Source organism: Streptomyces sp. NPDC030799 (assembly GCF_055572255.1).
The window spans coordinates 55,154-111,787 of record NZ_JBVIDS010000018.1; the positions used below are offsets into that span (position 1 = coordinate 55,154).

Genomic DNA, 56,634 nt, shown 5'->3' on the forward strand with positions numbered 1-56,634 from the left:
CTCGCGATCGGCGCGTTCCTGGGCCTGGGCGCGGGCCGTGCGTTCGGCCAGCGACTTGCTCAGGCCCGCCCAGCTGTCGTCGAAGTAGCGCTCGGTGTGCTCGGCGGTGGCGTTCACGTCCACCGTGCCCTGCAGGGTGCGGGTCACCTCGGCCTCGGCGGTCACGATGTCGCTGAGCCGGGCGGTCATCTCGATCTCTCCGGTGTCGAGGTGGTAGACGACCGTGCCGCCGTCCATCTCCAGCCGGTAGGTGCCGTCCTGCCAGGTCCACCGTGTGTCGGCGCCGAGCGCGTCCTCGAAGGCCCGGCGCGCCGGGGCGCCGAGCAGGCTCCCGAACTCCTCCCGGAGCGTGGCCTCGCCGGCCACCTCGGCGCTGGCCCGGCCCGTACGGCGCAGCTCCTCCTGCCATATGCGGGTGAGCCGGCTGGAGGCCCGGACGCGGACCCGTCGGGGATTGCACATGCTGGGGTACCCCCTCGTGTGTTCCCGCCCTCACTCGAACTGGTCGAGCAAGGCGTTCACTTCGGCAATGATACGAGACAGCTCTGCCTCGGTCTGGGTGTTCACGGGTGGATGCTCCCTCAACTCCCGTGACAGATCGGCGAGTTTGTGGAGCCCTTCGACGACGCTCCACTCGCTGGGCCGCCGGCCAGCGGTCAGCGGTGCGCCGATGTCCCGGGCGTCGAGCAGGATCTCGTGGTCGGGTCGGCGCCGCCTGGCCGGCTCCCCACCGTGTTTCTCCACCACGGCCTGGACGGCCTCCTCGACCGTGGTGCGGTCGGCCGGGTCGGTCCAGATGTGGGCCAGCGGCCACAGGTCGACGGGTTCGGCGGTGCGCGACTCGCGCAGCAGCGCGGCCCCGGCGACGAGTTTCAGGCTGCGCACCAGCCGGCGGTCCGAGAGCCGCACCCCCTGGATCAGCAACTGCCGCACCAGTTCGCGGTGTTCGCCGAGGACCGGGTCCAGGTCGACGTCTCTCAGCCGTAGCGTGAGCCGGCCCAGCCGTTCGACGGTCACCGTGCCCGAGGTGCGGTGGGCGTCGGGCCGGGCGGCGGTGTTCGCGCCCCGCGCCTGTTCGGCCGCCTGGACGGCTGCGGTGAACCGGCGGGTCTCGTGCTCCCAGCCCACCTGGAGCAGCCGTTCGAGGTCGGTGCCGCCCACCGGCTCCACCTCCAGCCGGATCAGGAACCGGTCCGAGAACGCGGTCAGCCCGGGATCGTCGGGTATCTCGTTGGTGGCCCCCAGCAGGCTGATCAGCGGGGCGTTCTCGGCTCGTGCGCCGTTGTGGTAGCGGCGTTCGTTGAGCAGGGTGAGCAGGGTGTTGAGGATGGCGCTGCTGCCCTGGAACACCTCGTCCAGGAAGACGAGTTCGGCGGTCGGCAGCATGCCCTCGGTGCGCACCTGGTAGGCGCCCTGCCGGAACTGCTCGAAGTCCAGCGCGCCGAAGATCTCCGACGGTTCGGTGAACCGGGTGAGCAGATAGCTGAAGTGGCGGGCCTCGATGTGCCGGGCCATGGCCGAGATCAACTCGCTCTTGGCAGTGCCGGTGGGCCCGAGCAGCAGTGCGTGTTCCCGGCAGACCACGGCGAGTTGCAGCAGCCGCACGGCACGGTCGCGGCCGACGAACTCGCCGTCGAGCCGCCGCCGTACGTACTCCAGGTCCCTGATGGTGTCGACGGTGTCCTGGCCCCAGCTCACCGTGCCTCCTTCCGTGTGTCCCTCGTGACCGCCACGGTGTCAGCGCCTGCCCGAGCGGCGCTGCTCGCGTCGTTTGCGCTGCAACTGGCCGACGATCTGGCCCAGTTGCTCGGGCGTGGGTGGCACCGGCGGATCCTGGAAGTGGGCGGCGACGAAGGCGTCCCGGAAGACCGAGTGGATGTCGTCGCCGTTGCGTCCGCGCAGCGCCGACGCGATCAGCTCGTCCACCCCGCCGCCGACGTCGATGCCGAACTTCGCCGCGTGCAGGTTGATCATCTTCAGCCGGGCCTCGTCGTTGGGCAGGTCGATGGCGATGCTCTCGAAGCGGCTGGGCCGCAGCAGGGCCTCGTCGATCAGGTTGAGCCGGTTGGTGGTGCCGATCACCAGGGTCGGCACCTCCGGCCGGAAGCCGTCCATCTCGGTGAGGATCTGGGCGACCACGGCGTTGCCGGCGCGGGTGCCGCCGTCGGAGTGCTCCGAGCGGCGCGAGGCGATCGAGTCGAACTCGTCGAAGACCACGACCGAGGGGGCGTTGCGGCGTGCCTCGGCGAAGATCTCCCGGACGTTGCGCTCGCTCTCGCCGACGTAGGTGCCCATGACCTCGGGGCCGGACACCACGAGGATGGTGGCGTTCATCCGGTTGGCGATCGCCTTGGCGAACAGGGTCTTACCGGTGCCCGGCGGCCCGTGGAAGATGAAGCCGCGCGGGATCAGCTTGGTGCGCAGGTGGTCGTGCTCGGGGGGCAGCCGGTGGTGGCCCATCACGATGTCGATGGCCCGCTGGATGTGGGCCTTGACCTCGTCGTAGCCGGCGATGTCGTCGAAGCCGACGTCCGGCACCTCGAAGTTGCTGGACATCTGGGCCTTGAACGCCCGGATCGTGGCGTACAGGTCGCGGGCGACCGGCGCCGGGTGGTCCTTGTGGACGCTCATCGCGTAGCGCATGGCCTGGCGCAGCAGGACGGGGTTCATGCCGGCGACGTGCTTGTAGAACTCGACGGGGTCGTACCGGTCGAAGCGCTCGGCCTCGCCGACCGTGACCAGGGCCCGGCCCAGCGGCTGTTCCTCCTGGTCGTCGCGGAACCAGACGGTGCGCGGCACGCCGGTGATCGTGACACGGGTGCTGAACCGCTCGGCCAGCACCTCGGGCACCGACAGCGAGGGCGCGGCGAAGGCGAGCATCACCCGCTCGGGCGCCCCGTGCAGCAGCTCGGTCACCTCCCGTGCCTCCGGTGAGAGCTGTCCGTCGGAGCCGCCGGCGAGCAGGTCGAGGTGCTGGACGACGAGCACGGTGTCGTCGTTGAGTGCGCGCACCAGCTCGCGCAGGCGGGCCAGCAGGCGCTGGCGCGGGTTCTGCTGCACCGGGGGGATGAGCTGCTCGCCGGGCGGCGGCTGCTCCTGCGGGTCGCCGTCCTCTCCCTCGGGGGGCTCCTCCAGCACCTCGGCCCGCAGTCCGGCCCGGGAGGCCATCTCCCGCCACAGGTGCGGCACCACCGGTTTCTCGGCCACGACCAGCACGGACAGCCGGGCCCGCAGCAGCGAGGCGACCTGGGCGATGTCCCGGCCGTAGGCGAGGACCGTGGACTGGTCCTCGTGGAGTTCCGCGGGCTGCGGGTGCCGGTACACCGGCTCCTCGGGAGCGGCCTGTTCGCGGGGCGGTCCGGTGGTGCCGCCCGGGTCGGGCCGCTTGGTCAGGTCGGGTGGCGCTGCGGTCGGCGAGTACGCCGGTGCGTAGAGCGGGGTGCCGTGCGGCAGGTCCGACTGGAGCAGCAGCTCCGGTGAGACGGTCTCCCAGCTCAGCACGTCCCAGCCCGGCGGGAGCGGCAGGAGCAGCAGGTACGGTCCGGAGGCCAGGGCCTGTTCGACGGTGATGTGCGGCGGCTGCCGGCGCAGCGCCGCCAGGGACGCCTCGTCCGGGGCGACGACGGAGATGCGGCGCACGGTCGCGCTCATGCGGTACTCCCCCCACTCGCTTCGAGCCGCTCCACCTGCCGGTACAGGCGCACGCCCGGCAGATACGCGGTACCGATACCGGAACGGGCCCCCAGCAGCCGCCGGTACGGGCGCACCAACCCGGCAGGGCCGGCCCACCAGGAGACGACCGGACAAGCGACCACGCACCCACCGCACACAGTCGCGGTCATGCCGTACTCCCCCCACTCGCCTCGAGCCGCTCCACCTGCCGGTACAGACGCACACCCGGCAGATACGCGGTACCGATGCCGGAGCGGGCCCGCAGCAGTTTGCGGTGCGAGCGCTCCAGACGGGCGAGTGCGGCCCACCAGTGGGCGACGGGGCGGGCGGCGGCCAGGTCGGGGGGCACGGTCAGGCCGACGCGGGCCCGGCGTATCAGCGACAGGTGTGCCTCCGTGTGCCGTAGCAGGGCAGCCTCGTACACGTCGATCACCAGCTCCCGTTCGCTCATCCGGAGCTGGTCGAGCAGCCGGCCCCGCCACAGGGCCTGGGCCGGGGAGGCGGGGGCCTCGCAGTAGACGGTGGTGATCAGGCGGCGGCCCTGAGGGTGTGCCAGCAGTACGTCCTCCAGCAGGAGTTCAGCCTGGGTCTCGCCGACCGGGTCGGGCCGGTCGAGCAGGGCGGTGAGCGGTGAGGCGGCCCGCAGGCGGCCGGCCAGCACCGGGTCGGTGATGTGCGGCAGAGCGGGCGCGACCACCGCGTGGTAGGCGAGCACGTCCCACAGCGAGCGGGCGGGCGGCACCGCGCGGACCGCCTCGGCCGCGAGCCGGGCCTGGGCCCGTGCACCGACCGCGGCGGCCAGCAGCAGGGCCCCGGCGCCGACCGGCCGCGGCTCGCGGGCCGCGAGGGCGTCCAGCCGCAGCCGGGCGGCCGACTGCGCCGCCAGCCGGACGACGGCCGGGCCGGCGTCGGGCGGTGGCGCGGCCAGCTCCTGTGGAACCGTCAGCTCGCCCTCGGGCGGCGCCGGACGTGTGGCCGTGCCGCCGTCAGCGGCCGTCGACCACAACAGCACGCGCAAGGCGGTATCGACCGCGGTCATCTTTCACCCACTGTTCGCATTCGCGCACCGAGTCTCCGGAGCGTGCGTAGAAACGCAGCAGCCGCTCCTCGCTGGTGAGGTTGATCAGTCCGGCGACCTGCCAGGGCTGACGGAACGTGCCGAGGTGCAGATCGACGTCGATGCTCGACAGGCCCGACTCGTTCCCGGAGAAGAGATGCGTGTGGTACCAGCCCATGAGCTGCCGGTCCTGCCCGGAGGCGGTGATGCGCTGGTTCACCTCGCGGAAGGAGTCGCCGGTGAAGGTGAAGTGCAGTGCTCCGGCGCCCGCGTGCTCGGCCGGTGTGACCTCGGTGATCTCCACCAGATAGCGGTCGGCCGGCGCCTCGCCGTCGTCGTCCGCCCCTTCCGTGCGTTCCGGGCCGAGGACACGCAGGACCTTGCCGAGCAGGAATCCGCCCTCCTCCAGCCGGCGGGAGAGTTTCATCTCCTGCAGATGGCCGTGGATGTCACCGGACAGCAGGACCGTCACCTGGCCGAGCCCGGCCGCGTCGATGCCCAGGTCCGCCGGGTCCACGCCGGGCACCGGCGGCTCGGCCACCTTGCGCACGGTGAAACTGCGCCTGCTCTCCCGGAGGTTGAGGTCCATGGTGCCCTCGACCTCGGGGGTCGAGCGACCGAGCGCCAGACCGCTCAGGGAGGGATGGTCGATGCAGAAGCCCCACACCTGTTCGTCGGCGTCGAGCTGCTGCACCACGTGCTGCAGGACCGGGCCGAGCAGCTCCCGCACCGGGTACTCGCGGTCGATGACGGTCTCTCCGCCCTGGGAGACGATCACCCCGAGGCGGCCGATCTGGCTGCGCAGGTTGTGGATCGTGCGCGGGCCGTCCACCAGCCGGGGATCCGGCTTGCGCACATACCGCAGATGCATGATCAGCGGCTCGTCGGGTTCGCTGTCGGGCAGGTCCCGGCGCAGCCCTTCGACCATCAGCGAGGACAGGGTCATCTTGCCGACCAGGTCGAAGGACGTGCCCTTGTAGAGCAGCACCATGGCCGTGCCGGCGCGGTTCTCCTCACTCATGCGCGCTCTCCTCCACGCGCCGGGCCGCAAGGAACCGGGAGCGGTCGGCCTTCTCGGTCAGACCCGCCCGGGCCAGCCAGGTGGTGCCGCCGATCTCCTTGATGCGCTCCTGGCCGTCCCAGGAGAACGCCCAGGCGGCGGCGCCCGCGTCGAGGTATCCGCCGCGTTCGATGATGTCCTGCACGAGGCTGTCGAAGTCCCTGGCCATCCGGTAGTCGTGGGGCAGGATCTCGTAGTTGCGGTAGCGGGCCATGTCGATGAGCATCTGGCACAGCGAGTACATGCTCAGGTCGGGTGTGTAGTCCGTCATCAGCGGGCCGAGGCACACCGCGCCCTTGCGCTCCTCGTCGCGGGCGATGTTCGGGTGGAACACGTCCGACCGCCAGCGCACCATCGGGGCCTGGATGGGGAACTCGGAGGGCATCCAGACGTCCAGCTCGTGCTGGTCGATGCGGCGGGGTTCGAGCGGCCAGGTCTCCAGGTCGTCGGGCGGGGCGAAGCCGGGGACGTGCAGCTCCACCCGGTACTCCATCGGCAGCCGCTCGTCGTCCATGGAGACCAGCGTGAACTCGTCGTGGTCGGCGGCGAAGTCGACGATGTCGTCGCGGGCCCGGGTCAGCGCCTCGAAGCGCAGCAGGCTGTCGACGCCGGCCGTCGACTCGGCGGACATCTGCAACTGGCCGCCGTCGCGCACCCCCTGGTTGTACAGCGGCTGCTCGGGGTCGAGGCGGCGGGCCTCGCCGCTCTCGTCGCGGAAGTCGACGACGGCGCGCAGCAGATGCCCGTTGGCGTCCTGGGCGACCTCCGGCCGGTACTGCGCCCAGACGGCGGGGACGAGGTCGCTCGGCAGGGTCGTGTTGGGCACGTACGGGATCTCGAACTGCTGCCCGTCGGGGCCCATGACCTCCAGGCGGGTGTACAGGGTCGGGCGGAAGTCGTACTCGCCGTAGAGCACTTCCACGTCGGGTGCGAGGCGCGCGGCCCGCTCGCGCAGCCGGTCCAGCCGGTCCGGGAGCATCGCGGCGACCCGGTAGGCGGCCTGCCCGTGGCCGGCGTACAGCTGGACGGCGTCGGCATCGATCAGCTCGCGCACCAGTCTGAGCAGTTCGGGGTAGGCGTCCGTGCCCACGAACTCCACCGTCCGGTACAGCGTGTCGGCGTTCCCGGCGGTGCCGCCCTGCTCCCGGTCCTCCTCCTCCAGGAAGGCACGGATCTTCTGCAGAGCCTGGTTGCCCGGCCAGCGGCCCAGCACCGTCTCCACCAGCTGCTGGACACCTTCACGCGGTACGGCGCCCAGTTCCAGCGCACGCACCACCTGCCGCCAGTAGGCGCCGACCTCCTGGCCCGCGTCCCAGCGCGGCCGGGCCTGCTGCGGGAAGTCCATGTCGTCCAGGACTTCCTCGGCCTCGTTCTGGGTGCGGTAGAGCTCGCCCAGCAGGTTGACCAGTTCGCGTTTGATCTCGGGGGGCAGCTTGCCCGCTTCGTAGGTCATCGGGGTGTTCCTTTCCCGTCGGCCTCGGCCAGTTCCAGGTAGCGGATTCCGCGGGTGCCGCCGGTCGTGAGGACCGGCAGGATCTCGCGCGGCGCAACGCCGAGATCGGCGAGCCGGGCACGCGGGGGCGCGTCGGCGAGCCGGGTGGACTCGCGCGGGGGCGGGGAGCCGGGCAGCGGCGCCCAGGTCATCACGGTCTCCTCGGGGGCCAGATGGTCGGTCAGGTCGGCCGGGGTGGACAGCACCGTGTCCGGGACGGGAGCCACCAGGTCGGCGGGGATACGGCGGTGCAGGGGGCAGTCGGGGTCGCGGGGCACGGTCACCGGGGTCGCCGTACCGCCGGCGGCGTCCACCCGGACCACGCCCGGGCGGGTGGTGGCACCGCACAGCAGCCGTACCGCGGTCACCGCCAGCCAGGAACCGATCAGCGCGGACACGGGCGCCGAGGCGCCGGCCTCGGGTACGACGGCGTCGGCGCAGGCCCACGGGTCGTCCTGGGCGGCGCGGTCCCGGGGGGTGAGGCCGCAGCCGAAGCAGGGCCCGGTCGGCTCGTACAGCCGTATCTCGCCGCCCCAGGCGCTGGTGCCGCCGTCCAGGAGCACGGCGCCCACCAGGTGGCAGCGGCCGGCGAGCTGGAGCCGGGCCGCCAGGCTGTCCAGGCAGCTGACGACCAGCGAGGCGTCCCGCAGTTCCGCCAGTCCCACGCCGCTGACCAGGGGTGCGGTGCGGGCCTCGGCCCGGGTCAGGGGGGACAGTTCGGTGAGCCTGCGGGCCGCGGTGGGCGCCTTGGGCCTGCCGATGTCGTCGGCGCGGAACAGGGGGGCGCGGCTGAGGTTGGACTCCGAGACCGCGTCGGGGTCGCACAGCACCAGGCGGCCGACGCCGGCCAGGGCGAGCGCCTGGGCGCACTGGCTGCCCAGGGCGCCCACCCCGCACACCACGACGGTGGACTCGGCCAGGCGCTGCTGGTCCCAGCCGCTGATGAGGGCGTGCCGGTCGAAGCGTCCCATGTCAGTTCCGCCTCAGGGTGCGGAAGTTCATGGGGCACTGCTGGACGGTCAGTTCGCTGCGCCACTGCTCGAAGCAGCCGAGGCCGCGCGCCGGGTCCTGGTGGACGGCCTTGCGGCAGCCGGGGTCCTCGGGCGAGCAGGGGCATACGACGACCGTCTCGAACAGCCGGAAGGTGTGGGTGCACACGAAGCAGGCGTTGCGCTGCCGCGGCTGTCCGAGCACCGGGTCGCCGGGCATCAGCCGTACGGTGTGCAGGGTGTCCGGCCGGGGGTCGGTGGTGTCCACGCCGTGGAAGAAGGCGGCCTGCGCCCCGGAGTCGGACGGGGCGGCGGGCGGGACCTCGCCGCTGCAGGGCAGGTTGCGCAGGTGGTGGGTGACGTCGGCCAGTCTGCCGTCCTCGGCGTGGCGCAGATAGACGGTGTCGTCCAGCCGGAAGGTGTGACCGCACACCCGGCAGGGGGCGCGGCGCGCCGAACCGGGCCGCCGCCAGGTGCCGAGCCAGCGCGAGTCCACGGTGGTGGAGGCCGGACCGTCGGCGCCGGCGACCTGCGGGTTGTCGCCGCGCTGCAGCCCACGCTCGAAGGCGCTGGCGACGTCGGCCGGGGCGGAGGTGACGGGAGGTGTGTTCGGCGTCGTCATGCCGCGCGGCTCCTTCGGGAGCAGTGGTGCACCTCGTCCGGGTCGTGGCCGTTCAGCAGGAGGGCCGCGCGGGCCGACTCGCAGGCGCGGTCGACGGCGGTGGAGTGGGCCAGGGATGCGTAGAAGCCCTCGGCGAAGGCGAGGGCGGCGTCGTCGGGGAGTTCGCCGCTGGTGCCCACGACGGTGTCGGCGCAGTCGAGCAGGCCGTCCGCGTACGCCGCCGACCAGCAGGAGTTGAGGACGATGCAGTCGAGCGGCGCGTGCAGGGCGAGAGCGGCGGCGAGCGCGCGCATCGGGACCGGGGCGGAGGTGCCCGTCTCGTCCTCGAAGAGCAGCCGGCCGTCGTGCGTGCCGTGCCCGGCGAAGTGCACGATGTGCGGCCGGACCGCCTGGAGCTGGGGCAGGATGTCGGACACCCGGGCCGCCGGGTGGGCCTCCACCGTCAGCCGGCCGGCGGAGCGGGCCGCCGCCTCCCGGATGACGCGCTGCTCGGCGCCGATGCGCAGCCTGGCCTCGTCGAGCGGGGCGGACATCAGGCACAGGATCCGCAGCGCCGTCGTCGCGCCCCGGCCGGCCAGCGCGGCGAGGCCCTGGTGTCCGGGGTACAGGACCGCCGCCGCGGTGACGAGGTCGCCGAGCACGACGCCTTTGAAGCGGCCCCGGTCGACGGTCCGGCAGACCGTGCGCCACCAGGAGGCGGCGGGCAGCTGGGCGAACGGCGGCAGCAGCGCGGGGCTGATTCCGAGGTCTTCGAGAAAGGCGTGACTGCTCGGCGCGTCGGGAAATAATTCGCCCAGTGTTTCGAATGCGCCGGCATCGCGCAGTTGTGTCCATGTCGGACTGGCCATCTGTTCGTCCCCCGAGCCAACTACCGTCACGTATTGGGCCGTTGGTGAGAAGGGTACGCGCAGTGACGCGATGCGGGTGTAGTTTCGGATTCCGCAGCACACTTATCGGGGGCGGGTTTGATCGAGCGTCTGGAAATGATCACCTGTGGTGGCCGCGATGCCGGAAAATCGATCTTCGAGATCGATTTCGATCACCAGGGAGAAATGTCCCGGGACGGGTTCCGGGAGCGCCACGGACTGCTGGTGCACGGCGGCGGTGAGCGTGTCGTGCAGCGCATCGCCCACAGCGACGCGGCGCGCCGGGAGCTGGAACGGACCGTCAGGACGGCCGACGTGCTGGTGCGCCGGCTCGGCGTCACCAGTTACCCGCCCGAACTCAGCCGCGTCATCGGCTACCGCCCGGACGGCCGGGCGCCCTATCTGGTCGCCACCCGGCGCGGGCGCCCGCTGTCCGAGATGGGCGACCGGTTACCGCTGGAGGCCGGCCAGTTGTGGGCCGTCGTGGACGGCATCCTCGCGGTGCTCCGGCACCTGAACGACCTGCGTCTGGTGCACCGGGACATCCGGCCCGAGACCCTGTGGTGGGACGGGACCACGGTGCAGCTGGCCGACTTCGGTCTCACCCTGGACGAGGGCGAGCCCCGCGGCGCGGCGGCCGGCACCGACCCCTGGCGGTCCCCGGAACAGGCCAAGGGGCAGGGCCGGGCCGACTGCCGGGACGACGTCTACTCCGCCGGCGCCGTCTTCTTCCACCTCGCCACCGGCGAGGAGGCCACCACGGCCGCGGACATGCGCGACCGGGTGCGCTGGCTCGACGCCGGGCAGCGCACCCTGCTGGAGGGGGTGTTCACCGACGAGGCGCGCCAGCGGGTCAGCGCGTACACACTACGGCTGCGGCGCGACACCCAGGCGGGCCGCAGCACCGGCCCGGGCCCGGGCACGTCCGGCCCGCCCCGGCTCGCCGAGGTCGAACAGCAGGCCCGCCAGCACTTCCATGAGCTGCGCGCCCGGCAGCACGCGTTCAACCAGCGGCAGCACGGACAGCCGTACCCCCAGCCGCCGGCCGCTCCCCCGCGCACGGGCCCGGTCGCGCTCTTCCTGGCCAGGCGGGCCGTCGTCCTGTCCGTCGCCGCGGCCGTCCTGGTCCTCGGCGTGCTGATCGCCGTCCTGGCGCTGACCTGACGGGAGGAGTGACATGGCAGCAAAAGTGAGGTGCCCCATCTGCCTCAGCATGGTCGACTGGGCGAAGGCCGAGACCGTCACCCTCACCGCGGACGGCCGGCCCGAACCGCTCGCCCCGCTCGAGGGCGAGGACGACGTGCTCGGCAACCACCGCCGTCTCGACGCCTACCGGCTGTGCACGGGCGGCGGTGAGCCGCACGTCCTGCCCGGCCGCTACGGCGACTTCGGCGAGCCCCTGGTCATCGGCGTGGTCGGTGAGTCCGCGGCCGGCAAGAGCCATCTGCTGGCGGCCATGCTCGGCATGCTCTCCGACGTCGACCGGATGGCCCGCCTCGGTCTGGTCGTCGGCGGGCTCGACCTGAAACTGCACCAGCGCTATCTGAAGGACGTCGTACGGCCCTTCCTCGACCAGGGCCAGGGCCTGGCCGGTACCCCGGCCCAGCCGCCGGAGTTCACCGACGCCCTGTGGATCCACAACAGCAACACCGGACGCAACGTCGCCGTCGCCTTCTTCGACGTCTCCGGCGAGTGGCTCGCCGACCACGACGCCGAGGTGCCGTTCCTCGGCGCGGTCAGCGCGCTGGTCTTCGTGGTCGACCCGACCCGTATCCGCGGGCTGACCGCCGCCACCGGCAGCGTCACCGGCGACCCGTCCTTCGGTGTCGTCCTCGACAAGATCGGGCGGCTGCACGGGGTGGACGGCTCCCAGTTCGTACCGCTGCCGGCCGCCGTCGTGGTCGGCAAGTGCGATCTGCTGCGGCACCACGAGCCGCTCGTCGACCGCTGGTTCCAGAACACCTCCCCCGACGAGGAGCTGCAGCTCGCCACCGTGGAGCAGGAGAGCGAGGACGCCTACGCCTTCCTCAGCTCCCGCGGCGCCGCCGGCTGGCTCGCCCCCTTCGTGCGCTGTGCCCGCTCCACGCTGCACTTCGCCACCGCGACCGGCCACAAGGCGGTCGAGGCGGACGGCGTCCAGCGTTCCCCGCTCGGGAGCTTCGCGCCGCGCCGGACCCTCAAGCCCATGCTCGCCCTCTTCGCCATGTGCGGGGTCCTCGGCCCCACCGACCTCGGCCAGGGAGCTGTCCGATGACGACGGTCGACCAGATCCTCTTCGGCTGGGCCGAACGGGACCACGAAGGCAACGCCGGGGTCCGCCCGGTCGCGCACTCCGGGCTGCGCACCCTCGACCGCTGGGCCAAGCGGCTCCAGTACGTCTGGGCCACCCAGGACGGCCAGGGCGAGCAGCCGGAGGACTCGGCCAGCCTCGTCCACCTGGTGTTCGACGACGAGGCGGCCGTCCTGCGCAAGCTGCCCTCCAGCAACCCGCACGGCCGGGGCGGCGCCACCCTGACCCACGTCCTGGTCGGCGACCCGCGCGCGATCGACGCCGGGCTCGCCCTGGGACTGCACGACTGGCCGGGCTGGCGGGACCGCGAGCCGGACGGCACCGGCGCGGACCTCGCCGCGCTCGATCTCGACGATCTGAGGGAGGCGGCGCGGCCCGGACTGGCCGCGCTGCGCGACCGGGTCACCGAGGTCCCGGCCGAGCAGCTCACCGCGCTCGTCGCCCGGGTGCTCGCCGAGCCCGCGGAGGACTTCAGCGTCCTCACCCGGCCGCAGCTCGCCCTGCCGACCATGACGGCCCTGTTCGACATCGCCGGGCCGGTCTCCGGCCGGCCCTGGACCTTCGCGAGCCGGGAGTCCACCGACAAGGGCGGCCATCAGCCCCGGGTGGTGTTCCTCGCCGCCCGCCCGCCCCAGTCGATGTACATCAACCAGCGCCGACGCGTCGATGTGACCGAGCCCCCGCCGGACACGGACACCGCCCGGTTCGCCGCCCAGCTGGTGGAGCTGTACCGGGAGAACGGACACGCGGCGCTGGAGCGGGTCCGCCCGCGGCATCCGTTGCACACCGTGCAGGACGTGGACGCCTGGCGGCGGACGGTGCCGGTCGTGGACGGCCGGATCGCCGACCCCCGGGTGCGGCTGGACATCTTCCACGACGACTCCCTGCTGGAGCGGGCCGTCGCGCGCGGCGTCCTGGTCCATGAACGGGCCCGTATGACCGGGGAGTTGAGGAAGCAGCCTGCGCAGTGGCTCATCGAGGCGCTGCGCCGCTGGCGTCGTGGGCAGCAGCGGGCCACCCGCCATCCCGACCTGTGGAGCCTGCTGATGAGCGAGGCCGTGCAGGCCTGCCTCGCCGATCAGGGGCCCAACGAGCTGGTGGAGGCGACCAGGGACGCGGAGCCGCCGCCCGCGGTGGTGGCCAGGGTGTTCGGCCGGCAGGTGCCGCCCGGGGGCCTGGACCTGAGCCGGGCCGGACACCGGCGGCTGCTGATCGTGGCCCTCGCCCTGCACCTGCCCGCCGACGCGTTGGACCACCCCGACCTCCTCGCGGCCAGCCCGGCGCACGAGCTGCTGGACCACGTCGCGCACTACGCCGGCCACTACCCGGAGGCCATGCATCTGGTGCTGCGCCACCTCGCCGACGCCGGCCAGAACCCGGTCGCCGCACGGCTGTGGTACGAGCAGGGCCTGCTGCTCGACCCGGTGGACCGTATCGCCCGCGGCGACCGCGTGAAGGAGGTCGACTGCTTCCGCCAGCTGCTCCTCGCCGCGCACGGCCCGCGGCTTGACCATGCGGCCGCCGCCACCCTGGTGGAACGCGCCGGGGTCCGGGCACCCCTGGGCCTGTACGCCGCCGCGCTGGAACTCGCCGCGGACGACGGCGCCCAGCAGCGGATCCGGTACGAGCTGTCGGAGCAGTTCCTCCGTGCCGAGGGCTATCCCGGCCCGGGCACGGGCTCCCCGTACGGATCGCGGCCGGGCGGGCCGGTGCTCGGCGGCAGGACGACCGCGCCGGCCGGGCCCGGTGCACCGCCGGGCCACGGCGCCGCCGGCCCGGTACCGTACGCGCCGGGCCGGCCCCGGCAGGACCCGCCCGCCCCGGGCACCGGCTCCCCGCCGCCGGCCGCCGTGGGTGCGGGCTCGTACCCGTCGTCCCCCTCCCCCACGCGCACGCACACCGAGTGGGCGCATCCGGCCGCCCCGGGGGCGGGCCACCCTGCCCAGGGGGCCGTCCCCGGCCCCGCACGGTGGGACCCCCTGACGCCGCCCCGGGAGCCGAGCCGCCGGCCGGCCGGCCCGCACGCCGATGGCGGCCCGCAGGAGCCCGCCGACCGCCGGCGCAGGCTCGGGGGTCTTCTTCAACTCGACCCCGTGACGGTGATCTTCGTGTCGACGCTCCTGCTCGTGCTGGTCTGCGCGTTCGGGTATGTCTTCTGGACCTCCATGCCCTGATCCCCGGACCCCGCCGCGCCCTCATCCCCACCCCGACCGACGGACGACACGAATGACGCCGCATGACATCGACTGAAGAGGCAACACCGCCGAACCCCGGGCCGGTTCCCGCGCAACGCACCGGCCCCGCTTCGGAACTCGACGGCATCGCCGGGCGGATCCGCGCCCTGGCGAACCGTGCCCGCACCGACGGTTCCGACACCCGGGTGCTCGACCGCGTCGTGGCCGATCTGGAACGGGGCGGCGCCACCCTCGCCGGCACCGACCTGGTCACCGCCTACCCGCCCGAGGTGCTGCTCCCGGACGCGCCGTCGAAGGGCCGCGGCACGCTGGAGGGCTGGCTCGGCGTCGCGCGCGACGTGCTGGTGTTCGCCCCCATCGCGCTCACCTGGTGGCGGCTGCGCGGCGCACTGGACGCCTACGACGCGACCCGCAGTCAGGACCCCTTCCTGCTCGGCTGGGCCCGCGGCTTCCCGCACGGCAGCCCGCCCGAGCCGACCACCGTGACCCTGGGCACGTCCGCGCTGCACGTCACCCTGCTCATCCTGGCCGTCGTCCTGCTGACCCTGGTGCTGCACGCCCTGCAGCGCAGCCGGGAGCGGCGGCTCTCCCGGGAGGCGGAGCGCGGGCGGCTCGCGGGCGAACTGGCCCTGGCCACGTTCCTGCTCGCCACGCCCGCACGGCCGGCCGGCAAGCCGCTGGACAGCCGGAGCGCGGAGAAGCTCGCCTCCCAGCTCAACGCCGGTACGGAAGCTCTGCAACTGGCGTTGCACCGGACCTCCCAGGAGATCACGGCCGCGCTGGAGACCGGGCCGGGCAGCAGGATCCAGAGCGCCCTGGACGGCTGGACGAAGACGGTCGACGAACTGACCCGGCTGATCCGGGGGCTCACCCCGCCCAGCCGACTGGCCCAGGACCTGATCCGGATCCGGGAGCAGAACGCCGAGGACGAGGCGAAGCTGCGCGCCGCCATCGAGACGCTCGTCGGCGACCTCCGGCGCGCCCAGGAGACGACCGGGCAGGAGATCCACCGGCACGACCTCGCGGTGGCCGCGGTCCGGGACCTGGCCCGCAGTCTCGGCGAGACACTGCTGGTCTTCACCGAGCGGGCGGAGAACCTGGTGGACTCCACCCGGAGCATCTGGCAGCTGGTCGACCGCCTGGAGCGCCGCTACGGTGGGCCGGCGTCCGACGGCCGGGACAACGCCGACCCACCGCCGTACCGGGGCGGGCCATGAGCCGCCGGCTGCCGCAGCGGGCGGCCGGCGGTCGCACCATGCTGCTCGCCGGGTGGCTCTTCGCCGATCTGCTCCTGCTGCTGCTCGTGATCGCGCTGGGTTCGCTGCCGCGCGAGCACCGCACGGGCGCGACGCAGAAGCCCGGCACGCCGTCCAGTCCGCCGCCGAGCACCCAGCCGGCGGAGCGCGGGCTGGTGCTCAAGCCGTGCAGCTTCACCGTGCGGACGGGCAGCGCCGGGTCCGTCCGGAAGCAGTTCGGCGCGCAGCTGCGCAGGGCCGGGGTGGCGGACCGTACGGCGGGTTTTGTGCTCTCCTTCGGTACGGCGCCGGATCCGGGGCCGGGCCAGGAGGCCGCCGACAAGGTCAACTCGATGATCACCGGCGGTTTCTCGCACTTCAAGGGCGCGCCCAAGCGGGGCTACTGGAAGGGCGGGCCGTCCGGCAAGGTCAGGATCGACGTGTTCTTCCTCGCCACGCCCGACGGCGACACCTCGTTCCCGAAAGGGTGTCACTCCTCGGACGACGGCAGCTGACCGACCGGGACCGGTGACGGGGGCGCGGAGGCGGAGTCATGGGGGCGGGGCCTGGATGCCCGGGCGGAACTTCGGGAGGCGGAGGGTGATCTTCGTACCCGCGCCGACGCCGGTCTCGATGACGAGGCCGTGGTCGTCGCCGTAGACCTGGCGCAGCCGGCGGTCGACGTTGCTCAGGCCGATGCCGGAGGCGGGTCCGGCCGTGCCGCGCAGGATCGCGCGCAGGCGTTCCGGTTCCATGCCGACGCCGTTGTCCTCGATGACGACCCGGGCCTCGGTTCCCTCGTCCTCGGCGATGATCGTGACGCTGCTGCGCTCCACGGCCTCCAGGCCGTGTTTGAGGGCGTTCTCTACGAGAGGCTGCAGACAGAGGAAGGGCAGGGTCACGGGCAGCACCTCGGGGGCGATGCGCAGGGTGACCTTCAGGCGGCGGCCGAAGCGGGCGCGGGCGAGTTCCAGGTACTGCTCGATGGAGCGCAGCTCCTCGGCGAGCGTGGTGAAGTCGCCGTCCCGGCGGAAGCTGTAGCGGGTGAAGTCGGCGAATTCCTGGAGGAGTTCACGGGCGCGCTCGGGGTCGGTGCGGACGAAGGAGGCGATGCTCGCGAGGGAGTTGTAGATGAAGTGCGGGGAGATCTGGGCGCGCAGGGCCCGGACCTCGGCCTCATGGGCGCCGGCGCGGGCCCGGTCGAGGCCGGCCAGTTCGAGTTCCAGCGAGAGCCGGCACGCCGCTTCCTCGGTGGCCCGGAGCAGGGCGGTGGACTCGGCGGCGGCGAGCACGGCGAGGGCACCGCGAACACCGCCGTCGGCCGTGAGGGGCACCAGGGCGCCCCAGCGGACGGGGCAGCCGGCGTCGTCGCAGAGCAGGGCGAAGGTCCGGGGGCGCGCCGGGTGGGCGAGCTGTTCGGCGATCTGCGGGCGGTGGTGGTCGGCGGCACCGTCCCAGGCGAGCACGGAGGCGTCGTCGGTGAGGGCGAGGGCGGGGGTGCCGAGCAGGGGGCGCAGCCTGCGGGCCGCCTTGCGGGCGGTGTCCGGGGTCAGTCCGGCGCGCAGGGGTGCCGCGGCGAGTGCGGCGGTGTGCAGCGCGTGGGCGAGGGCGCGCGTCCCGTCGCTGTCGGCCGAGTGCTCCTGCTGCCGGCGCGCCGCACCGTGTCCGAGGGCGGCACCGAGCACGAACAGCGCGAGCCCGGCCAGAGCGAGGGCGGCGGTACCGAGGACGGTCATGGGTGCCGCGGGTCCCGCATGGACCGGCCGGCGGGAACGCTCGCGCAGGGCCGGCTGCGGCGCGCTGAACTGGTGAACACGGCGGCTCCTTCGTCAGGTCGTGGCCGTTCCGGGGCGGGGGGTGGGCGGGGGTTCGGGCAGGTGCAGGCGGGCCAGGGTGGCGGCGGTGCCGGGCGGGACGCGGTCGCGGGTGGCCAGGGAGACCAGGACCATCGCCGTGAAGCCGACGGGGACGGACCACACCGCGGGCCAGGCCAGCAGGGTGTGCAGCCAGCTCGAGCGGGTGCCGCCGGCGATGGTGGCCGTCACCGCGGCGAGCGCCGAGCCGCCGCCGAGGAGCAGCCCGGCGATGGCGCCCGGCGGGGTCAGGCCGCGCCACCAGATGCCGAGGACGAGCAGCGGGCAGAAGGAGGAGGCCGAGACGGCGAACGCGAGGCCGACCGCGTCGGCCACGGGCAGGTCGCTGACCGCGGCGGCCGCGGCGGTCGGCACCGCGATCGCGGGCAGGGTGGCGAGCCGGAAGTGCCGGACGCCGAGCGTGGGCAGGACGTCCTGCGCGAGGACGCCCGCGACGGACATGGTGAGTCCGGAGGCCGTGGACAGGAACGCCGCGCACGCGCCGCCGGCGACGAGCGCGCCCAGCAGGTCCCCGGCGGCCCCGCCGATCAGCCGCTGCGGCAGGACCAGGACGGCGGCGTCGGTGTCGCCGGTGAGCAGCAGGTCGGGGGCGTACAGCCGGCCGAGCATGCCGTACAGGGGGATCAGGAGGTAGAAGGCGCCGAGCAGGGCGAGCACGCTCACCGTGGTGCGGCGGGCGGCGCGGCCGTCGGGGTTGGTGTAGAAGCGGACCACGACGTGCGGCAGGCCCATGGTGCCGAGGAAGGTGGCGAGGATCAGCCCGTAGGTGGCGTACAGGCCGTGCTGCTCGCGGTCCGGGGACAGCGGCTTGGCCCAGCTGGAGGGCGCGGTGCGGTCGGGTGCCCGGTCGGGCAGGGGGACGCGGGCGCCGGCCGGGAAGCGCAGGGCGGTGTCCGCGCCGATCCGGTGGCGGCCCTCGCCGAGCCGCAGCGCACTGTCGTCAACCGCACGGCCGTCGACGGTTCCTGAGGCGGTCACGCGGACCGGCTCGTGCACGGTGAGGGAGAGCGGCCCCTCGACGCGCACCTCGGTGGAGCGGTGGAAGACGGGCCGGTCGTCCCAGGCCGGGGCGGGGAGGTGGTCGCTGCGCCAGGCGAGCAGCAGGAACACCACCGGCACCAGCAGGGCGGTGAGTTTCAGCCAGTACTGGAAGGCCTGGACGAAGGTGATGCTGCGCATACCGCCGGCGGCGACGGCGACGGTCACCACGGCGGCGACGACCAGAGCACCGAGCCAGCCGGGGGCGCCGGTGAGCAGCCGCAGGGTGAGGCCGGCGCCGCGCAGTTGGGGCAGCAGATACAGCCAGCCGATGCCGACGACCAGCACCCCGGCGATCCGGCGCACCGCGCGGGACTGGAGCCGGGCCTCGGCGAAGTCGGGGAGGGTGTAGGCGCCGGAGCGGCGCAGCGGGGCGGCGACGAAGGCCAGCAGCACCAGGAAGCCGGCGGTGTAGCCGATGGGGAACCACAGCATGTCGACGCCCTGGGCGAGGACGAGTCCGGCGACGCCGAGGAAGGAGGCGGCGGACAGGTACTCGCCGCTGACCGCGAAGGCGTTGAGGCGCGGCGCGACGGTGCGGGAGGCGACGTAGAAGTCGGAGGTGGTGCGGGAGATGCGCAGGCCGAGCGCGCCGACGAGGACGGTGGCGAGGATGACGGCCGTGACGCCCAGGAGGCCGTACGTCTGGTTCACCGGCCGGCGCCGGCGGATGGCCGGTGCATGGTCAGGGGTGTTCCGCGGGGGCGCCGGTGGCGGCCGCGTCGGTCTCGTTGGCCTCGGCGCGACGGACGTACCAGGCGCCGATGGCCAGCAGCGCGGGGTAGGGCGCCACGCCCAGCAGGAGCCAGACGGCGAGCGGGACGCGGGGTGCTGCGCCGGAGAGGGGCAGGATGCGCAGGAGTACGGGGAGCAGGCCGAGCAGGGCGGCGAGGAGGGCCGTGACCATGAGCGCGGCCTTCAGCTGACGGTGCATCAATTGACGCAGGCGGGGCTCGGGCCGGGGCTGCGGAAGGGCCCTGGGGCGCGGTGCGGTCGTATCGCCCGCGGCGCGCGGCCGTCCGGTGACCACCTCTCTGCGAGGGACGGACTCCGCACCCATGCCGCACTCCCCGACGCCGCGGTGATCACCTTGTGCTGCGGCGAGTGTACGCAAGCGGGCCCTCGTGGAGACAGTCGGCGGACGACAATCGCCACAGGTCCGTGACCCGGGGGCCGCGCCGGCTGCTCAGCGGGCCCGGCCGGCCGCGTGCCGGGCCAGCAGGTCCCGCAGCTCCCGGGCGTTGCGCCGGCTCACGGCGAGGACACGGTCGCCGATCCGTACGGTCACGTTGCCGCCGTCCAGGCGGAGTTCCTCGATGCGGCCGAGTGCGACGAGCCGGCTGCGGTGGATGCGTACGAAGCCGCGGGCGCGCCACTGTTCCTCCAGGGTGGACAGTGCGACGCGCACCAGGTGGCTGCCGTGCGGGGTGTGCAGCCGGGCGTAGTCGCCCTGTGCCTCGACGTGGGTGATGTCGGCGATGGGCACGAACCGGGTCACCCCGCCCAGTTCCACGGGGACGTGGTCGCCGAAGGCGGGCGCCGGCCCCGGCGCGGCCCCGGCGGGTGCGGCGGGCCGGGGCCCCTGGCCGGCCCGGACCAGTTCGGCGACCCGGCGGACGGCCTCGGCGAAGCGTTCCTCGCGGAGGGGCTTGAGCAGGTAGTCGACGGCCTTGAGGTCGAAGGCGCGGACCGCGAAGTCGTCGTGCGCGGTGACGAAGACGACCAGCGGCGGTGCGGCGAACCGGCCGAGCAGCCGGGCCAGTTCGAGGCCGTCGAGTCCCGGCATGTCGATGTCGAGGAAGACGACGTCGACGGCCCGGTCGCCGGGCGGCCCGTCCTCCACGGCCCGGCCGAGCCGCCGCAGGGCCTCGGTGGGCCCCGCCGCGGGCACCACGCTGCCGACCCGCGGATCGCGCCCCAGGAGGTACAGCAGCTCTTCGAGCGCGGGCTCCTCGTCGTCCACGGCCAGCACGCTCAGGGGCATGTCGCTAGCGCTCATCTCCGCCGGCTCCTTCCCCCGCTACTTGAGGCCGCTGAGCATGACACCACGGATGTAGTACTTCTGCAGCAGCAGGAACAGCACCAGGACCGGCAGAATGCTCAGGACCAGACCGGCCATGACGACGGGCATCGTACGGGCCGGGTCGACGTGGTCCTGCAGGAGCTGGATGCCGACGGGCAGGGTCATCACGTCCGGGTTCGCGGTCGAGACGAGCAGCGCCCAGATGTACTCGTTCCAGGCGTCGACGAAGGTCAGCAGCCCGAGCGTCACCAGGACCGGGGTGGTCTGCGGTACGACGATCCGCCACCACACGGCGAACTCCCCGGCCCCGTCGATGCGCGCGGCCTCCAGGACCTCGTCCGGGATCGAGAGCATGAACTGGCGTGTCAGGAAGATCCCGAAGCTGCTCACGAGGAACGGCATGGCGAGCGCCACGATACTGACGGTCAGGCCCGCGCCGCCGCGCCCGGTCAGGTCGTTGCCGCCGGCCAGTGGCCAGTGGACGAGGATCAGGAAGTGCGGGATGAGGAAGACGAACGGCGGGAACATCATCGTGGACAGGACGAGGCGGAAGACGAAGTTGCGCCCGGGGAAGCGGAGTTTGGCGAGTGCGTAGCCGGCGAGTGACGACGTGAGCAGCACCGATGCGGTGATCAGGGTGGTGGCGACGACGCTGTTGCGGAAGAGCACCGGCAGGTCGAGCTGGTGGATCGCCGCCCGGTAGTTGGACAGGTCGAACGCCTCGGGCAGGAACCGGTACGGCAGCGTGCCGGCCTCGCCGGGCCCCTTGAAGGACGTCATCACCATGTCGAGGAACGGGACCACCGTCAGCACGGCGCCGGTCACGACCACCAGGTACGACAGCCACGGGAAACGGCGGCGGCTCATGCGTCCTCCCCCTTGCGCCGGAAGATCCACAACTGCACCAGGGTGACCAGGAGGACCACCGCGAACAGTACGAAGGCGGCGGCGCTCGCGGTGCCCCAGTCGCCGTAGCTGAAGGCCTGCCGGTACATCTCCAGCGCGGCCACGTTGGTCGCGTCACCCGGGCCGCCCTGGGTCATCACGATGATCAGCGCGAACGACTGCAGGCCGGCGAGGAACTGGGTGATGCACACGAACAGCAGGGACGGCCGCAGCAGCGGCAGGGTGATCCGCCGGAAGACGGTGACGGGCCCGGCGCCGTCGAGCGCGGCGGCCTCGTAGTACGACTCGGGAATGGACTTCAGCCCGGCCGTCAGGACCAGGATCGCGGAGCCGACCGAGGCCCAGGCCTGCACGACCACGACCGAGGGCAGCGCGGTGTCCGGGTCCTGCAGGAACGCCACGGAGCCGAGCCCGAGGGCGTTGAGGACACCGTTGACCAGACCGCCCGGCTCGTACATGTACTTCCACACGTTGCCGACCGCGACGACGGTCGTGACGATCGGAAGGAAGTACAGGGTGCGCCACAGCCCTTGGAACCGCAGCTTGTCGATGCAGGTGGCGACGAGCACCGAGCCGGCGAGCGCGAGGGCCACGGTGCCCAGGGCGAACAGCAGCGTGTTGGTGAGGATCGGCGCCAGGAACGCCGACCCGTCCGCGAAGAGACCGGTGAAGTTGTCCGGGCCGGCCGGGTCGATGTCGCCGAGCCGGAACCCGGCCCAGCGGGACATCGACAGCAGCAGCGCGAAGCCGAGCGGCAGGATCAGGAAGACCGCGAAGAACAGCAGCGCCGGCGCCAGGAAGAGGTAGGCGACGACGGCCTGGCGGCGCCGGTGCCGGGTGCGGCCGTCCAGCGCCGGGCCGGCGGGCTGCGGCGCGGTCGCCGTCCGTCCGGCGGTCTCCGGCGCCAGGGCGTTCACCATGAGCGCGACACCTCCTGATCGACCTGACGGCGGATGGTGCGCAGTGCCTCGTCCACCGACTGCTGACCGGTCCACAGCGCCTCGATGTTCTTGCGCAGCAGCGACTTGGCCTGCTGCGCGCCGGGCACGTTCGGCTCCGGCACCGCGTACGCGAGCGCGTCCAGGAACGGGCGCAGGTTCGGATCGCCGCCCCGGCCCAGGAGTGTCCGCATGTCGTCGGCGCGGCCGGTCAGGGAGCCGACCGACACCTGCAGGGCGCTCATCCGGGTCACCGCCGCACCCTTGTCGACGCGCACCTTCTCGGTGTTGAGCCAGCGCAGGAACTCCCAGGCCTCCCGCGGGTGTTCACTGGCCGTGTTGACGCCCAGCATGAAGCCGGTGGAGAGCGTGGCGCGCTGGTCGTGCGCCGCGGGGACGGGCACGGGCGCGACACCGACATCGCGGTAGTCCTTGCCCATCAGGGGTTTCAGACTCCCGGTCCACCAGCCCGCGCTGATCACCATGGCCACCTGCCCTGAGGGGAACGCCTGATAGACGTTGACGGCGGGATCGCTCGCGCCCCTGCCGACGAGGCGGTGCTCCAGTTCGAACACGGCCCGGCCGGCCGGCGCGTCGATGGCGGTGTGTCTGCCGTCCGCGGAGACGAACCTGCCGCCGGCGGCGCTGAGCAGGGCCAGGGTCTGGCCGACGGTGGTGGAGTCGTCGTTGGCCGACAGCCCGAAACCCTGGACCAGTGTGTTGCCGTACCGGTCCCGCCTGGCGGTGCGGTATGCCGTCTCCTCCAGCTCACGCCAGGTGCGCGGCGGGCCGTCGAGTCCGGCCTCGCGCAGCAGGCGCTTGTTGTAGTAGAGGGCGTACGTCTGCACCTCGGTGGGGTAGCCGTAGACCCTGCCCGCCACCGACGCGGCGCCGACCGCGGCCGCGCCGTAGCCGCGCCTGATCTCCTCGGCGTGCTCGGACGGGGCGGGCCGCAGGACGCCGGCCCGGACGAGCTGGCCGTTCCACAGGCAGTACGGGTGCAGGATGTCGGCGCCCTGGCCCGCGGCCTGCCGGACCATGAATGTGGTCAGCAGGTCCGTGAACTCGACGGCCTTGGTGCGCACCTTGACCCGGTCGTGCGTGGCGTTCCACTCGTCGACCGGGCCCTGCAGGGCCTGCTTCAGCTCTCCGCTCGCGTAGTGGGAGAGCAGGGTGAGGACGATCGGGTCCCCGGGCCGCCCGGTGCCCCGGTGCGGCGCGGCGCATCCGGAGGCGAGCAGCGCCGAGGGGAGCGCGAGGGCGAAGTGGCGGCGGCTCAGGCCGTCGGTGCGGCGGGGGTGGTGTGACGGCGTCACCGGGCGGCCTCCCGGCGCAGCACGCGGAACACCCGGGTCGTGGTGAAACCCGCCGCGCGGTACAGGTGGCCCGCGGGAGACCGTTCGCCGGTCCACAGGAACCACGCGCCGTGCGCACCGCGGGCCCGCATCCGCTCCAGGACCAGGTGGAGCAGCACCTTGCCGAGTCCGGTGCCGCGCATCTCCTCCAGCACGCCGAACGGGCCGAACCGCTCGTCCGCCGAGGCGTACGCGCCGTGCATCGCCCAGCCGACCAGGCGGCCCGAGGGGTCCCGGGCGACGACGATCCGGTCGAGCGGGGTGCCCGCGGCCAGGCACTCGCGGATCGCGCGTGCCCAGTCCGGGTTGAAGTGGTTCCCGGCGAGCGCGATCAGTTCCACCAGGTCGTCGTCGGTGGGCGTGCCGAACCGGTGGCCCTGCGCGGTCAGTTCGTCCTCGCGGTGGGCGACCTCGTCCGGGAGCCGGTAGCCGACCAGGCCGCGGTCCATCGCCGCCGCCTCGTAGAGCGTGCGGAAGCCCAGGGACTCCAGGAGCCCGGCCGCTTCCGGGTAGGTCTCGGCGTCCAGGCCGGGCAGCACGTAGTTCGGGGTGTACGAGGCGAAGTCCACCCGGGTGCGGCCGTGGCCGTGCAGCCAGTCCAGCGTGTCGGTCAGCAGCCGGCGGCCGAGGCCGCGTCCGCGGGCGGCCGGGTCGACGAAGAAGAACGGGATCCAGCCCTGTTCCGGCTCCAGGTCGGTGCCGGTCATCGGCGTCAGCCGGCGTACCCCGTAGGCGGCGCCGACGACACGGCCGTCGTCGACGGCGACGCGCAGCCCCTCGGGGTCGAAGTTGGCGTCGAGCAGCACCAGGCAGCGGAAGCGGTCGGGGGTGATGGGGTCGGCCGGCGCGCTCCGCCGCCAGACCTGCACCACCTGCGGACCGTCACCCGCCCGGAAGCCACGGATGCCGGCTCGGGGTGTCGTCGTGCGATCGGTCATCGACGGGGTTGTCCTTCTCTTCACGGATCGCCCGGCGGGCAGCGGATATCAGGCGTACAGCAGCGCGTCGGCGCCGGCCCAGTGGACCGGCGGGGCCGGTGGGGCGCACAGGGGCAGGGGGTCGCCGCCCGCGTCGATGGTGTGCCGCAACCGGTCGGAGCCCCACAGCAGGTCGATGAAGTGCCGGTGGCCGGTCCGCTCCGCGCCGCCGTCCGGGGTGTGCCAGGCGAAGTCGTCCGGGTACAGCCGCCGCAGGGTGGCGAGCATCGCGACGGCGGTGCGTACGGGAGCGAACGCCTCGCGGTCGGTGAGGTGGAGCTGGACCCCGCGCAGCGGCCGTCCGGCGTGTTTGTGGAAGGTCGGTACGTACCGCAGATCACGGAAGTACACTCCGGGCAGGGCGAGTTCGGCGAGCGCGGGCGCGAAGCGCGCGTCGATGTACGGGGCCCCGACGATCTCGAAGGGCTGCGTGGTGCCGCGGCCCTCGGAGAGGTTCGTGCCCTCGAACAGGCAGGTGCCGGGGTAGACGGCGGCGGTGGCGGGCGTCGGGATGTTCGGCGAGGGCGCGACCCACGGCAGGCCGGTCGCCCCGGCGTCCATGGCGCGCCGCCAGCCGACGGCCTCGATCACCGTCAGGTCGGCGCAGGCCCCGGCCGCTCGGGGCACGATCGAGGCGTTGAGATGCCGGGCGAGTTCGCCGCAGGTGAGGCCGTGCCGGACGGGTGTCGGGGCGCGCCCGACGAAGCTGGCCCAGGCCTCCTCGAGCAGCGGGCCCTCGCTGACGAGTCCGCCGAGCGGGTTGGGCCGGTCGGCGACCACGAACCGCACGCCCGTGCGGGCCGCCGAGACCATCAGGTCGAACATGGTCCCCACGTAGGTGTAGTACCTGGCCCCGATGTCCTGCAGGTCGAACACCAGGGCGTCGACGCCGCTGTCGAGCAGCAGTGCGTCCAGGCGTTCGCCGTCGCAGCGGTAGGTGTCGTGGACCGGCAGGCCGGTGGCGGGGTCGGTCCCGGCGGCCTCGCTCCGGCCGGCCTGGGCCGACCCGTGCAGCCCGTGCTCGGGGCCGAACAGGGCGACCAGCCGTGCGCCGGCCTCCAGCAGCGCGGGCGCGGCGGGGCGCAGGTCGGGCAGGACGCCGGTGTGGTTGGTGACCAGCCCGAGCCGGCCGGGTCCGGCGAGCGCGGGAGACGCGTGCAGTCGTGCGATCCCGGTCGTCACCGTGCCGCGGTCGTCCGTGCTCATCCTGGCCCCGTCTGCCGGTGACATCTCGCCCGCTCTCCGAGTGGTTGTCCGGAATCTACTGGCATGTCCGGGAATTTAGCAATGAACCACTCGCAGGGGGTGCCGTGCGCTCACTCCGGTACGACCAGCTGTGCCGTCTCCCCCGGTCCGACCGGTACGACCCGGTCGCGCAGGCAGAGGTCGATGAGCGAGCGGTCGGAGGACGGTACGGCGATCTCCAGCAGGCCGCTGCGCAGGCGCAGATGGACGCCCCAGTGGCCGTGGTAGCGGATGGAGAAGCCGTAGGAGGAGAGTTCGGGCAGCGGGACCGGGTCGAGATACAGAGCGCCGCTGCGGGTCTCCAGGCCGGTCAGTCCGCGCTGGACGAGGTCGAGGGTGCCGGCCATGGCCCCGAGGTGGATGCCCTCTCCGGTGGTGCCGCCCTGCAGGTCGGCGATGTCGCCGCGCAGCGCCTCCTGGACGAAGGCCCAGGAGCCGGCGCGGCGGCAGCGGGCCAGCACCCAGCCGTGGACCAGGCCACTGAGGGTGGAGCCGTGACTGGTGCGGTGCAGGTAGTGGTCGACGGTCGCGGTCCAGGTCCGCTCGTCGAGGTGGTGGCCCAGCCGGCCGAGGAGCGCACGGAGTTCGGTCGCCGAGAAGAGGTAGCCGAGCATCAGGACGTCGGCCTGTTTGGACGCCTTGTACCGGTTGACGGTGTCGCCCTCCGCCTCCAGAATCCGGTCCAGGCGCCGGATGTCGCCGTACAGCTTGCGGTAGCCGTGCCAGTCCAGCTCGGCGAGGTCGCCGTAGCCCTCGAACTGGCTGATCACCCCGTCGTGGAAGGGCACGTGCAGGGTGCGGGAGATCTCCTCCCAGCGGGCGGGCTCCTCCTGGTCGAGGCCGGCGCTCTCGGCGAGTTCACGGCGGCGCGGCTCGGGCAGCAGGTCCAGCAGCTCCAGGGCGCGGGCGAGCACCCAGGCGGCGGTGACGTTGGTGTACGCGTTGTCGTCCAGGCCCGGTGCGGCGGCGCCGGGGTAGGCGTCGTGGTACTCGTCGGGGCCGACCACGCCCCGGATGCGGTACCGGCCGAGACGGTCGTCGTAGTGGGCCGAGTCCGCCCAGAAGCGGGCGATGTGCAGCAGCATCTCGGCGCCCTCGCCGTGCAGGAAGTCGATGTCGCCGGTCGCCTCGCAGTACTGCCAGATGTTGTAGGCCACCGCCGAGCCGACGTGGTGCTGCAGCCGGGAGTGGTCCGGCAGCCAGCGGCCGGAGCGGGGATTGAGGTGGAGCTGCTGGGTCTCCTCGCGGCCGTCGCTGCCGCTCTGCCACGGGTACAGCGCGCCGCGCCGGCCGACGTCCCGGGCCGCCTGGCAGGCGGCGTCCAGCCGGCGGTGGCGGTAGTGGAGCAGGGCGCGGGAGACCTCGGGCAGGTGCAGGTTGAGGTAGGGCAGCACGAAGAGTTCGTCCCAGAAGACATGACCTCGGTAGGCCTCGCCGTGCAGCCCGCGCGCGGGGACGCCGACGTCGAGGTCGGCGGTGTGCGGCGAGAGGGTCTGCAGCACATGGAACAGGTGCAGGCGCAGGATGCTGCCCGCCTCGCCGGGGACCTCCAGCGCGGTGCGCCGCCACAGCTGCTCCCATGCCGCGGCGTGCGCCTCCTGCAGTGCGTCGAAGCCGGGGGCGGCGCCGACACGGTCGACGGCCGCCTGCAGCGCGTCGCCGATGGCCGGGTCGTGGGAGGTGTGCAGCGCCACTGTCTTGTCGACGGTGACGGTGCGGCCGGGCGCCAGGCGCAGCCGCACGTGCTGGACGGCGCGCTCGGGTTCGGGCACCAGCAGCACCGGCGCGTCGGCGGTCAGCCGGGCGGCGAGGCCGAACTCGATGCGGGAGGTACGGGTGTGGCAGCGCAGCCATACGGTGTCGTGTGCGGCGATGCCGGTCCGCACATGCATGAGGTGCCGGCCGTCCAGGTCCCGGTAGCGGGCCACGCCGGAATTGGTGACCCGTCCGTCGAGCGCGGCCTCCACCTCCAGGTCGAGGCTGCCGCCCTCGACGGTGAACTCGGTGCGCAGAGCGGCGAGATGGGGGTCGGCGAGGTGGACGAGCCGCAGCTGGCGCACCTGGAGCGTGGCCTCGCCGTCCAGGCCGTAGCCGGTGCGGCGTTCCAGCAGGCCGGGATCGAGGTGGAGCATCTGGTGGTGCTCGGTGACGGGGGCGGTGTCAGGGGTGAGCCAGGCGCCGCCCGCCGGACGGAACCGCAGCGGCAGCCAGTTGGGGAGGTTGACCATGTCCTCGTTCTCGACCTGGCGTCCGGCGACTTCGGACGTGAGCCGGTCGTAGCAGCCGGCCGCGTAGGTGCCCGGGTAGTGGATGTCGTCGGCGGTGCACTCGGGCAGCGCCCCGCGGGTCGCGAAGTAGCCGTTGCCGACGGTGCACAGGGACTCCCGCAGGCGTTCCTCCTCGGGGCGGTAGCCGTCGTACTCCCAGGTCGGTCCCGGCACCGTCACCCCCCGGCGAGCAGGCCGGTGAGGATCCGGTCGGGGGTGAGGGGCAGGTGGCGGAAGCGGACGCCGGTGGCGTGGTGGACGGCGTTGCCGATGGCGGCGGCGGTGCCGACGATGCCGATCTCGCCGATGCCCTTGCTGCCCATGGGGTTGAGGTGCGGGTCGTCCTCGTCGATCCAGTCGGCCTCGATGTCGGGGACGTCGGCGTGCGCGGGCACGTGGTAGGAGGCGAGGTCGGCCTCGGCGAAGTCGCCGAAGGCCCGGTCCATCGTGCTGCCCTCGGTGAGGGCCATGCCCAGGCCCATGGTCATGCCCCCGGTGAACTGGGAGCGCGCGGTGCGGGCGTTGAGGATCCGACCGGCGGCGAAGATCCCCAGCAGCCGCCGTACCCGGGTCTCGCCGGTGACGGTGTCGACGACGGCCTCGGCGAAGTGGGCGCCGAAGGCGTGCCGGGCGTAGGGACTGTCGGCGTCGGCCTGCCCGGCGGTGTCGGCACGGGTCTCGATGCCGTCGGCGGGCAGCGGTCCGGTGTGCGCGGCCAGCCGGGAGGCCAGTTCGGCACACGCGTCGTGCACGGCCCAGCCCCAGGAGGCGGTGCCCATGGAGCCGCCGGCGAGCCAGGCGGACGGCAGGTCGCTGCGCCCGATCTCGGTGCGGACCCGGTCGAGGGGCACGCCGAGGGCGTCGGCGGCGATCTGGGCGAGGACGGTACGGGCCCCGGTGCCGATGTCGGTCGCGTTGATCCGGACGGCGAAGGTGCCGTCGGGCAGGGCCCGGGCGGTCGCGGTGGCCGGGACGGCGGCGGCCGGGTAGGTGGCCGCGGCCACGCCGGTGCCGATGAGCAGCGGGCCCTCGCGGCGGACACCCGGACGTGGGTCGCGCCCCTCCCAGCCGAAGCGGCGGGCGCCTTCCCGCAGGCACTCCACGAGGTGCCGGCTGCTGAACGGTTGGCCGCTGCCGGGCTCACGCTCGGGCTCGTTGCGGACGCGCAGCTCCACCGGGTCCATGCCGAGCGCGTCGGCGAGTTCGTCCATGGCCGACTCCAGGGCGTACATGCCGGGCGCCTCGCCGGGTGCCCGCATCCAGGAGGGGCTCGGCACGTCGAGCGGGACCACCCGGTGGGCGCTGAGCAGCGCCGGGGCGTCGTACATGACGCGGGAAGGCACCGCGGCCTGCTCCACGAACTCCCGCACCCGCGAGGTGTGGGTGGTGACCTCGTGCAGCACGGCGGTGAGCCGGCCGTCCGCGTGCGCGCCGAGCCGCAGCCGCTGCTCGGTGGGGGCGCGGTGGCCGACGGCACTGGGCAGATGGCGGCGGGGCCAGGCGAGAGTGACGGGCCGGCCGGTGTGCCGGGCGGCCATCGCGGCGAGGACGACGTCCGGGCGCGGGGTGCCCTTGGAGCCGAAGCCGCCGCCGACGTGCTCGCAGACGACCGTGACCCGGTCCTCGGGCAGCCCGAACAGCTGGGCGAGGACCTCCCGCACGGTCGTACCGCCCTGGCTGGAGGTGTACACGGTGAGCCGGTCCCCCTCCCAGTGAGCGGTACTGGTGTGCGGCTCCATGGGGTGATTGTGCAGCGGCGGCACCCGGTAGACGGTGTCGACGCGGACGTCGGCGGCGGCGAAGGCGGCCTTCGGATCGCCGTGCACGACGCGGCCCGGGAAGCCGGCGTTGGTCTCCTCGGGTTCATAGGCGTCCCGGTGGCCGGGGTCCAGTACGACGTCGTGGGGTCGGGCCGCGCAGGTGACGCGCACGGCCCGGGCGGCGGCGCGGGCCGCCTCGGGGGTCTCGGCGACGGCCAGGGCCACGCACCAGCCCCGGTGCGGCACATCCGGGCCCTGCAGCACGGCGAGCGTGGCGTCCTCGGGCTCGGCGAGCCGGGGTGCGTCGTCGGGGGTGAGGACGGCGAGGACGCCGGGCAGGGCGAGGGCGGCCGAGGTGTCGACGGCGGTGACCCGGCCGCGCGCGACCGGAGCGGGCACGGGCCAGGCGTGGGCGCGGCCGGGCAGGGGATACTCGCCGGCGTAGCGGGCGGTGCCGGCGACCTTCTGCCGTCCTTCCCGGCGCTCGACCGGGGCGCCCAGGGCGGTGCCGGGGCCCGCACTCCGGTCCGGCCGGCGCTCGCCCACCGCCCCGGTGTGCCGTGTGTCCCGGGGCTCTGTGGGGGTGCCCGGGGAGTTGCCGGTCATGGGTTCCTCCTGCTCTGCTCGCTCCTCCCGCGCCGGCTCAGGCCGGGGCGGGGGCCGGGGCGAGACGGTTCAGGACGTCCAGGGCGAGGTTGTGGGCGAGGGACACCTTGAAGGCGTTGTCCCGCAGCGGCTCCGCGTGCGCGAGTTCCAGGTCGACCGCGCCTTCGAAGGCGGCGGGGGTGGCGGAGGCGCCCAGCAGGGCCAGCTCCGTGTGCCGGGCCCGCCAGGGCATGTGGGCCAGTCCGCCGAAGGCGACCCCGATCTGGTCGACGACGCCGTCGGCGACCCGCAGGACGACGGCCACGGAGGCGAGCGCGAAGGCGTACGACGCCCGGTCGCGGGCCTTGCGGTAGGCGGACGGGACGCCGGCGGTCGCGGCCGGGAGCAGCACGCCGGTGATCAGTTCGCCGGGGCGGATCCAGGTGTCCCGCTCGGGATGCTCCCCCGGCAGCCGGTGGAAGCCGGCCGCCGGAAGGCGCCGGGTGCCGTCGGTGCCGTGCAGCTCCACCTGGGCGTCGAGCGCGGCGAGGGCGACGGCCATGTCGGACGGGTGGGTGGCGATGCAGTGCGGGGAGTGGCCGAGGACCGCGTGGTCGCGGTGGACGCCGTCCCGGGCGCCGCAGCCGCTGCCCGGCTCGCGTTTGTTGCAGGGCTTGTCCAGGTCCTGGAAGTAGGGGCAGCGGGTGCGCTGCAGCAGGTTGCCGCCGGTGGTGGCGGCGTTGCGCAGCTGTCCGGAGGCGCCCGCGAGCAGCGCCTGGGACAGCGCCGGGTAGCGGTCGCGGACGCGCGGGTCGGCGGCCAGGTCGCTGTTGCGGACGGTGGCGCCGACGCGCAGCGAACCGTCGGGCAGCTCCTCGATCGTGTCCAGCGGCAGCCGGCCCACGTCGATGAGGACGGCGGGGCGTTCCACGCCGAGTTTCATCAGGTCGACCAGGTTGGTGCCGCCGGCCAGATAGCGGGCGCCGGGGTGGGCGGCGTACGCCTCGACCGCCTCCTGGACGCTGCGGGGCCTGAGATATCCGAAGCCGTTCACCGGATCACGTCCTCGACCGCCTCGACGATACGGGGATAGGCCCCGCACCGGCACAGGTTGCCGCTCATGCGCTCACGGATCTCGGACCGGTCCAGCGGGACGGGACTGCCGGAGGGGGCCGCGGGGTCGGTGACGTGGGAGGGGTGGCCGGCCGCGGCCTCGGCGAGCATGCCGACGGCGGAGCAGATCTGTCCGGGCGTGCAGTAGCCGCACTGGAAGGCGTCGCGGTCCAGGAAGGCCCGCTGCAGCGGGTGCGGCTCCTCACCGTCCCCGCCGAGGCCCTCCACGGTGGTGATCTCGCTGCCGTCGAGGGCGACCGCGAGCAGCAGACAGCTGTTCAGGCGGCGGCCGTCGACCAGCACGGTGCAGGCACCGCACTGGCCGTGGTCGCAGCCCTTCTTCGACCCGGTGAGGCCGAGATCCTCCCGGAGCAGGTCCAGCAGGGTTCGCCGGTGGTCGATGTGCAGGGTGTGGGGTTTTCCATTGACCCGGAGGGTGATCTCCGAGTCCGGAGCCAAGTCGTTTGCACTGGTCATGGCAGGGTGGCCTTCCGGACGGGCCCTGATGCCGTGCACACCGCGTATCCACGCGACGGCGCCTCACACGTGGGGAGGCGGACCCGCTCACACCGACGGCACCTCGGCGAACTGCGTCCGGTACAGCTCCGCATACCGCCCCTGCGCCGCCAGAAGCGCTTCGTGCGTGCCGCGCTCCACGATCCGGCCGGACTCCACGACCAGGATCTGGTCGGCGGCCCGCACCGTGGACAGCCGGTGGGCGATCACTACGGCGGTACGCCCCTCCAGGGCCTCGGTGAGCGCTTCCTGGACGGCCGCCTCGGAGGTGTTGTCCAGGTGAGCGGTGGCCTCGTCCAGGATGACCACGCGCTGCCGGGCCAGCAGCAGCCGGGCGATGGTCATCCGCTGGCGTTCGCCGCCGGAGAGCCGGTAGCCGCGCTCGCCGACCACCGTGTCCAGTCCGTCGGGCAGGGACCGCACGACCTCGGCGAGCCGGGCGCGGCCCAGCGCGTCCCACAGGTCCTCGTCGGTGGCGTCCGGGCGGGCCAGCAGCAGGTTGGCGCGGACGGTGTCGTGGAAGAGGTGGCCGTCCTGGGTGACCATGCCGAGCGTGCCGCGCAGGGATGCGGCCGTCAGGTCGCGGACGTCGACGCCGCCGATGCGGACGGCGCCCGCGTTCACGTCGTACAGGCGCGGCAGCAGCTGGGCGATGGTGGACTTGCCGGCGCCGGAGGAGCCGACGAGGGCGACGGTCTCGCCGGGTTCGGCGCGGAAGGAGATGCCGTGCAGGACTTCGGCTCCGCCACGGCTGTCGAGGGTGGCGACCTCCTCCAGGGAGGCCAGGGAGACCTGGTCGGCGGACGGGTAGGCGAAGCGGACGTCGTCGAACTCGACGGCGACGGGGCCCTCGGGGACCTCGACGGCGTCCGGCTTCTCCTTGATGAGCGGCGTGAGGTCCAGCACCTCGAAGACACGCTCGAAGCTGACGAGCGCGCTCATCACCTCGACCCGGGCTCCGGCCAGCGCGGTCAGCGGGGCGTAGAGGCGGGTGAGCAGGAGAGCCAGCGAGACGACCGCCCCTGCCTGCAGGGTGCCGTGCAGCGCGAACCAGCCGCCGAGACCGTAGACGAGGGCCAGTGCGAGGGCGGAGACCAGGGTGAGGGAGGTGATGAACACCGACTGGGCCGTGGCCGTGCGCACCCCGATGTCCCGCACCCGCGCGGCGCGGGCCGCGAACTCCGCCGACTCCTCCTCGGGGCGGCCGAACAGCTTGACCAGGGTGGCGCCGGGGGCGGAGAAGCGCTCGGTCATCCGGGTGCCCATGGCCGCGTTCAGCGCCGCGGCCTCCCGTTGCAGGCGTGCCATCCGGGTGCCCATACGACGGGCGGGCAGCACGAACACCGGCAGCAGCACCAGCGCGAGCAGGGTGATCTGCCAGGACAGGGTGAGCATCACCGCGAGGGTGAGCAGCAGGGTGACCAGGTTGCTGACCACGCCGGACAGGGTGTTGGCGAACGCCCGCTGGGCGCCGATCACGTCGTTGTTGAGACGGCTGACCAGCGCTCCCGTACGTGTCCGTGTGAAGAACGCGACGGGCATGCGCTGCACATGATCGAACACAGCCGTTCTGAGGTCGAGGATGAGCCCCTCGCCGAGCATCGCCGACAGGCGGCGCCCGAGGATGCCGAGCCCCGCCTCCGCGAGGGCGACCAGCGCGATGAGCAGGGACAGCCGGACCACCGTGCCGGAGTCGTGCCCCGCCACGATCGCGTCGACGACGCGGCCGGCGAGCACGGGGGTGGCCACGGCGAGCAGGGCCGTCACCACCCCGAGCAGCACGAAGCGGACGATGCCCGCGCGGTGCGGGCGGGCGAAGGCGGCGATGCGGCGCAGCGTGGCGCGGGCGAACGGACGGCGTTCCGACTGCGCGTTCATCACGCTGTGCAGCTGCGTCCAGGCGGTGGTCTCCATGCTCATGGGAGAGAACGTAGAACCTCAACCTTCGTTGAGGTCAATGTTCCTGCCGCTTCACCCCCCGTTGGGGTGGCGCGGAGAACCTCTGCAGATGTGACTGCCGTCCCGTTTTCCCCACGGCCCCGGGGACGACTCCCCCGTCGCGTCCCGGTCCGCCGGGTGCTGTGCCTGTTGCCGCTCGCGCTCGTCGCCGTGGTCACCGTACGGAACCGCGCCCTGCTCGCCGAGGGTTTCGGCCAGCTGCGCACCGCCTCCTGGCCGTGGCTGCTCGCGGCGGCCGGCACCACCTGTCTGACCTGGGTGGCCGCCGCGGTCACCCGTCAGGGTGCGGTGCTGCAGCCGCTGCCGAAGGGACGGCTGCTGGCCACCCAGTTCGCGGCGGCCTCGGCCAACCACCTGCTGCCCACCGGACTGGGCGCGGGCGCGGTGAACCTGCGCTTCATGACCGTGTGCGGGGTGCCGCTCGCCCGCTCCTCGGCCGCGCTCGCCCTGTACCTGCTGGCCGAGTCCGTGGGCCGGGTCGGTCTGCTGTCCGCGCTGCTGCTCGCCTTCCCCGACGCGCTGCGGCTCGGGCCCCTGCTGCCGGACGGTTCGGCGCTTCCGCTGCTGCTGGGCGCGGCCGGTCTGGCGGCGGTGGCAGCGGCCGTCGTGGCCCTGGTACGACCGTTGCGCACGCGTGTGCACGCCTTCGTGCGGGACGCCCTCGGCGAGGCGCGGTCGGTGCACAGCCGGCCGGCCCGCGCCCTGGCCCTGTGGGGCGGCTCGCTGGCCTTCCCCGCCCTGCAGGCGGCCGGCCTCGCCGCGGTCGGGCAGGCGCTGCGGCTTCCGGTGCCGCCCGCGCACATGGCGCTTGCCTACCTCGCGGCGACCGTGGCGGTGGCGCTGGTACCCACTCCCGGCGGCCTGGGTTCGGTCGAGGCGGCGCTGATCGTGGCGCTGGTCGCGGTGGGCGGCCCGGCCGCGGTGGCCACGGCGGTGGTCCTCGCCTACCGCGTCATCACCGTGTGGGTGCCGCTGCTGCCGGGGGCGTTGACGCTGGGGGCGTTGGTACGGCTGAAGGTGATCTGAGGCTCGCGCCGGCACCGGCGAGGGCCGGGCGGAAGGTCCGGCGGTACGCCTGGGGCGTCACCCCGAGGGCGGCGTGCAGGTGCTGCCGGAGGGAGACACCGGTGCCGAGTCCGGCGCGCTCGGCGACGACGTCGACGGGCCAGTCGGTGGTCTCCAGCAGGTGCCGGGCCAGGTCGACGCGCTGACGGACGAGCCACCGGCCGGGGCTGGTGCCGACCTCCTCGCGGAAGCGGCGGGTGAAGGTCCGCACGCTGACGTTGGCGTGCGCGGCCATGTCGGCCAGGGTGACGGGTTCGGCGAGGCGTTCCACGACCCAGGCGCAGGTGCGGGCGGTGCCGGGGGCCTCGGGGTCGGGCACCGGGCGCCGGATGTACTGGGCCTGGCCGCCGTCACGCCAGGGCGGCACGACGCAGAGACGGGCGACGTCGTTGGCGATACCGCTGCCGTGGTCGCGGCGGACGATGTGCAGGCACAGGTCGATGCCGGCGGCGACCCCGGCGGAGGTCAGGATGTCGCCGTCGTCGACGAAGAGGACGTCGGGGTCGATCCGCGCGGTGGTGCACATGCGCTGGAGGCGCTCGGCCTCGCGCCAGTGCGTCGTCGCGGGGCGGCCGTCGAGCAGTCCGGCGGCGGCCAGCACATAGGCGCCGGTGCAGATCGCCACCATCCGGGTGCCGGGCCGGACGGCCGCCAGGGCCTCGCGCAGGCGGTCCGGGAGGCGGCCCTCCTCGCGGATGGGGCCGAGCGCATGGGAGGGCGGTACGACGACGGTGTCCACGGTGGCCAGCAGGGAGGCGTCGTGGGAGACGCTGAGCCGGTAGTCGGCCTCGGTGCGGACGGGGCCGCCCTCCACGCTGCAGGTGGTCACGGAGTAGAGCCGGTTGCCCTCGGCGTCGAACGCGGCGCCGAAGATCCGCCCGGGGATGCCGAGTTCGAAGGGCAGGACGCCATCCAGGGCGAGGACGCCGACACGATGCATGGCCCGATCCTTTCATTCCCTGGCCAACGGGCCACTACTGGGCGGCTGTCCGCCCGGGGAGTCTGAGGGCGTGCCCGGTGAGAACCGGCACGAACCCTGGCAATCCACCGGCGAAAGAGCACTTCATCATGGGCCGCACCACTCTTCCCACGACCATGCGCGCAGTCTCCCAGGACCGCGCCGGAGCACCGGACGTCCTCAAGGTCGTCGAGGTGCCCCGGCCGGTGCCCGGCCGGGGCGAGATCCTGGTGCGGGTGCGCGCGGCGGGCGTCAACCCGGCCGACTGGAAGACCCGCGAGCGCGGGGTGTTCGCGCACGGCTCCGGAATGCCGTTCACGCTCGGCTTCGACGTCGCCGGGGTGGTCGAGGCGGTCGGTGCCGGGGTGACCCTGTTCGGGTCCGGTGACGAGGTGTTCGGGATGCCGCGTTTCCCGCACCCGGCGGGCGCCTACGCCGAGTACGTCACCGCTCCGGCCCGGCACTTCGCGCCCCGTCCACAGGGCCTCACGGCGGTCGAGGCCGGTGCCCTGCCGCTGGCCGCGCTGACCGCGTGGCAGGCGCTGGTGGACACCGCGGACGTCCGGCCCGGTCAGCGGGTCCTGGTGCACGCGGCAGCCGGCGGGGTCGGCCATCTGGCGGTGCAGATCGCCAAGGCCCGCGGCGCGTACGTGATCGGCACGGCCCGTGCCGCCAAGCATGAACTGCTGCGCTCGCTGGGCGCCGACGAGGTGATCGACTACCGCGCCCAGGACTTCGCCGAGACCGTCCGCGACGTCGACGTCGTCCTGGACTCCCTCGGCGGCCCGCACTGCGTCCGGTCGCTGCGCACCCTCCGGCCGGGCGGCACGCTGGTCGCGCTGCTGCCGCCCGACGGCACCTTCCCCGTCGAGGAGGCCGAAGCGGCCGGGGTCCGGGCGGTGTTCATGCTGGTCGAACCCGACCACGCGGGTCTGCGCGGCATCGCGTCCCTGGTGGAGCAGGGATGCCTGCGCGTGCTCGTGGACCAGGTCTTTCCCCTTGAAGAGGCCGCGCGGGCGCACGCTCTGGGCGAGGCCGGTCGCACCACCGGAAAGATCGTCCTCTCGGTCGGTCCCTGACCGGCCGCGCTGCTGAGAGGCTGATCGCCGGTCACTCGTACCCCGGTGCCCGGCGGGGACTCCGGGGGCAGGAGAAGGAGGTCCCGTCATGCCGGTCCGTGTCGAGCGCGACGAGCACGTCACCACGGTCGTGCTGTCCCGCCCCGAGGTGCGCAACGCCGTGGACGGCCCCACGGCCACCGAACTCACTGCCGCCTTCCGGGAGTTCGAGGCGGACGGCAACGCCCGGGTGGCGGTGCTGTGGGGGGAGGGCGGCACGTTCTGCGCGGGCGCCGATCTCAAGGCGATCGGGACCGAGCGCGGCAACCGGGTGGCCGAGGACGGCGACGGGCCGATGGGACCGACCCGGATGCGGCTGTCGAAGCCGGTGATCGCGGCGATCGCCGGGCACGCGGTCGCGGGCGGCCTGGAGCTCGCCCTGTGGTGCGATCTGCGGGTCGCCGAGGAGGACGCCGTGTTCGGGGTGTTCTGCCGTCGCTGGGGCGTGCCGCTGATCGACGGCGGCACGGTACGACTGCCCCGGCTGATCGGCGCCGGCCGTGCCATGGACCTGATCCTGACCGGCCGCCCGGTCCCGGCGCGCGAGGCGCACGCGATCGGTCTCGCCGACCGTGTGGTGGCGACCGGCACCGCCCGCGCCGCGGCGGAGGCGCTGGCGGCGGACATCGCCCGCTTCCCGCAGGCCTGTCTGCGCAGCGACCGTGCGTCGGCCCTCGACCAGGAGGGGCTGGACGAGGAGACTGCGCTGCGCACCGAACTCCGGCACGGCATGAGCGTGTTGGCCCGGAGCGCGGACGGTGCCGCCCGATTCGCGTCCGGGGCCGGACGGCACGGCTCCTTCACGGACCTGTGAACCACCGCTCGCTCGGCCTCCGTCGCCCCGCCCCACGCTGCCGGATCGCCGGGTTCGGGTCCGGCGAGCACCCGCACCGGCCGCTGCCGCCGGCCGGTCGAGGAGGCGTGCAGCCGGCCGGGGGCCCCGGCGGGTCGTAGGCGTGCGTCGGGGACGACCGGTCGACGGTGTCCAGCCCCGACAGGGTGTGCGTGTCGTTCACGCTGCGCACGGCCGCACCCGGCGCCGACAACGGCTCCGCCTCAGCCGACCCCCACCCGCACCGGGCCGCCCTCGGGGTCGACGCGGTCGTGCCAGCGGGCGGTGAGGGTGAGGGTGCGGTGCGGCGGGGCGGTTCCGGGGCCGAGCCGCTCGCGGTGCAGGAGGCGGCCGTCCTGGCGGACGTACAGGACGGCACGGTGCAGCGGGGCGTCCGTGCGCAGCAGGTGCGGGCCGGTGGGCGGAGCCGTCGGGGCGATGCGGTTCGGGGCGATCCAGCGCAGCGGCGCCTCGACGACGAGCGGGACACCGTGGTCGGGCCAGGGGCCGCCCGCCAGGAAGTCCAGCACGGCTTCGGCCGCCCGGCCGCCCTCGCGGGCGGCGGTGCCGGCCGGTTCGGCGGCGTGCAGGACATTGCCCGCGGCGAAGACACCGGGGCGGGAGGTGTGCAGGCGGGCATCGACGGCGGGTCCGCGGGTGCCGGGGTCCAGGGCGAGGCCGCCACGCCGGGCGAGTTCGTGGTCGGGGACGAAGTCGCCGGTGAACACGACGGTGTCACAGGGCAGGACGGTCGTACGGCCGTCGCGGTGGCGGACGCGGACACCGGACAGGCGCCCCCTGCCGAGGAGTTCGGTGACCGTGGTGTCCGTCAGCAGCGGGACCAGGTGGCGCAGCCGGGCCGACCGGACACGGGCGGGGCCGGTCCGGGCGCGCGGGTGTTCCGTGACCAGGGCGACGACCTCCGCGCCGGCCGCGCGCACGGTGTCGGCCGCCCGGTAGGAGACGTCGTCGGCGCCGACCACGACCGCCCGGGTGCCGATGCGCTGCCCGAACAGGTGGACAGCCTGTTGGAGTTCGCCGGTGGTGTAGACACCGGCGGCGCGGGTGCCGGGCACCAGCCGGGCGGCGCGCGGGCGTTCCCGGGCGCCGGTGGCCAGGACGACAGCCCGCGCCTCGACGGTCCGCAGGCCCTCGGCGCCCACGGTGGTGAGCACCGTGCCCGACCGCGCCGCCATGTCCCAGTCCAGGACCGTCACCCCGGTCCGGATCACGGCGCCCGCGTACTCGGCCGCCTCGGCGAGCCGGCGTGCGTACCGGGGGCCGGTCAGCGGGTGCGTGAGGGTGCCGAAACCGCCGTGCGCGCAGTACCGGGGGACTCCCCCGGCCTGTGCCTCCCGCTCCAGCACCTCGACCCGTCCGGCACCGGCGGCGGCCAGTCGCGCCGCGGCGGCGAGTCCGGCCGGGCCGGCGCCGGCCACGAGGACGTCGATGCGGCGCACGGTCGTCATGCCCGGCCCCCTTCGAACAGGTCCCGTACCGCCGCCCCGCAGTAGAACCCCTGGCAGCGGCCCGCGCGGGCGCGGGTGCGGCGGCGCAGGCCCTCCAGGGTGCGGGGCGGGATCGTGCCGGCGAGGGCGTCGCGGATCTCTCCCCGGGAGACGCGCTCGCAGTGGCAGACGAGGATGCCGTACGCGGGATCGGCGGCGATGAGGCCGGACCGCTGGTAGGGGCGCGGGAAGGCCTCGCCGAGACTGGGCATGGTCAGCGGTTCCGGCTCGCGCACGGGCCCGAGGTCGAGCCCGGTGCCGGCCAGCAGGCCGGTGACATGGGCGGCGATGGCCATCGACGCGGTCAGGCCGGTGGAGCGGATGCCGCCGACGGTGACGTACCCCTGCTCGGGGTGAGCGGCGATCCGGTAGTCCTCCTGCCCCGTGGCCGCGCGCAGCCCGGCGTAGACCGCGGTGACCTCCTCGTCGAGCAGGTCGGGCAGGATACGGCGGCCCTTGTCCAGCAGCCCGGCCACGCCCTCGGCGGTGGAGCCGGTGGCCCGCTTGTCGTCGAGGTCCTCGGCGGTGGGGCCGAGCAGCACGTTGCCGTGGACGGTGGGCGCCACCAGGACACCCTTGCCGAGCGCGGTCGGGACGGGCAGGAGGATGTGCCGGACGAGCGGGCGGGCGAACCTGTCGTACACCAGGAGCTGGCCGCGGCGCGGGGTGACGGTGAAGTCCTCGTGGCCGAGCAGCCGGTCGACGGTGTCGGCGTGCAGCCCTGCCGCGTTGACGAGCCGGCGGGCGCGCAGGGTGCCGCGGGAGGTGGTCAGGCGGTGACCGTCCTCCCACGTCGCCTGCCGGACCGCGGTGTTCAGGTACAGGTCCACTCCGGCACGGACCGCCTGGGTGGCGTACGCCAGGGTCGTCGTCCAGGGGCAGATGATGCTTTCTCCCGGCACGTGCAGGGCGCCGAGCGCTCCGGGGCCGAGGCGGGGTTCACGGGCGTACAGCTCGTCGGGGCCCAGCAGGGACGTCTCGCGGTAGTCGTTGCGTCCGGCCTTCTCGGCCAGCCTGGGCAGGGCGGCCAGCTGTTCCTCGTCCCAGGCGACCAGCAGGGCGCCGACGCGTTCGACGGGGATGCCGGTGTCGGCGGCGTAGGCGCCCAGCCGGTCGTAGCCCTCACGGACCAGCCGCGCCTCCAGGGTCCCGGGCGTCGCGTCGAAACCGGTGTGCAGGATCGCCGTGTTCGCCTTGGACGTGCCCTGTCCGACATCGTCCTGGGCCTCGACCAGGGCGACGCTCAGCCGGGGCCGGCGGGCGAGTTCGCGGGCGAGGGCGCAGCCGACGACTCCGGCGCCGACGATCACGACGTCGTACGTCCGACTCGGCAGCGCGCCTTCCCAGGTGACGGTCATGAGCGCAGCAGGGCGGCCACGGCGGTGCGGAAGCGGGCGCGGTGCGCGGCGGCCCGGTCGGCGGTGATGCGGGGTTCGTACACGGCGGCCGGCTTCCAGTCGGGCAGTGCCTGTTCGACGGCCAGGGTACGGTCCGCGCCGAGGCGGGCGAGGGCGGCCGCGCCGAGTGCGGTCACGTCGGGCAGCGCGGACACCTCGACGGGGCGTTGCAGCAGGTCGGCCTGGGTCTGCATGAGCAGGGCCGAGCGGGTCAGACCGCCGTCGACGCGGAGCGTGTCCAGCGGGGCGCCGAGGTCGGCGGCGGCCGCGTCGGCGAGTTCGGCGACCTGGGCGGCGATGCCTTCGCACAGGGCGCGCACCAGGTGGCCGGGGCCGGTGTCGAGGCCGAGTCCGGTGAGCGAGCCGCGCAGGTCGCCGCGCCACCAGGGGGCGGCGAGTCCGGCGAGGGCGGGGACGAAGGTGACGCCGCCGCTGTCGGGGACGCTGCCGCCCACGGGGTCGAGGTCGGCGGCGGAGGAGATGACGCCGAGGTCGCACAGCCAGCGGACGGCGGAGGCCGCGGTGTAGACCTGGCCGTCGAGGCAGTAGCCGGTGGTCCCGGCGAGCTGCCAGGCCACGCAGCTGACCAGGCCGGAGCTGCCGCGCCGGGGGCGGTCGCCGGTGTGCGCGAGCAGGAACGCGCCGGTGCCGTAGGTGCATTTGGCGGCGCCGGGCGCGGTGACGCGCTGGGCGAGCAGGGCGGCCTGCTGGTCGACGGCCAGTCCGGTGAGCGGGATCTCACGGCCGAACGCCGTGGTCGTGCCGATGTGCCGGGCGTTGTCGGTCACCTGCGGAAGCCGTTCGTCCGCCAGGCCGTACACCTCCAGCGCCCTCGGCGACCACTGCGCGGTGTCCAGGTCGAGGAGCTGGGTGCGGCCGGCGGTCGCGGCGTCGGTCGCATACGCCCCGGTGAGGCGGTGGACCAGCCAGGCGTCGGAGGTGGTGACCACGCCCTCGCGGGTGAGGTGGCGGCGGATCCAGGCCATCTTGGGCGCGGCGAAGTACGGGTCGAGGGGCAGGCCGGTCAGCTGCCGCAACTCCTCGGCGTACGGCGCGAGTTCGGCGCACACGGTCTCGGCACGCCGGTCCTGCCACACCAGCGCGTCGGTGAGCGGGCGGCCGTCGGCCGGGTCCCAGGCGAGGACGGTCTCTCCCTGGTTGGCGAGCCCCAGGGCCACGACGTCCTCGCCGGCCTCGGCGAGCGCCCGCCGCCCGGCGTCGACCACGGAGTCGTACAGCTCGGCCGGGTCCACCTCGACCCGGCCGCCGGGCAGATACCGGGGGCGGACCTCGGCGAACCCGGTGCCCAGGACGCCGCGTTCCGGGCAGACCACCAGGGCCTTGGTGCCGGACGTGCCCTGGTCGACGGCGAGCACCGGCTCCGTCATCACGCCTTCTTCCGCTCTCCCCCGAAGATCACATCGCGTCAGCCTGCCGTTGCACCGCGTCCGCGTCAAGCTCCTGCGGGCCTTCAACTTGCCCGGAAAATGGTTGAGTTGACAACAATGGCAAGGCGGAACCCGCCCCTCTATAGTGACCGCCGACCAGCGAACCACCTCTCCGTCCCCCCTCAGAGGAGGGCTGTTGCCGCGCCACCCCGGGACCGACGGCTAATGGCCAGAGAAGGCCCCCGTCCCTCCTACGACCCCGCCGGCCCCGACCACGCCCTGCGCGCCGCGCTCCAGGACCTGCGCACCGGTCGCTGGATGGCCATGCGCGCGCTGCTCGCGGACACCGCGCACGGCCGGCAGTGGACCCAGCGCACCCAGGTCCTCGCGGCGGCCGCCGCCGGCACCGACGTGGTGCGCGCCTGGCTCGCGGAGGAGCCGGACAGCGTGCACGCCGCGGTGATGCACGCGCGGGTCGGCGTGGAACGGGCGCTGCGGGCCCAGCGGGAGAAGCACCGCCGCACCCATGAGCTCTGGATCGAGGCCTGGGACGCCGCCCAGTCCGCCACCCGGATCGCCCCGCGGGACCCGGTGCCCTGGGTCTGCCTGCTGGCACTGGCGCAGCTGGATCCGGAGCAGCAGTGGGCGGAGCACCGGGTGGCCGCGCCCGAACCGGTGCTGCCGCCGGGCCCCTGGGGGCTGCTGGCCGAAGCGGGCCGGCGGGACCCGTACAACCGCGAGGCCCACCACCGGATGCTGCAGTTCCTGTACGCGCGGGGCGGCTCGGGCCGGCTCGCGGAGGCCGCCGGCTACGCGCAGTGGGCCGCCGCCCAGGCCCCGCCCGGCTCCGCACTGCACGTGCTGCCGCTGTACGTCCGTGTCGAGCGCTACCGGCGCGACAGCGGTCACGACGCGGCGCTCGACCTGCACTGGGTGGCGGAGGACGCGGCCCGCGAGGCGGGGCGCGCCCTGCGGTCCTGGTTCGAGCACACGGACGGTGCCGAGCGCTCCCTGCCGGACCTCAACCACCTGGCCCACGCCCTGTGGGGCTCGCTGCAGTTCCCCGACGCCGCACGGGTGTTCGACGCCATCGGCCCGTACTTCACACCGCCCCCGTGGATGTACCGCACCCCCGACCGCGCCCGTGCCGTGGAGGTCTTCACCCAGGCCCGGGAGCGCTGCCGGGCGGCGGTGGACGGCTCCCGTCCGTGAAGGCTCCCTGAACGCCCCCGAAGCCCCGGTCCGACCCTCACGACCCCTGAAAGGCCCTGAACGCGTTCTGCCCGCAAGCCCGTCGACCCCGGAGGTCCCCGCATGTCCCCCACCCCCGATCCCGCGCCCTCCCCGGGCCTGCCGCAGCAGGACGAGGAGCAGCGGCTGCGCGAACTCGGCTACCGGCCGGTGCTGGCCCGCCGTATGGGCGGCTTCGGCAACTTCGCGATCAGCTTCTCGGTGATCTCGATCCTGTCCGGCTGCATGACCCTGTACGGCTTCGGCCTGAACACCGGCGGCCCCGCCGTGATGCTGTGGGGCTGGGCGGGTGTCGGCCTGTTCGTGCTGTGCGTCGGCCTGGCGCTCGCCGAGGTCACCAGCGCCTATCCGACCTCGGGCGCCCTGTACTACATGGCCGACCGGCTCGGCGGCCGGCGCTGGGGCTGGTACACCGGCTGGCTGAACCTGCTCGGTCTGCTCGGTGCGATCGCCGGTATCGACTACGGCGCCGCGCTGTTCGCCGGCGCGTTCGCGAACCTGCAGTGGGGCTTCACCCCCACGCCCGGCAGCACCATGCTGATCTTCTGCGCGATCCTGCTGCTGCACGCGGTGCTGAACCTGTTCGGCGTGCGCCTGGTCAGCGTGCTCAACTCGGTCAGTGTGTGGTGGCACCTGGCGGGCGTCGCGCTCATCGTCGGCGCGCTCGCGATCGTCCCCGACCACCACCGGTCGGCGTCCTTCGTGTTCACGAAGTTCGTCAACGAGACCGGCTGGCACAACCCGCTGTACGTGGCGGCGATCGGCCTGCTGCTCGCGCAGTACACCTTCTCCGGCTACGACGCCTCCGCCCATCTGTCGGAGGAGACCTCACAGGCCTCGGTGTCCGCGGCACGCGGCATCGTGCGGTCCATCTGGGCGTCCTGGATCGCCGGGTTCGTGCTGCTCGCCGGTCTGACCTTCGCCATCCAGGACTACGACGCCACGCGGACCACCGCAACGGGTGTGCCGCCCGCGCAGATTCTGCTCGACGGCCTCGGCACCGACGGCGCGAGCGCCCTGCTGCTGGTCGTGATCACCGCCCAGCTGTTCTGCGGCAACGCCGAGGTCGCCGCGGCCAGCCGGATGGTGTTCGCGTTCAGCCGGGACGGCGCGCTGCCCGGCTCGCACCTGTGGCGCACCGTGAGCTCGCGCACCCAGACGCCGGTCGCCGCCGTGTGGTTGTCGGTGATCGTCGCCGGTGTCCTCGCCCTGCCGTCGCTGTACTCGGCGACGGCGTACAACGCGGTGACGGCCATCAACGTCATCGGCATCACCCCTGCCTACGCCATCCCCGTGCTGCTGCGGCTGCGCGCGGGCGACCGGTTCCGGCCGGGGCCGTGGCAACTGGGCCGCTGGAGCAGGCCGATCGGCTGGGTCGCGGTGATCTGGGTGGCCTGCGTGACCGTGCTGTTCTGCCTGCCGCAGACCTCGCCGGTCACCGTGGACACGATGAACTACGCCTCCGTGGCGCTCGCCGTCGTCCTGGTCCTGGCGACCGTCTGGTGGTACGTCGCCCGCCGGTCCTACGGCACCCCGACCGCAGCCGCGTACGGCAGCGACCGCGACCAGGCCGAACTCGCGGAGGGCATCATCTGAGCCACGCGTCCGAAGAGCACCGGTCCCGGTACGAACTGGTGCGCCGGATACGGCAGGATGAACGATCGCGCCGGTCACCGGAGTTCCCGGCCGGCGCGATCGCACTTCCCGCACATCGAGCAGGTGACAACGTGACGAGACTTCCCCACACCGCAGCACGCCCCGGAGGTGACCGGTGAACCGCGCGCTGACCCTCGACGACCTCGTCCTCGCCGGCATCTCCCTCGCGGCGGGCCTGCTGCTCGCCTTCCTGTCGCGCACGCTGCTGCGCTGGCTCGCCAAGCACGCCAAGCGGACCCGCTGGAGCGGCGACGACGTCATCGTGGACGCGCTGCGCTCGGTCGTGCCCTGGGCGGCGATCGCGGGCGGGCTGGCGGCGGCCGCGGCCGTGCTGCCGCTGACCAGGACCGTGCAGCACCACGCCACCCAGATTCTTGAGGTGTGGCTGATCCTCGTGGTGACCCTGTCGGCGGCGCGGGTGATCGCCGGTCTGGTCCGCTCGGTCACCCAGTCCCGGTCGGGCGTGGCGGGCTCGGCGACCATCTTCGTCAACATCACCCGGGTGCTGGTCCTGGCGATCGGTTTCCTGGTGGTGCTGCAGACGCTCGGCATCTCCATAGCGCCCCTGCTGACCGCCCTGGGCGTCGGCGGTCTGGCCGTGGCCCTCGCCCTGCAGGACACCCTCGCCAACCTCTTCGCGGGCATCCACATCCTGGCCTCCAAGACGGTCCAGCCGGGCGACTACATCCGGCTCGGCAGCGGCGAGGAGGGCTACGTCGTCGACATCAACTGGCGCCAGACGACGGTCCGCCAGCTGTCCAACAACCTGGTGGTCATCCCCAACGGCCAGCTCGCCAAGGCGAACATGACCAACTACACCCATCCCGAGCAGCGGTTGACGGTGCTCGTGCAGGTCGGGGTGGGCTACGACGCCGACCTGGAGCACGTGGAGCGCGTGACGGCGGAGGTCGTCGCGGAGACCATGCGTGAGGTCGAGGGCGCGGTCCCGGAACACGAGCCCGCCATCCGCTTCCACACCTTCGGCGACTCCCGCATCGGCTTCACGGTGATCCTCGGCGTCGGCGAGTTCAGCGACCAGTACCGGATCAAGCACGAGTTCATCAAGCGCCTGCACCGCCGCTACCGCGCGGAGGGCATCAGCATCCCGGCCCCCGCCCGCACCGTGGCGCTGCAGCAGGGCGCGGTGGTGATCCCGCAGCAGCGCAGCGGGGAGGACATGGTCACCGGCGACCGGGCCGTCGCCGACTAGGGCGAACGGGCACGGGGGAGGTACCGCGAGAGCGTTCCGCGATCTTGGGCATCCGTAGACGGAAGATCTTCGTCGCCGCCGCCCAGGAGGTAGTCGGGATGACCATACCCGTGCGTCGGGTCCGGGCCGCGGAGCCCGGCCGACGCTTCGATCTGCGCACCACCGCGATGTTCTTCCTGATGCTTGCGGTCGTCCTGTGCGTGTGCGCGTTCCTGGCACGCACGGCGGCGGGGGTCGTCGAACGCCGTCCGCTGTGGGCCGGTGTGCTGGCGATGCTCGGTCTGGCGGTCGCGCTGAGGTTCCCGTCGCGGTGGCGCCGCCTGTCCGCCGCGAGGTGCGCCCGCCGGGCCGCGCGGGCCCTGGAGGAAGCGGCCGAGAAGGCGTCCGCCAGCCTGGACGCCGGTGCCACCGCGACGGAGGCGGTGGTCGCCCCCACCGTGCCGATCGGCGCGCCGGGCGAGCCGTCCGGCGACGTCGCTCCGGCAGACCCCGCGCAGGACCCTTTTCCGCCGGAGGCCGCGCCGGCCACCACGCTTCCGCCGGGCCCGGACGGTGCGGAGCTCACCGCTCCTCCCGGCACCGGGGCCGGCTACGCAGAACTCGACCCGGACGGCTTCGAGCAGGCCATAGCGGAACTGTGCGTCCGCGACGACTGCCGGGAGGTGGAAGTGGTGGGAGGAGCCGGCGACTTGGGGGCGGACATCGTCGCGGTCGCCCCGGACGGGCGGCGGGTGGTCATCCAGTGCAAACAGTACGGGTACGCCAACAAGGTCGGTTCCCAGGACATGCAGCGCTTCGGGGGCACCTGCTTCGCCATCCACAAGGCCGACGTCGCGGCGGTCGTCACCACGAGCGACTTCACGGCACCCGCGCTCGAGTACGCCCGCCAGTGCGGCATCGTCTGCATGAACGGCGACGATCTGGAGGCCTGGCACAGCGGCACCGCGCCGACTCCCTGGCACCGCACACCCCCCGGGCCCTGAGCTGAGTACGGCGTCGTCGTCCGGTCAGGGCCGGGGAGCCACGCCGGTCCTCTCGCGCACGACTACGCTCGAAGGACATGACGTCCTTCCCCGATCCCGGCCCGCACGGGCAGCCGGCCGCCGACCGCTCACCCGGCCGGGAGCGGGACCCCGGCTCGCTCGACCGGCGGCTCGACGCGCTCGCCCGGCAGCCCTTCCGGGCGAAGTTCCACCTGCGCGGGCGGGACCGGGCCACCGCCGAGCTGAAGGGGCCGGCGACGATCCGGTGGCACGCCTACGACCTGATCGCGAAGCGGCTGGCGCCGGCCCAGCCGTACAAGGACGGCAAGCAGACGCCCTACCGCGGCCACCCGGTCTTCGTCGCCCAGCACGCGACCGCCACCTGCTGCCGCGGCTGCCTGGAGCGCTGGCACGGGATTCCGAAGGGGCGGGAGCTGACCCGGGCCGAGCATGTGTACGTGGTGGACGTGATCTGCCGGTGGATCGAGCGGGAGATGACGGGCGGGGCCGGAACCGGTCCCGGCGCCGCCCGCCCGGGCTGATCTCGGTGGTACCGGCGCGGCGCGATTTCCGGCCGGGACCCCTGTCGAGCGGACCCCGATCACGAGATATCTTGATGTCGAGCAATGTTGCAGACGTGGAGCGGAGCACCCGGTGACTGACTCGACCATCATCTACACCTACACAGACGAGGCCCCGGCCCTGGCGACGCATTCGTTCCTGCCGGTGATCCAGGCGTACGCCTCGCAGGCCGGTGTACCCGTGACCACCCGGGACATCTCGCTGGCCGGACGCATCATCGCCCACTTCCCCGAGTACCTGAACGAGGACCAGCGCATCCCGGACGCGCTGGCCGAGCTCGGTGACCTGGCCAAGACTCCCGAGGCCAACATCGTCAAGCTGCCGAACATCTCGGCGTCCATCCCGCAGCTGAAGGCCGCCGTCGCCGAGCTGCAGGGCAAGGGCTACGCGCTGCCGGACTACCCGGACGACCCGAAGACGGACGAGGAGCGCGAGATCCGCGCCCGCTACGACAAGGTCAAGGGCTCCGCCGTCAACCCGGTGCTGCGTGAGGGCAACTCCGACCGTCGTGCCCCGGCCTCGGTGAAGAACTACGCCAAGACCCACCCGCACCGCATGGGCGCCTGGACCCCCGAGTCCAAGACCAATGTGGCCACGATGGGCGAGAACGACTTCCGCTCCACCGAGAAGTCCGTCGTCATCGCCGAGGACGGCGCGCTGAAGATCGAGCTGGTCGCCGAGGACGGCACCACCACCGTCCTGAAGGAGTCGGTACCGGTCCTCAAGGACGAGGTCGTCGACGCCTCCGTCATGCACGTCGCCGAGCTGGAGCAGTTCCTCGCCGCACAGGTCGCCCGCGCCAAGCAGGAGGGCGTCCTCTTCTCCGTGCACCTGAAGGCCACGATGATGAAGGTCTCCGACCCGATCATCTTCGGTCACGTGGTGCGCGCGTTCTTCCCGAAGACGTTCGCGAAGTACGGCGAGACCCTCAAGGCGGCCGGCCTCACCCCGAACGACGGCCTCGGCGGCATCCTCAAGGGCCTGGAGAACCTGCCCGAGGGCGCCGAGATCAAGGCCTCCTTCGACGCCGAGCTCGCCGAGGGCCCGGCCCTCGCCATGGTCGACTCCGACAAGGGCATCACCAACCTGCACGTCCCGTCGGACGTCATCGTCGACGCCTCCATGCCGGCGATGATCCGCACCTCCGGTCACATGTGGGGCCCGGACGGCCAGGAGGCCGACACCCTCGCGGTCATCCCGGACTCCTCCTACGCCGGTGTCTACCAGGCCGTCATCGAGGACTGCCGGGCCAACGGCGCCTACGACCCGTCCACCATGGGCTCGGTCCCGAACGTCGGCCTGATGGCGCAGAAGGCCGAGGAGTACGGCTCCCACGACAAGACCTTCGAGGTCCCGGCCGCCGGCACGGTGCGCCTGACCGACCGGGCCGGCAACGTCCTGATCGAGCAGCCGGTCGCCCAGGGCGACATCTTCCGCGCCTGCCAGACCAAGGACGCCCCGATCCGCGACTGGGTCAAGCTGGCCGTCACCCGCGCCCGCGCCACCGGCGACCCGGCGGTGTTCTGGCTGGACGAGGGCCGCGCGCACGACGCCAACCTGATCGCCAAGGTCAGGCAGTACCTGCCGGAGCACGACACCGAGGGCCTGGACATCAGGATCCTGTCCCCGGTCGAGGCCGCCAAGCTGTCCGTGGAGCGCATCCGCCGCGGCGAGAACACCATCTCGGTGACCGGCAACGTGCTGCGCGACTACCTGACCGACCTCTTCCCCATCCTGGAGCTGGGCACCAGTGCCAAGATGCTGTCGGTCGTCCCGCTGATGGCGGGCGGCGGCCTGTTCGAGACGGGCGCCGGCGGCTCCGCGCCGAAGCACGTCCAGCAGCTGGTCAAGGAGAACTACCTGCGCTGGGACTCCCTCGGTGAGTTCTTCGCCCTGGTCCCCTCCTTCGAGCAGTACGCTGCGGCCACCGGCAACACCCGCGCCAAGGTCCTCGCCGACACGCTCGACCGCGCCACGGCGACCTTCCTCAACGAGGACAAGTCCCCGACCCGTCGCGTCGGCGGCATCGACAACCGCGGCAGCCACTTCTACCTGTCCCTGTACTGGGCGCAGGAGCTGGCCCGGCAGACCGACGACGCCGACCTGGCCAAGGCCTTCGCGCCGCTCGCCGAGACCCTCGCCGCGAACGAGCAGAAGATCGTGGACGAGCTGATCGCCGTCCAGGGCAAGCCGGCCGACATCGGCGGCTACTACCAGGTCGACAAGGCCAAGGCGGACGCGGTCATGCGCCCGTCGGCCACCTGGAACGAGGCGCTGGCGTCCCTCAGCTGACGCCTGCGGCTCGCCCGAGCCGCGCACCCGAGTGACCCTCCGCCCCGGCCGGCACCCCCGGCCGGGGCGGAGCCGTATCCACACCACCGACGACGCTCCGGAGCCGCGCGTGTCCTCGTACGAACTCCTTCCCGGTGCCCCCGAATCGCCCGTACTGCTGCACGTCCCGCACTCGGCGCGGACGATCCCCGCCGACGTGCGGGCCGGGATCGTGCTGGACGACGCCACGCTGGAGCGGGAGCTCGACCACATCACGGACGCGCACACCGCCGAGCTCGCCGAGCGGGCCGCCGCGCTGGCCGGCGTCACACCGTGGCGGTTCGTGAACCGGCTGTCCCGGCTGGTCGTGGACCCGGAGCGATTCCCGGACGAACGGGAGGAGATGACGGCCGTCGGCATGGGCGCCGTGTACACGCGGACCACGCACCGCGCCGAGCTGCGGCCCGCGGGCACCGATCCGGAGCCGTTGCTGGCGCGGTACTTCCGTCCGTACGCACGGGCCATGACCGAGGCGGTCGCCGAGCGGCTGGCCGCGACCGGCAGGGCCGTGGTGATCGACGTCCACTCCTATCCGAGCGAGCCGCTCCCCTACGAGCTGCACGGCGCCGGCCCGCGTCCGCCGGTGTGCCTGGGCACGGACACCTTTCACACCCCGCCGGGCCTGACCGAGGCGGCGCGCAGGGCGTTCGCGGTCTGCGGCGGGACGGGCCTGGACGCCCCGTTCGCCGGGACGTACGTACCCCTGGCGTTCCACGGCCTCGACGCCCGGGTCACCGCCCTGATGGTGGAGATACGAAGGGACACCTACATGACCGAGCCGGGCGGCCCGGCCGGACCGGGGCTGGAACCACTGGCAAAGGCACTGTCCGAACTGATCAACGCGATCTGCAGCGCCCCTTGAGGGCGGGACCGAACCGATGTGCGGCTCCGCCGCGTGGGCGCGCCCGGCCACCGCAACGCCGCGCACGCCCGGCGACAATCATCGGCACCCCACTGGACGCCCCGGCCCCCCTCCACCCACCCACCTGGCGCACTCCCGCAGGACAGCCGGAGGCACCCGTCCCAGGGTGGTCGCATGACCGAGGAGACCACGCTCACCGGCCAGGCCCCGCCGCCCGTGCGCGACTGGCCCGCACTCGACCTGGACGGGACGGACTTCGACCCGGTCCTCGCCGCCCTCATGCGTGAGGGTCCGCTGACCCGGATCCGGCTGCCGTTCGGTGAGGGCTGGGCGTGGCTGGCGACCCGCTACGACGACGTGAAGCTGATCTCCAACGACCCGCGGTTCAGCCGAAGCGAGGTGACCCGGCGTCGGATCACCCGGCTCGCGCCGGACTTCACGCCCCGGCCCGGCTCGCTCGCCTGGGCCGACCAGCCCGACCACAACCGGCTGCGCAAGCCGGTCGCCGACGCCTTCACGGTGCGGGCCATGAAGCGGCTGCGGCCCCGCGCCCAGGCGATCCTGGACGAGCTGGTGGAGGGTGTCGTACGGGACGGGCCGCCGGCCGATCTGGTCGAGCGGGTGCTGGAGCCGTTCCCGATCACCGTCGTCAGCGAGGTGATGGGCGTACCGCCCGCCGACCGCGCGCAGGTGCACACCTGGACCCGGGAGATCATCTCCACCACCGGGGCCGAGGCGGCCGGCCGGGCCAAGACCGGCCTGTACGGCTGGATCACCTCCGTCGTCCGGGCCCGCGCGCACAGCACGGACGAGGACGTCTACTCGGTGCTCGGCCGGGCCGTGGCGGGCGGGGAGATCAGCGAGGAGGAGGCCGTCGGGCTGGCCGGCCCGCTGCAGATCGGCGGCGAGGCCGTCACCCACAACTGCGGGCAGATGCTGTACCTGCTGCTGACGCGGCCGGAGCTGATGAAGCGGATGCTCACGCGTCCCGAGGCGCGCGGTCCGGTGCTGGACGAGCTGCTGCGCTACATCCCGCACCGCAGCACGGTCGGGCTCGCCCGGATCGCACGGGAGGACGTGGAGATCGCCGGCCACCGGATCGCCGCGGGCGAGGCGGTCTACGTCTCCTACCTCGCCGCCAACCGCGACCCCGACGTCTTCCCGGACCCGGACCGCATCGACCCGGACCGCGATCCGAACCCGCATGTGGCGTTCGGCAACGGCCCGCACTTCTGCACCGGCGCGGTGCTGGCCAGGCTGCAGACCGAGCTGCTGGTGGACACGCTGCTGGACCGGCTGCCCGGGCTGCGGCTCGCCGGGCCGGCCGAGCAGGTGCGGTGGCGGCACAAGACGATGATCCGCGGCCCGCGCACGCTGCCCGTGACCTGGGCCGGCTGACCGGGTTCAGGCCCGCAGCCACTCCGTGACGATCACCTCCGCGCCGGTCCGCAGCCTGAGGGCGAACGGGCCGGCCGGTGCCGTGTCGCTGCTGAAGCGTCCGAGGGTGTCGACGGTGACCGGGCGGGCGGTCTGCGGGCCGCCGAGCACCTCGATGCGCGCCGACTGCGGCGGCAGCACCTGCCCGATCAGCCCGTCGTCGGTGACCTCGACGTCGACGGTGACCGCACCCGCCTGGAACGTCAGCATCCGCGGTGCGTCCGTGACGCCCCTGACCGGCAGCGCGTCCACCAGCGAGTCGAAGGTCAGCTCGGCGAGCTTCGCGTCCAGGTCGTGCAACGCATAGGCGTCCAGGGCCACTTGCCGCAGGACGTCCGGGACCGGGTCGAGGACGGCGGCCGCCTCGCGCAGCTGCTCCTCCAGCAGGGAGTCCGCAGTCTCCTCGTCCGCCGCACCCGGTTCCGGGAACCGATGGTCGTCGTTCACGCCGCACCCCGTGCGTCCATCCGGGCCCGCAGCCGGCGCAGACAGCGCTGGCGAAGGGGGCCGATGCTGCCGACCGCGATACCGAGCGCGGCCGAGATCTCCCCGTAGCTGGGCGGCGGGGAGGCCACCAGCACGCGCAGCAGCTGCCGGCAGCGCTCCCCCAGTCCGTCGAGCTCCTGCCACAGGCGGCGCACCCGCTCGGCCCGGTCCGCCGCGTCCTCCGAATCGATCAGCGACTCCTCGGGGGTCCGGTCGTCGCTGGCCCGGTCCAGCACCCGCGGGTCGTCCGTCAGGGTCAGCCGGGTCAGGGCCTTGAGCACCTTGAGGCACTCGTGGCGGGTGGTACTGGCCAGCCAGGAACCGGCCTTGTCGGGTTCGCGGATCCGGCCCAGGTGCTGGGCGAAGCGGAACCACACGGTCTGGTAGACCTCGTGCCCGTCGGCGTCGGAGAGCCGGTGTGCGCGCACCACCGACCACACGAGCGGACTCATCCCTTCCACCAGCGCTTTCCAGGCCGCGGCGTCCCCGTCGACGGCGGACTGGACCAACGCGCCGACCTCTGTTCGGTCCACGGCTCCACCCCTTGTGTACGGCACGTCATGGTACGCCGTGGGGCGGAGGGTTCCGGCCCTCATGCGGGCACAGCCGGGGCGACGACGGGGACGGGGCGCCAGGTGGGCGGCCGGAGCGCCGTGACGTGCGCCCCGCGCACCTCGGCGGTGTCCGTGGTGGCCGCGAGCAGGCGTGCGCGCGCGACGCGCGGGTCGCGCTCCTGGTGCGCCGTCATATGGGCGGCCACCAGTCCCGCTACGACGGGGGTGGCGAAGGAGGTGCCGCTCCACTGCGCGAGTCCGTCGAACATCACCTGGTCCGGCTTGGCCCCGGTGTTCTCCCGGCCCTCGCTCAGCACACCGGTGTGGCGCGGAAACTGACAGGTGCAGGGGTAGTCGAAGCCGAACCGGCAGGCGTCGTAGGTGGAGTGCTGGTAGACGTACGGCACGGGGGCGCCGAAACCGGTGAGGGCGCTGGTGAGGCGCTCGCCCGGGGCGTAGGCCCGTACCCAGGGGCCGTGGTTGCTGAAGCAGGCCGCGCCGTCGCCGTCCGCGCGCAGCGCGCCGACCGACAGCACACTGTCCGCGTACTCGGGCAGCGCGGCGTAGGCGGCGGGCCAGAACGGGGTGTCACTGGCGTTGTTGCCGGCGGCGGCCACCAGCAGCGTGCGCTGCTCGCGAAGTTCCCGCATGAACGCGTCCAGGCCGATCAGGCCGTCGCCGCCCTCGGTCGGGGTGCCGGCGGACAGGCTGATGATGTCGGGCCAGCCGCCCTCGTCGACCGCCTCGAAGAGCCGGGCGCCGAACTCGGACTCCAGGACCGCCCCGCAGTCGTTCAGGGTGCCCCGTACGGTCACGTCGGTGTTGGGCGCGAGGGCCGCGAGGATCCCGGCGATGAACGTGCCGTGGCCGACGTACTGGCGGAGCACTCCGTCGGCGTCGGTCTCCGCCGACTGGGCGTCGCCGGTGGTGTGGGCGAGCAGCGGGTAGGAGGCGTGGTCGTGGACCAGGCCGGTGTCGATCACGAGCACGCCGACGGCGCTGTCCGCGTCGTAACGTCCCTCGGCGGCGGCCGGGTTGGCGGGCCGGGTGCGGGTGACGGGCACCGGCTCGTCGCCGGGGCAGGCGTTGACCGCGATGTGCACCACGTGGTTGCGGCCCACCAGCCTGCGGCCCCGGCGGTCCTCGGCCTCCCGCAGGGCCCGCAGCGCGTGCGGGACGGTGTCGTCGCCGGCGTCCGGGGCGTCGATGCGGATGCGGGTGACGCCGGTGCGGCCCGTCTCCGGGCCGTCCCGGCGGACATGGTCGGGGACGAGACCGTCGGTCGCGGTGAAGTGGGCGCGCACCGTGTCCTCGACGACGCGGGCCTCCTCTCCGTCCCGGGCCAGGACGACTCCCTTCTCGTAGAGGAAATGGGCGTCCTGCTCCGGGCCCATGGCCAGGGCCGCGTGCGGCAAGGAGCGTTGGATGTGCTGGAACTGCTCGTGGAATCGCTGTGGCGCCATGATGTGTCCTCCCCCTGCAGACGGTGTTCGACAGTGAGAGCCGCGGGGCCACCGTCTGATACAGCAGGCCACTACGATGCGAGACGTGACAGCGGGAAGCGAGTCGGTTCTCGAACTGCTGCCCTTGGTGTTCGCCGACCCGGGCGAGGCCCGGGCGCGCGCGGAACAGGTACTGCGGGCCGGTCCGCCGCCGCTGCACGCCAGCGTCGCCCACCAGGTGCTGGGCATCTGGCAGCGGGACTTCGGCGACCTGCGGATCGCGCTGCGGCATCTGCGCCGGGCCCGGGACCTGGCCGCGCGCGCCGAGTCGGCCGACCGTGAGGCGGATGTGCTCGCGACGCTCGGGGTCGCACTGGTGCACGCGGGGCGCACGCGGCAGGGGCTCATGTCCTTCGAGCGCGGGGTCGCCCGGGGCGGCGGGCACACCCGGGCCCGGGTGCTGTACCGGCGGGCGTACGTGTGGTGGGTGCTGGGGCATCACCGGGAGGCGCTGGAGGACGTACGGAGGGCGCTGCCGGTGCTGCGGCAGGCCGGCGACGACATCTGGACCGCGCGGGCGCTGACCTTGCGGGCCACCGTGCATCTGGCGCTCGGCGCGGTGGACCGGGCGGTCGCGGACTTCACGGCGGCGGAGCGGCTGTGGGACACCACCGGCCAGGAGCACGACAAGGCCGACGCGGTGGAGAGCCGGGGCCTGGCCGCCTTCCGGTCCGGCGACATCCCGGCGGCCCTGCGGCTGCTGGACGAGGCCGAGGAGCGGTACGCGAAACTCGGCACCCCCACCTACATGCTGTCCATCCGGCGCTGCGAGGTGCTGATGGCGGCCGGACTCGCCCCGGAGGCACTGGCCGAGGCGGACGCGACGATCGCACTGCTGGACCGGATCGGCGGGCAGTCCACCCGCAAGGCCGAGCTGCTGCTGGCCGCCGCACGGGCCGCCCGCTCGGCCGGGGACCCGCACACCGCCGTGGCCCGCGCCGCCGTCGCCGTACGGCTGTTCGCGGCGCAGCGGCGGATGTGGTGGGAGACCCACGCCCGGCTGGTGCTGATCGAGGCGCGGGTGGCGGCCGGGCGCCGCTCGGGACGGCTGGTCGCGGACGCGGCGGCGGTCGCCGCGAAGCTGGCCTCCTTCGGCTCTCCCGCCGCGCCGGAGGCGTCCCTGCTCGCGGGCCGGATCGCGCTCGCGCTGGGCTGGACGGCCGACGCGGAACGGCATCTGGCGGTGGCCGCGCGCAGCCGGCACGGCGGGCCGCCGCCGGCCCGGGTGACCGGCTGGGCGGCGCAGGCGCTCCGGGCCCGCGCGGCCGGGTCCCGGCGGGGCGTGCTGGAGGCCTGCCGGCGCGGTCTGGACGTGCTGGACGACCACCGGATGACGCTCGGCGCCTCGGAGCTGCGCGCCCACGCCACCGCGCAGGGCGCCGAACTGGCCGCGCTGGCCCAGGAGGTGAGTCTCGCCCACGGCACACCGCGCCGGCTGCTGGAGTGGAGCGAGCGCTGGCGGGCGACCGTGCTGTCCGCG

48 protein-coding genes (2 of these 48 only partly in view) are annotated in these 56,634 nt (G+C 73.6%); 17 read left to right on the forward strand and 31 right to left on the reverse strand.

Features of this window, described 5'->3' with window-relative positions; genetic code table 11:
* The 10 genes in view from ACZ41I_RS36380 to ACZ41I_RS36425 are tightly spaced (at most 39 nt apart) and all read right to left on the reverse strand, a layout consistent with a single transcriptional unit that may run on beyond the window.
* Positions 1-462: the 5' portion of a hypothetical protein gene (locus ACZ41I_RS36380; RefSeq protein ID WP_363216550.1), read on the reverse strand. It extends 333 nt beyond the left edge of the window; 462 of the gene's 795 nt are visible here — the first part of the coding sequence; it begins with the start codon at positions 460-462; the stop codon falls past the left edge of the window.
* 30 nt (positions 463-492) lie between these two features.
* On the reverse strand, positions 493-1,698 hold the full coding sequence (locus tag ACZ41I_RS36385) for an AAA family ATPase (RefSeq protein ID WP_363216549.1): 1,206 nt from the start codon (positions 1,696-1,698) through the stop codon (positions 493-495).
* A gap of 39 nt (positions 1,699-1,737) precedes the next feature.
* The gene (locus ACZ41I_RS36390; protein WP_468516147.1) at positions 1,738-3,651 is read right to left on the reverse strand and encodes an ATP-binding protein; all 1,914 of its coding nucleotides are present in this window, start codon (positions 3,649-3,651) and stop codon (positions 1,738-1,740) included.
* Complete coding sequence (locus ACZ41I_RS36395; RefSeq protein ID WP_468516148.1) at positions 3,648-3,842, reverse strand: hypothetical protein; 195 nt, start codon at positions 3,840-3,842, stop codon at positions 3,648-3,650. Before ACZ41I_RS36395 ends, ACZ41I_RS36390 begins: the two co-directional genes overlap by 4 nt.
* Positions 3,839-4,711, reverse strand: coding sequence for a hypothetical protein (locus ACZ41I_RS36400; RefSeq protein WP_468318855.1), 873 nt, complete (start codon positions 4,709-4,711; stop codon positions 3,839-3,841). The genes ACZ41I_RS36395 and ACZ41I_RS36400 overlap by 4 nt, the downstream gene beginning before the upstream one ends.
* The gene (locus ACZ41I_RS36405) at positions 4,659-5,750 is read right to left on the reverse strand and encodes a JAB N-terminal domain-containing protein (protein ID WP_399765330.1); all 1,092 of its coding nucleotides are present in this window, start codon (positions 5,748-5,750) and stop codon (positions 4,659-4,661) included. Before ACZ41I_RS36405 ends, ACZ41I_RS36400 begins: the two co-directional genes overlap by 53 nt.
* Positions 5,743-7,242 carry an effector-associated domain EAD1-containing protein gene (locus tag ACZ41I_RS36410; protein WP_363216544.1) on the reverse strand — a complete coding sequence of 500 codons (1,500 nt, stop codon included), beginning with the start codon at positions 7,240-7,242 and terminating at the stop codon, positions 5,743-5,745. Before ACZ41I_RS36410 ends, ACZ41I_RS36405 begins: the two co-directional genes overlap by 8 nt.
* On the reverse strand, positions 7,239-8,252 hold the full coding sequence (locus ACZ41I_RS36415; protein WP_468318857.1) for a HesA/MoeB/ThiF family protein: 1,014 nt from the start codon (positions 8,250-8,252) through the stop codon (positions 7,239-7,241). Before ACZ41I_RS36415 ends, ACZ41I_RS36410 begins: the two co-directional genes overlap by 4 nt.
* Position 8,253: 1 nt before the next feature.
* Positions 8,254-8,892, reverse strand: a complete 639-nt coding sequence (locus ACZ41I_RS36420) for a hypothetical protein (protein ID WP_363216542.1) — start codon at positions 8,890-8,892, stop codon at positions 8,254-8,256.
* Entirely contained in the window at positions 8,889-9,740 is an 852-nt protein-coding gene (locus ACZ41I_RS36425) for a CHAT domain-containing protein (RefSeq protein ID WP_468516149.1), read from the reverse strand. Before ACZ41I_RS36425 ends, ACZ41I_RS36420 begins: the two co-directional genes overlap by 4 nt.
* A gap of 204 nt (positions 9,741-9,944) precedes the next feature.
* Here ACZ41I_RS36425 and ACZ41I_RS36430 point away from each other — a divergent pair, with 204 nt between their 5' ends.
* The 5 genes from ACZ41I_RS36430 (at position 9,945) to ACZ41I_RS36450 (ending at position 15,993) form a co-directional block, all read left to right on the forward strand.
* A complete protein-coding gene (locus tag ACZ41I_RS36430) occupies positions 9,945-10,922 on the forward strand; it encodes a protein kinase domain-containing protein (RefSeq protein WP_468516150.1) in 978 nt (325 codons plus the stop codon).
* Between the two features lie 13 nt (positions 10,923-10,935).
* Entirely contained in the window at positions 10,936-12,012 is a 1,077-nt protein-coding gene (locus ACZ41I_RS36435) for a hypothetical protein (protein WP_363216539.1), read from the forward strand.
* Positions 12,009-14,222, forward strand: coding sequence for a hypothetical protein (locus tag ACZ41I_RS36440; protein WP_468516151.1), 2,214 nt, complete (start codon positions 12,009-12,011; stop codon positions 14,220-14,222). The genes ACZ41I_RS36435 and ACZ41I_RS36440 overlap by 4 nt, the downstream gene beginning before the upstream one ends.
* Before the next feature lie 62 nt (positions 14,223-14,284).
* Positions 14,285-15,460 (forward strand): hypothetical protein, encoded by a 1,176-nt coding sequence (locus ACZ41I_RS36445; RefSeq protein ID WP_468516152.1) that lies wholly within the window; start codon positions 14,285-14,287, stop codon positions 15,458-15,460.
* Complete coding sequence (locus tag ACZ41I_RS36450) at positions 15,457-15,993, forward strand: hypothetical protein (RefSeq protein WP_363216535.1); 537 nt, start codon at positions 15,457-15,459, stop codon at positions 15,991-15,993. Before ACZ41I_RS36445 ends, ACZ41I_RS36450 begins: the two co-directional genes overlap by 4 nt.
* Positions 15,994-16,029: 36 nt before the next feature.
* Here ACZ41I_RS36450 and ACZ41I_RS36455 read toward each other — a convergent pair whose 3' ends face one another.
* The 14 genes from ACZ41I_RS36455 to ACZ41I_RS36520 all read right to left on the reverse strand — a co-directional run bounded on the left by ACZ41I_RS36455 (position 16,030) and on the right by ACZ41I_RS36520 (position 33,989).
* Positions 16,030-17,214, reverse strand: coding sequence for a sensor histidine kinase (locus ACZ41I_RS36455; protein WP_399765349.1), 1,185 nt, complete (start codon positions 17,212-17,214; stop codon positions 16,030-16,032).
* Between the two features lie 93 nt (positions 17,215-17,307).
* Positions 17,308-19,044 carry a sodium/solute symporter gene (locus ACZ41I_RS36460; RefSeq protein WP_468516153.1) on the reverse strand — a complete coding sequence of 579 codons (1,737 nt, stop codon included), beginning with the start codon at positions 19,042-19,044 and terminating at the stop codon, positions 17,308-17,310.
* A gap of 31 nt (positions 19,045-19,075) precedes the next feature.
* Positions 19,076-19,324: a hypothetical protein gene (locus ACZ41I_RS36465; protein WP_468516154.1), complete on the reverse strand. Its 249-nt coding sequence runs from the start codon at positions 19,322-19,324 to the stop codon at positions 19,076-19,078.
* 252 nt (positions 19,325-19,576) lie between these two features.
* The gene (locus ACZ41I_RS36470; RefSeq protein WP_468516155.1) at positions 19,577-20,389 is read right to left on the reverse strand and encodes a LytR/AlgR family response regulator transcription factor; all 813 of its coding nucleotides are present in this window, start codon (positions 20,387-20,389) and stop codon (positions 19,577-19,579) included.
* 21 nt (positions 20,390-20,410) lie between these two features.
* Complete coding sequence (locus ACZ41I_RS36475) at positions 20,411-21,280, reverse strand: carbohydrate ABC transporter permease (protein ID WP_468516156.1); 870 nt, start codon at positions 21,278-21,280, stop codon at positions 20,411-20,413.
* Positions 21,277-22,239, reverse strand: a complete 963-nt coding sequence (locus tag ACZ41I_RS36480; RefSeq protein WP_363216528.1) for a carbohydrate ABC transporter permease — start codon at positions 22,237-22,239, stop codon at positions 21,277-21,279. The genes ACZ41I_RS36475 and ACZ41I_RS36480 overlap by 4 nt, the downstream gene beginning before the upstream one ends.
* Complete coding sequence (locus ACZ41I_RS36485) at positions 22,233-23,573, reverse strand: ABC transporter substrate-binding protein (RefSeq protein WP_468516157.1); 1,341 nt, start codon at positions 23,571-23,573, stop codon at positions 22,233-22,235. The genes ACZ41I_RS36480 and ACZ41I_RS36485 overlap by 7 nt, the downstream gene beginning before the upstream one ends.
* Positions 23,570-24,550, reverse strand: coding sequence for a GNAT family N-acetyltransferase (locus ACZ41I_RS36490; protein WP_468318872.1), 981 nt, complete (start codon positions 24,548-24,550; stop codon positions 23,570-23,572). The genes ACZ41I_RS36485 and ACZ41I_RS36490 overlap by 4 nt, the downstream gene beginning before the upstream one ends.
* A 48-nt stretch (positions 24,551-24,598) precedes the next feature.
* Positions 24,599-25,795, reverse strand: a complete 1,197-nt coding sequence (locus tag ACZ41I_RS36495; RefSeq protein WP_468516158.1) for an exo-beta-N-acetylmuramidase NamZ family protein — start codon at positions 25,793-25,795, stop codon at positions 24,599-24,601.
* 110 nt (positions 25,796-25,905) lie between these two features.
* The gene (locus tag ACZ41I_RS36500; protein ID WP_363216524.1) at positions 25,906-28,275 is read right to left on the reverse strand and encodes a glycoside hydrolase family 65 protein; all 2,370 of its coding nucleotides are present in this window, start codon (positions 28,273-28,275) and stop codon (positions 25,906-25,908) included.
* 2 nt (positions 28,276-28,277) lie between these two features.
* A complete protein-coding gene (locus ACZ41I_RS36505; RefSeq protein WP_468516159.1) occupies positions 28,278-30,467 on the reverse strand; it encodes a xanthine dehydrogenase family protein molybdopterin-binding subunit in 2,190 nt (729 codons plus the stop codon).
* A gap of 37 nt (positions 30,468-30,504) precedes the next feature.
* Positions 30,505-31,500 carry an FAD binding domain-containing protein gene (locus ACZ41I_RS36510; protein WP_468516160.1) on the reverse strand — a complete coding sequence of 332 codons (996 nt, stop codon included), beginning with the start codon at positions 31,498-31,500 and terminating at the stop codon, positions 30,505-30,507.
* On the reverse strand, positions 31,497-32,036 hold the full coding sequence (locus ACZ41I_RS36515) for a (2Fe-2S)-binding protein (protein ID WP_399765379.1): 540 nt from the start codon (positions 32,034-32,036) through the stop codon (positions 31,497-31,499). Before ACZ41I_RS36515 ends, ACZ41I_RS36510 begins: the two co-directional genes overlap by 4 nt.
* A gap of 87 nt (positions 32,037-32,123) precedes the next feature.
* A complete protein-coding gene (locus ACZ41I_RS36520; RefSeq protein WP_468516226.1) occupies positions 32,124-33,989 on the reverse strand; it encodes an ABC transporter ATP-binding protein in 1,866 nt (621 codons plus the stop codon).
* Positions 33,990-34,085: 96 nt separating this feature from the next.
* Between ACZ41I_RS36520 and ACZ41I_RS36525 the strand changes: the two genes are divergently transcribed.
* Entirely contained in the window at positions 34,086-35,060 is a 975-nt protein-coding gene (locus ACZ41I_RS36525) for a YbhN family protein (protein ID WP_399765383.1), read from the forward strand.
* Here ACZ41I_RS36525 and ACZ41I_RS36530 read toward each other — a convergent pair.
* Complete coding sequence (locus tag ACZ41I_RS36530) at positions 34,990-36,039, reverse strand: GlxA family transcriptional regulator (protein ID WP_468516161.1); 1,050 nt, start codon at positions 36,037-36,039, stop codon at positions 34,990-34,992. The two genes, ACZ41I_RS36525 and ACZ41I_RS36530, sit on opposite strands and share 71 nt — an antisense overlap.
* 155 nt (positions 36,040-36,194) lie before the next feature.
* Between ACZ41I_RS36530 and ACZ41I_RS36535 the strand changes: the two genes are divergently transcribed.
* Positions 36,195-37,136 carry an NADP-dependent oxidoreductase gene (locus ACZ41I_RS36535; RefSeq protein WP_468516162.1) on the forward strand — a complete coding sequence of 314 codons (942 nt, stop codon included), beginning with the start codon at positions 36,195-36,197 and terminating at the stop codon, positions 37,134-37,136.
* A gap of 88 nt (positions 37,137-37,224) precedes the next feature.
* Entirely contained in the window at positions 37,225-37,989 is a 765-nt protein-coding gene (locus ACZ41I_RS36540) for a crotonase/enoyl-CoA hydratase family protein (protein ID WP_399765392.1), read from the forward strand.
* A gap of 242 nt (positions 37,990-38,231) precedes the next feature.
* Here the strand turns inward: ACZ41I_RS36540 and ACZ41I_RS36545 are convergent, their stop codons facing one another.
* The 3 genes from ACZ41I_RS36545 to ACZ41I_RS36555 are packed head-to-tail and all read right to left on the reverse strand — an operon-like array spanning position 38,232 to position 42,300.
* Positions 38,232-39,476 carry an NAD(P)/FAD-dependent oxidoreductase gene (locus ACZ41I_RS36545; protein ID WP_468516163.1) on the reverse strand — a complete coding sequence of 415 codons (1,245 nt, stop codon included), beginning with the start codon at positions 39,474-39,476 and terminating at the stop codon, positions 38,232-38,234.
* A complete protein-coding gene (locus ACZ41I_RS36550) occupies positions 39,473-40,873 on the reverse strand; it encodes an FAD-dependent oxidoreductase (protein ID WP_468516164.1) in 1,401 nt (466 codons plus the stop codon). The genes ACZ41I_RS36545 and ACZ41I_RS36550 overlap by 4 nt, the downstream gene beginning before the upstream one ends.
* Positions 40,870-42,300, reverse strand: a complete 1,431-nt coding sequence (locus tag ACZ41I_RS36555) for an FGGY family carbohydrate kinase (protein WP_468516165.1) — start codon at positions 42,298-42,300, stop codon at positions 40,870-40,872. Before ACZ41I_RS36555 ends, ACZ41I_RS36550 begins: the two co-directional genes overlap by 4 nt.
* Positions 42,301-42,525: 225 nt before the next feature.
* Here ACZ41I_RS36555 and ACZ41I_RS36560 point away from each other — a divergent pair, with 225 nt between their 5' ends.
* The 8 genes from ACZ41I_RS36560 to ACZ41I_RS36595 all read left to right on the forward strand — a co-directional run bounded on the left by ACZ41I_RS36560 (position 42,526) and on the right by ACZ41I_RS36595 (position 52,573).
* Entirely contained in the window at positions 42,526-43,512 is a 987-nt protein-coding gene (locus ACZ41I_RS36560) for a hypothetical protein (RefSeq protein WP_363216512.1), read from the forward strand.
* A 102-nt stretch (positions 43,513-43,614) separates the two neighbouring features.
* Positions 43,615-45,147: an amino acid permease gene (locus tag ACZ41I_RS36565; protein ID WP_468516166.1), complete on the forward strand. Its 1,533-nt coding sequence runs from the start codon at positions 43,615-43,617 to the stop codon at positions 45,145-45,147.
* Positions 45,148-45,322: 175 nt separating this feature from the next.
* Entirely contained in the window at positions 45,323-46,417 is a 1,095-nt protein-coding gene (locus ACZ41I_RS36570; protein WP_468516167.1) for a mechanosensitive ion channel family protein, read from the forward strand.
* A gap of 98 nt (positions 46,418-46,515) precedes the next feature.
* Positions 46,516-47,400: a restriction endonuclease gene (locus tag ACZ41I_RS36575; RefSeq protein WP_468516168.1), complete on the forward strand. Its 885-nt coding sequence runs from the start codon at positions 46,516-46,518 to the stop codon at positions 47,398-47,400.
* 77 nt (positions 47,401-47,477) lie between these two features.
* A complete protein-coding gene (locus ACZ41I_RS36580; protein ID WP_468318894.1) occupies positions 47,478-47,942 on the forward strand; it encodes a DUF4186 domain-containing protein in 465 nt (154 codons plus the stop codon).
* A gap of 112 nt (positions 47,943-48,054) precedes the next feature.
* The gene (locus ACZ41I_RS36585) at positions 48,055-50,274 is read left to right on the forward strand and encodes an NADP-dependent isocitrate dehydrogenase (RefSeq protein WP_468516169.1); all 2,220 of its coding nucleotides are present in this window, start codon (positions 48,055-48,057) and stop codon (positions 50,272-50,274) included.
* A gap of 109 nt (positions 50,275-50,383) precedes the next feature.
* A complete protein-coding gene (locus ACZ41I_RS36590) occupies positions 50,384-51,175 on the forward strand; it encodes an N-formylglutamate amidohydrolase (protein ID WP_468516170.1) in 792 nt (263 codons plus the stop codon).
* Between the two features lie 174 nt (positions 51,176-51,349).
* Entirely contained in the window at positions 51,350-52,573 is a 1,224-nt protein-coding gene (locus tag ACZ41I_RS36595; protein WP_468318900.1) for a cytochrome P450, read from the forward strand.
* Positions 52,574-52,579: 6 nt separating this feature from the next.
* Here the strand turns inward: ACZ41I_RS36595 and ACZ41I_RS36600 are convergent, their stop codons facing one another.
* Genes ACZ41I_RS36600 through ACZ41I_RS36610 form a run of 3 tightly spaced genes read right to left on the reverse strand, consistent with a single transcriptional unit; the run spans position 52,580 to position 55,115 of the window.
* Positions 52,580-53,059 carry a hypothetical protein gene (locus ACZ41I_RS36600; protein ID WP_468516171.1) on the reverse strand — a complete coding sequence of 160 codons (480 nt, stop codon included), beginning with the start codon at positions 53,057-53,059 and terminating at the stop codon, positions 52,580-52,582.
* A complete protein-coding gene (locus tag ACZ41I_RS36605; protein ID WP_363220536.1) occupies positions 53,056-53,694 on the reverse strand; it encodes an RNA polymerase sigma factor in 639 nt (212 codons plus the stop codon). Before ACZ41I_RS36605 ends, ACZ41I_RS36600 begins: the two co-directional genes overlap by 4 nt.
* Positions 53,691-55,115, reverse strand: coding sequence for a S8/S53 family peptidase (locus ACZ41I_RS36610; RefSeq protein ID WP_468516172.1), 1,425 nt, complete (start codon positions 55,113-55,115; stop codon positions 53,691-53,693). The genes ACZ41I_RS36605 and ACZ41I_RS36610 overlap by 4 nt, the downstream gene beginning before the upstream one ends.
* An 85-nt stretch (positions 55,116-55,200) precedes the next feature.
* Here ACZ41I_RS36610 and ACZ41I_RS36615 point away from each other — a divergent pair, with 85 nt between their 5' ends.
* Positions 55,201-56,634, forward strand: the 5' portion of a protein-coding gene (locus ACZ41I_RS36615; RefSeq protein ID WP_468516173.1) for a CHAT domain-containing protein. 1,170 nt of this gene lie beyond the right edge of the window; 1,434 of the gene's 2,604 nt are visible here — the first part of the coding sequence; it begins with the start codon at positions 55,201-55,203; its stop codon lies off the right edge, out of view.

Excerpts from the sequence above, each read along its gene's own strand:
- ACZ41I_RS36390 (WP_468516147.1), bottom strand. The coding sequence starts at position 3,651 with ATGAGCGCGACCGTGCGCCGCATCTCCGTCGTCGCCCCGGACGAGGCG.
- ACZ41I_RS36395 (WP_468516148.1), bottom strand. The coding sequence starts at position 3,842 with ATGACCGCGACTGTGTGCGGTGGGTGCGTGGTCGCTTGTCCGGTCGTC.
- ACZ41I_RS36400 (WP_468318855.1), bottom strand. The coding sequence starts at position 4,711 with ATGACCGCGGTCGATACCGCCTTGCGCGTGCTGTTGTGGTCGACGGCC.
- ACZ41I_RS36405 (WP_399765330.1), bottom strand. The coding sequence starts at position 5,750 with ATGAGTGAGGAGAACCGCGCCGGCACGGCCATGGTGCTGCTCTACAAG.
- ACZ41I_RS36410 (WP_363216544.1), bottom strand. The coding sequence starts at position 7,242 with ATGACCTACGAAGCGGGCAAGCTGCCCCCCGAGATCAAACGCGAACTG.
- ACZ41I_RS36415 (WP_468318857.1), bottom strand. The coding sequence starts at position 8,252 with ATGGGACGCTTCGACCGGCACGCCCTCATCAGCGGCTGGGACCAGCAG.
- ACZ41I_RS36420 (WP_363216542.1), bottom strand. The coding sequence starts at position 8,892 with ATGACGACGCCGAACACACCTCCCGTCACCTCCGCCCCGGCCGACGTC.
- ACZ41I_RS36425 (WP_468516149.1), bottom strand. The coding sequence starts at position 9,740 with ATGGCCAGTCCGACATGGACACAACTGCGCGATGCCGGCGCATTCGAA.
- ACZ41I_RS36430 (WP_468516150.1), top strand. The coding sequence starts at position 9,945 with ATGTCCCGGGACGGGTTCCGGGAGCGCCACGGACTGCTGGTGCACGGC.
- ACZ41I_RS36435 (WP_363216539.1), top strand. The coding sequence starts at position 10,936 with ATGGCAGCAAAAGTGAGGTGCCCCATCTGCCTCAGCATGGTCGACTGG.
- ACZ41I_RS36440 (WP_468516151.1), top strand. The coding sequence starts at position 12,009 with ATGACGACGGTCGACCAGATCCTCTTCGGCTGGGCCGAACGGGACCAC.
- ACZ41I_RS36445 (WP_468516152.1), top strand. The coding sequence starts at position 14,285 with ATGACATCGACTGAAGAGGCAACACCGCCGAACCCCGGGCCGGTTCCC.
- ACZ41I_RS36450 (WP_363216535.1), top strand. The coding sequence starts at position 15,457 with ATGAGCCGCCGGCTGCCGCAGCGGGCGGCCGGCGGTCGCACCATGCTG.
- ACZ41I_RS36455 (WP_399765349.1), bottom strand. The coding sequence starts at position 17,214 with ATGACCGTCCTCGGTACCGCCGCCCTCGCTCTGGCCGGGCTCGCGCTG.
- ACZ41I_RS36465 (WP_468516154.1), bottom strand. The coding sequence starts at position 19,324 with ATGCACCGTCAGCTGAAGGCCGCGCTCATGGTCACGGCCCTCCTCGCC.
- ACZ41I_RS36470 (WP_468516155.1), bottom strand. The coding sequence starts at position 20,389 with ATGAGCGCTAGCGACATGCCCCTGAGCGTGCTGGCCGTGGACGACGAG.
- ACZ41I_RS36475 (WP_468516156.1), bottom strand. The coding sequence starts at position 21,280 with ATGAGCCGCCGCCGTTTCCCGTGGCTGTCGTACCTGGTGGTCGTGACC.
- ACZ41I_RS36480 (WP_363216528.1), bottom strand. The coding sequence starts at position 22,239 with ATGGTGAACGCCCTGGCGCCGGAGACCGCCGGACGGACGGCGACCGCG.
- ACZ41I_RS36490 (WP_468318872.1), bottom strand. The coding sequence starts at position 24,550 with ATGACCGATCGCACGACGACACCCCGAGCCGGCATCCGTGGCTTCCGG.
- ACZ41I_RS36495 (WP_468516158.1), bottom strand. The coding sequence starts at position 25,795 with ATGAGCACGGACGACCGCGGCACGGTGACGACCGGGATCGCACGACTG.
- ACZ41I_RS36505 (WP_468516159.1), bottom strand. The coding sequence starts at position 30,467 with ATGACCGGCAACTCCCCGGGCACCCCCACAGAGCCCCGGGACACACGG.
- ACZ41I_RS36515 (WP_399765379.1), bottom strand. The coding sequence starts at position 32,036 with ATGACCAGTGCAAACGACTTGGCTCCGGACTCGGAGATCACCCTCCGG.
- ACZ41I_RS36520 (WP_468516226.1), bottom strand. The coding sequence starts at position 33,989 with ATGGAGACCACCGCCTGGACGCAGCTGCACAGCGTGATGAACGCGCAG.
- ACZ41I_RS36530 (WP_468516161.1), bottom strand. The coding sequence starts at position 36,039 with ATGCATCGTGTCGGCGTCCTCGCCCTGGATGGCGTCCTGCCCTTCGAA.
- ACZ41I_RS36535 (WP_468516162.1), top strand. The coding sequence starts at position 36,195 with ATGCGCGCAGTCTCCCAGGACCGCGCCGGAGCACCGGACGTCCTCAAG.
- ACZ41I_RS36540 (WP_399765392.1), top strand. The coding sequence starts at position 37,225 with ATGCCGGTCCGTGTCGAGCGCGACGAGCACGTCACCACGGTCGTGCTG.
- ACZ41I_RS36545 (WP_468516163.1), bottom strand. The coding sequence starts at position 39,476 with ATGACGACCGTGCGCCGCATCGACGTCCTCGTGGCCGGCGCCGGCCCG.
- ACZ41I_RS36550 (WP_468516164.1), bottom strand. The coding sequence starts at position 40,873 with ATGACCGTCACCTGGGAAGGCGCGCTGCCGAGTCGGACGTACGACGTC.
- ACZ41I_RS36555 (WP_468516165.1), bottom strand. The coding sequence starts at position 42,300 with ATGACGGAGCCGGTGCTCGCCGTCGACCAGGGCACGTCCGGCACCAAG.
- ACZ41I_RS36560 (WP_363216512.1), top strand. The coding sequence starts at position 42,526 with ATGGCCAGAGAAGGCCCCCGTCCCTCCTACGACCCCGCCGGCCCCGAC.
- ACZ41I_RS36565 (WP_468516166.1), top strand. The coding sequence starts at position 43,615 with ATGTCCCCCACCCCCGATCCCGCGCCCTCCCCGGGCCTGCCGCAGCAG.
- ACZ41I_RS36575 (WP_468516168.1), top strand. The coding sequence starts at position 46,516 with ATGACCATACCCGTGCGTCGGGTCCGGGCCGCGGAGCCCGGCCGACGC.
- ACZ41I_RS36580 (WP_468318894.1), top strand. The coding sequence starts at position 47,478 with ATGACGTCCTTCCCCGATCCCGGCCCGCACGGGCAGCCGGCCGCCGAC.
- ACZ41I_RS36595 (WP_468318900.1), top strand. The coding sequence starts at position 51,350 with ATGACCGAGGAGACCACGCTCACCGGCCAGGCCCCGCCGCCCGTGCGC.
- ACZ41I_RS36605 (WP_363220536.1), bottom strand. The coding sequence starts at position 53,694 with ATGAGGGCCGGAACCCTCCGCCCCACGGCGTACCATGACGTGCCGTAC.
- ACZ41I_RS36610 (WP_468516172.1), bottom strand. The coding sequence starts at position 55,115 with ATGGCGCCACAGCGATTCCACGAGCAGTTCCAGCACATCCAACGCTCC.